This is a genomic window from Erwinia sp. Eh17-17 (assembly GCF_039675725.1).
Classification (GTDB): Bacteria; Pseudomonadota; Gammaproteobacteria; order Enterobacterales; family Enterobacteriaceae; genus Erwinia.
In genome coordinates this window covers 574,624-630,411 of the sequence record NZ_JBDFQT010000001.1, presented here as the reverse complement: position 1 = coordinate 630,411, position 55,788 = coordinate 574,624, and the positions used below count along the sequence as shown (strand labels likewise).

General features: G+C 55.2%; 56 protein-coding genes and 1 pseudogene (1 of these 57 only partly in view). 24 read left to right on the top strand and 33 right to left on the bottom strand.

The features are described 5' to 3' along the window. Positions 1-129 precede the first annotated feature (129 nt). From cspE to ABEH87_RS02745, 4 genes and pseudogenes are all read right to left on the bottom strand, one after another. Complete coding sequence (cspE, locus tag ABEH87_RS02760) at positions 130-339, bottom strand: transcription antiterminator/RNA stability regulator CspE (RefSeq protein ID WP_001062678.1); 210 nt, start codon at positions 337-339, stop codon at positions 130-132. Between the two features lie 38 nt (positions 340-377). After that, positions 378-496 (bottom strand): annotated as a pseudogene (locus tag ABEH87_RS02755) (DUF2627 domain-containing protein). Between the two features lie 544 nt (positions 497-1,040). Further along, entirely contained in the window at positions 1,041-2,039 is a 999-nt protein-coding gene (locus tag ABEH87_RS02750; RefSeq protein WP_346573698.1) for an MBL fold metallo-hydrolase, read from the bottom strand. 17 nt (positions 2,040-2,056) lie between these two features. After that, on the bottom strand, positions 2,057-2,332 hold the full coding sequence (locus ABEH87_RS02745) for a YebO family protein (RefSeq protein ID WP_346573697.1): 276 nt from the start codon (positions 2,330-2,332) through the stop codon (positions 2,057-2,059). 224 nt (positions 2,333-2,556) lie between these two features. On the opposite strand from ABEH87_RS02745, the gene ABEH87_RS02740 reads away from it, so the two are divergent. Continuing rightward, positions 2,557-2,793 carry a YobH family protein gene (locus ABEH87_RS02740; protein ID WP_191932564.1) on the top strand — a complete coding sequence of 79 codons (237 nt, stop codon included), beginning with the start codon at positions 2,557-2,559 and terminating at the stop codon, positions 2,791-2,793. Between the two features lie 37 nt (positions 2,794-2,830). Here the strand turns inward: ABEH87_RS02740 and kdgR are convergent, their stop codons facing one another. The 5 genes from kdgR to ABEH87_RS02715 all read right to left on the bottom strand — a co-directional run bounded on the left by kdgR (position 2,831) and on the right by ABEH87_RS02715 (position 8,258). Further along, positions 2,831-3,622: a DNA-binding transcriptional regulator KdgR gene (gene kdgR / locus ABEH87_RS02735; RefSeq protein ID WP_346573695.1), complete on the bottom strand. Its 792-nt coding sequence runs from the start codon at positions 3,620-3,622 to the stop codon at positions 2,831-2,833. 207 nt (positions 3,623-3,829) lie between these two features. After that, positions 3,830-4,711 carry a protease HtpX gene (gene htpX, locus ABEH87_RS02730; protein ID WP_346573693.1) on the bottom strand — a complete coding sequence of 294 codons (882 nt, stop codon included), beginning with the start codon at positions 4,709-4,711 and terminating at the stop codon, positions 3,830-3,832. A gap of 186 nt (positions 4,712-4,897) precedes the next feature. Next, positions 4,898-6,943 carry a carboxy terminal-processing peptidase gene (gene prc, locus ABEH87_RS02725; protein WP_346573691.1) on the bottom strand — a complete coding sequence of 682 codons (2,046 nt, stop codon included), beginning with the start codon at positions 6,941-6,943 and terminating at the stop codon, positions 4,898-4,900. Positions 6,944-6,962: 19 nt separating this feature from the next. Further along, on the bottom strand, positions 6,963-7,661 hold the full coding sequence (gene proQ, locus ABEH87_RS02720; RefSeq protein ID WP_346573690.1) for an RNA chaperone ProQ: 699 nt from the start codon (positions 7,659-7,661) through the stop codon (positions 6,963-6,965). 96 nt (positions 7,662-7,757) lie between these two features. Continuing rightward, positions 7,758-8,258 carry a GAF domain-containing protein gene (locus ABEH87_RS02715; protein WP_346573688.1) on the bottom strand — a complete coding sequence of 167 codons (501 nt, stop codon included), beginning with the start codon at positions 8,256-8,258 and terminating at the stop codon, positions 7,758-7,760. A gap of 223 nt (positions 8,259-8,481) precedes the next feature. Between ABEH87_RS02715 and yebS the strand changes: the two genes are divergently transcribed. The 3 genes from yebS to rsmF all read left to right on the top strand — a co-directional run bounded on the left by yebS (position 8,482) and on the right by rsmF (position 13,911). Then, positions 8,482-9,726: a membrane integrity lipid transport subunit YebS gene (gene yebS, locus ABEH87_RS02710; protein ID WP_346573687.1), complete on the top strand. Its 1,245-nt coding sequence runs from the start codon at positions 8,482-8,484 to the stop codon at positions 9,724-9,726. Beyond that, entirely contained in the window at positions 9,695-12,328 is a 2,634-nt protein-coding gene (locus ABEH87_RS02705; RefSeq protein WP_346573686.1) for an MlaD family protein, read from the top strand. Before yebS ends, ABEH87_RS02705 begins: the two co-directional genes overlap by 32 nt. 146 nt (positions 12,329-12,474) lie before the next feature. Then, positions 12,475-13,911 carry a 16S rRNA (cytosine(1407)-C(5))-methyltransferase RsmF gene (rsmF, locus tag ABEH87_RS02700; RefSeq protein WP_346573684.1) on the top strand — a complete coding sequence of 479 codons (1,437 nt, stop codon included), beginning with the start codon at positions 12,475-12,477 and terminating at the stop codon, positions 13,909-13,911. Between the two features lie 294 nt (positions 13,912-14,205). On the opposite strand, the gene ABEH87_RS02695 is transcribed toward rsmF, so the two are convergent. Beyond that, positions 14,206-14,499 (bottom strand): hypothetical protein, encoded by a 294-nt coding sequence (locus tag ABEH87_RS02695; protein WP_346573682.1) that lies wholly within the window; start codon positions 14,497-14,499, stop codon positions 14,206-14,208. A 297-nt stretch (positions 14,500-14,796) separates the two neighbouring features. Here ABEH87_RS02695 and ABEH87_RS02690 point away from each other — a divergent pair, with 297 nt between their 5' ends. Further along, entirely contained in the window at positions 14,797-15,591 is a 795-nt protein-coding gene (locus ABEH87_RS02690; protein WP_346573681.1) for a spermidine synthase, read from the top strand. A gap of 107 nt (positions 15,592-15,698) precedes the next feature. After that, entirely contained in the window at positions 15,699-16,859 is a 1,161-nt protein-coding gene (locus ABEH87_RS02685) for an AI-2E family transporter (RefSeq protein ID WP_346573679.1), read from the top strand. Between the two features lie 28 nt (positions 16,860-16,887). On the opposite strand, the gene ABEH87_RS02680 is transcribed toward ABEH87_RS02685, so the two are convergent. From ABEH87_RS02680 to copC, 5 genes are all read right to left on the bottom strand, one after another. Next, entirely contained in the window at positions 16,888-17,145 is a 258-nt protein-coding gene (locus tag ABEH87_RS02680; protein WP_346573677.1) for a hypothetical protein, read from the bottom strand. A gap of 402 nt (positions 17,146-17,547) precedes the next feature. Further along, the gene (locus ABEH87_RS02675; protein ID WP_346573675.1) at positions 17,548-18,588 is read right to left on the bottom strand and encodes a CAP-Gly protein; all 1,041 of its coding nucleotides are present in this window, start codon (positions 18,586-18,588) and stop codon (positions 17,548-17,550) included. Positions 18,589-19,590: 1,002 nt separating this feature from the next. Further along, positions 19,591-19,929 carry a YebY family protein gene (locus ABEH87_RS02670; protein ID WP_346573673.1) on the bottom strand — a complete coding sequence of 113 codons (339 nt, stop codon included), beginning with the start codon at positions 19,927-19,929 and terminating at the stop codon, positions 19,591-19,593. A 64-nt stretch (positions 19,930-19,993) separates the two neighbouring features. Next, positions 19,994-20,866: a copper homeostasis membrane protein CopD gene (gene copD, locus ABEH87_RS02665; protein ID WP_346574559.1), complete on the bottom strand. Its 873-nt coding sequence runs from the start codon at positions 20,864-20,866 to the stop codon at positions 19,994-19,996. 8 nt (positions 20,867-20,874) lie between these two features. Then, entirely contained in the window at positions 20,875-21,240 is a 366-nt protein-coding gene (copC, locus tag ABEH87_RS02660) for a copper homeostasis periplasmic binding protein CopC (RefSeq protein WP_346573672.1), read from the bottom strand. Between the two features lie 164 nt (positions 21,241-21,404). On the opposite strand from copC, the gene ABEH87_RS02655 reads away from it, so the two are divergent. The 3 genes from ABEH87_RS02655 (at position 21,405) to exoX (ending at position 23,140) form a co-directional block, all read left to right on the top strand. Continuing rightward, a complete protein-coding gene (locus ABEH87_RS02655; RefSeq protein ID WP_346573670.1) occupies positions 21,405-21,635 on the top strand; it encodes a DNA polymerase III subunit theta in 231 nt (76 codons plus the stop codon). Positions 21,636-21,703: 68 nt separating this feature from the next. Next, positions 21,704-22,462 (top strand): carbon-nitrogen hydrolase family protein, encoded by a 759-nt coding sequence (locus ABEH87_RS02650; RefSeq protein ID WP_346573669.1) that lies wholly within the window; start codon positions 21,704-21,706, stop codon positions 22,460-22,462. Positions 22,463-22,474: 12 nt separating this feature from the next. Further along, a complete protein-coding gene (gene exoX, locus ABEH87_RS02645) occupies positions 22,475-23,140 on the top strand; it encodes an exodeoxyribonuclease X (RefSeq protein WP_346573668.1) in 666 nt (221 codons plus the stop codon). Here the strand turns inward: exoX and ABEH87_RS02640 are convergent. Together ABEH87_RS02640 and ABEH87_RS02635 are read right to left on the bottom strand one after the other, a co-directional pair. Continuing rightward, a complete protein-coding gene (locus tag ABEH87_RS02640; RefSeq protein WP_346573666.1) occupies positions 23,137-25,194 on the bottom strand; it encodes a prolyl oligopeptidase family serine peptidase in 2,058 nt (685 codons plus the stop codon). The two genes, exoX and ABEH87_RS02640, sit on opposite strands and share 4 nt — an antisense overlap. Before the next feature lie 133 nt (positions 25,195-25,327). Then, on the bottom strand, positions 25,328-25,981 hold the full coding sequence (locus ABEH87_RS02635; RefSeq protein ID WP_346573664.1) for a DUF533 domain-containing protein: 654 nt from the start codon (positions 25,979-25,981) through the stop codon (positions 25,328-25,330). A gap of 199 nt (positions 25,982-26,180) precedes the next feature. Between ABEH87_RS02635 and ABEH87_RS02630 the strand changes: the two genes are divergently transcribed. Continuing rightward, positions 26,181-26,999: a sugar phosphate isomerase/epimerase family protein gene (locus ABEH87_RS02630; RefSeq protein WP_346573662.1), complete on the top strand. Its 819-nt coding sequence runs from the start codon at positions 26,181-26,183 to the stop codon at positions 26,997-26,999. Between the two features lie 51 nt (positions 27,000-27,050). On the opposite strand, the gene ABEH87_RS02625 is transcribed toward ABEH87_RS02630, so the two are convergent. Beyond that, on the bottom strand, positions 27,051-27,356 hold the full coding sequence (locus tag ABEH87_RS02625) for a YebG family protein (protein ID WP_346573660.1): 306 nt from the start codon (positions 27,354-27,356) through the stop codon (positions 27,051-27,053). 139 nt (positions 27,357-27,495) lie between these two features. On the opposite strand from ABEH87_RS02625, the gene purT reads away from it, so the two are divergent. Continuing rightward, positions 27,496-28,674 (top strand): formate-dependent phosphoribosylglycinamide formyltransferase, encoded by a 1,179-nt coding sequence (purT, locus tag ABEH87_RS02620; protein WP_346573658.1) that lies wholly within the window; start codon positions 27,496-27,498, stop codon positions 28,672-28,674. Positions 28,675-28,709: 35 nt separating this feature from the next. Here purT and ABEH87_RS02615 read toward each other — a convergent pair whose 3' ends face one another. Continuing rightward, entirely contained in the window at positions 28,710-29,348 is a 639-nt protein-coding gene (locus ABEH87_RS02615; RefSeq protein WP_346573656.1) for a bifunctional 4-hydroxy-2-oxoglutarate aldolase/2-dehydro-3-deoxy-phosphogluconate aldolase, read from the bottom strand. 224 nt (positions 29,349-29,572) lie between these two features. Then, complete coding sequence (gene zwf / locus ABEH87_RS02610) at positions 29,573-31,048, bottom strand: glucose-6-phosphate dehydrogenase (RefSeq protein ID WP_346573654.1); 1,476 nt, start codon at positions 31,046-31,048, stop codon at positions 29,573-29,575. Positions 31,049-31,435: 387 nt separating this feature from the next. On the opposite strand from zwf, the gene ABEH87_RS02605 reads away from it, so the two are divergent. Next, positions 31,436-32,284 carry a MurR/RpiR family transcriptional regulator gene (locus ABEH87_RS02605; RefSeq protein WP_346573652.1) on the top strand — a complete coding sequence of 283 codons (849 nt, stop codon included), beginning with the start codon at positions 31,436-31,438 and terminating at the stop codon, positions 32,282-32,284. Between the two features lie 102 nt (positions 32,285-32,386). On the opposite strand, the gene ABEH87_RS02600 is transcribed toward ABEH87_RS02605, so the two are convergent. Then, complete coding sequence (locus ABEH87_RS02600) at positions 32,387-33,190, bottom strand: hypothetical protein (protein ID WP_346573650.1); 804 nt, start codon at positions 33,188-33,190, stop codon at positions 32,387-32,389. Positions 33,191-33,800: 610 nt separating this feature from the next. Here ABEH87_RS02600 and pyk point away from each other — a divergent pair. Continuing rightward, positions 33,801-35,282, top strand: a complete 1,482-nt coding sequence (gene pyk, locus ABEH87_RS02595; protein ID WP_346573648.1) for a pyruvate kinase — start codon at positions 33,801-33,803, stop codon at positions 35,280-35,282. A gap of 195 nt (positions 35,283-35,477) precedes the next feature. Further along, entirely contained in the window at positions 35,478-36,704 is a 1,227-nt protein-coding gene (locus tag ABEH87_RS02590) for an MFS transporter (protein WP_346573646.1), read from the top strand. A 54-nt stretch (positions 36,705-36,758) separates the two neighbouring features. On the opposite strand, the gene lpxM is transcribed toward ABEH87_RS02590, so the two are convergent. The 3 genes from lpxM to znuA all read right to left on the bottom strand — a co-directional run bounded on the left by lpxM (position 36,759) and on the right by znuA (position 40,154). Beyond that, entirely contained in the window at positions 36,759-37,733 is a 975-nt protein-coding gene (gene lpxM, locus ABEH87_RS02585) for a lauroyl-Kdo(2)-lipid IV(A) myristoyltransferase (RefSeq protein WP_346573644.1), read from the bottom strand. A 135-nt stretch (positions 37,734-37,868) separates the two neighbouring features. Beyond that, positions 37,869-39,194, bottom strand: a complete 1,326-nt coding sequence (gene mepM / locus ABEH87_RS02580) for a murein DD-endopeptidase MepM (protein ID WP_346573642.1) — start codon at positions 39,192-39,194, stop codon at positions 37,869-37,871. Positions 39,195-39,206: 12 nt separating this feature from the next. Further along, complete coding sequence (znuA, locus tag ABEH87_RS02575) at positions 39,207-40,154, bottom strand: zinc ABC transporter substrate-binding protein ZnuA (protein ID WP_346573640.1); 948 nt, start codon at positions 40,152-40,154, stop codon at positions 39,207-39,209. A gap of 77 nt (positions 40,155-40,231) precedes the next feature. Here znuA and znuC point away from each other — a divergent pair, with 77 nt between their 5' ends. Both znuC and znuB read left to right on the top strand, forming a co-directional pair. Further along, positions 40,232-40,990, top strand: a complete 759-nt coding sequence (gene znuC / locus ABEH87_RS02570; RefSeq protein WP_346573638.1) for a zinc ABC transporter ATP-binding protein ZnuC — start codon at positions 40,232-40,234, stop codon at positions 40,988-40,990. Continuing rightward, positions 40,983-41,768 (top strand): zinc ABC transporter permease subunit ZnuB, encoded by a 786-nt coding sequence (znuB, locus tag ABEH87_RS02565; RefSeq protein WP_346573636.1) that lies wholly within the window; start codon positions 40,983-40,985, stop codon positions 41,766-41,768. Before znuC ends, znuB begins: the two co-directional genes overlap by 8 nt. A gap of 81 nt (positions 41,769-41,849) precedes the next feature. Here the strand turns inward: znuB and ruvB are convergent, their stop codons facing one another. The 6 genes from ruvB to aspS all read right to left on the bottom strand — a co-directional run bounded on the left by ruvB (position 41,850) and on the right by aspS (position 47,269). Then, positions 41,850-42,854 carry a Holliday junction branch migration DNA helicase RuvB gene (gene ruvB / locus ABEH87_RS02560; RefSeq protein WP_346573634.1) on the bottom strand — a complete coding sequence of 335 codons (1,005 nt, stop codon included), beginning with the start codon at positions 42,852-42,854 and terminating at the stop codon, positions 41,850-41,852. A 13-nt stretch (positions 42,855-42,867) separates the two neighbouring features. Further along, on the bottom strand, positions 42,868-43,482 hold the full coding sequence (ruvA, locus tag ABEH87_RS02555; protein WP_346573632.1) for a Holliday junction branch migration protein RuvA: 615 nt from the start codon (positions 43,480-43,482) through the stop codon (positions 42,868-42,870). A 96-nt stretch (positions 43,483-43,578) separates the two neighbouring features. Then, positions 43,579-44,100 carry a crossover junction endodeoxyribonuclease RuvC gene (gene ruvC / locus ABEH87_RS02550; protein ID WP_346573631.1) on the bottom strand — a complete coding sequence of 174 codons (522 nt, stop codon included), beginning with the start codon at positions 44,098-44,100 and terminating at the stop codon, positions 43,579-43,581. Positions 44,101-44,131: 31 nt separating this feature from the next. Further along, positions 44,132-44,875, bottom strand: a complete 744-nt coding sequence (locus ABEH87_RS02545; RefSeq protein WP_346573630.1) for a YebC/PmpR family DNA-binding transcriptional regulator — start codon at positions 44,873-44,875, stop codon at positions 44,132-44,134. A gap of 172 nt (positions 44,876-45,047) precedes the next feature. Continuing rightward, a complete protein-coding gene (nudB, locus tag ABEH87_RS02540; protein WP_346573629.1) occupies positions 45,048-45,482 on the bottom strand; it encodes a dihydroneopterin triphosphate diphosphatase in 435 nt (144 codons plus the stop codon). Next, positions 45,482-47,269: an aspartate--tRNA ligase gene (gene aspS / locus ABEH87_RS02535; protein ID WP_346573628.1), complete on the bottom strand. Its 1,788-nt coding sequence runs from the start codon at positions 47,267-47,269 to the stop codon at positions 45,482-45,484. Before aspS ends, nudB begins: the two co-directional genes overlap by 1 nt. A 311-nt stretch (positions 47,270-47,580) precedes the next feature. Between aspS and ABEH87_RS02530 the strand changes: the two genes are divergently transcribed. The 5 genes from ABEH87_RS02530 to cmoB all read left to right on the top strand — a co-directional run bounded on the left by ABEH87_RS02530 (position 47,581) and on the right by cmoB (position 51,344). Next, on the top strand, positions 47,581-48,150 hold the full coding sequence (locus ABEH87_RS02530; RefSeq protein ID WP_346573627.1) for a hydrolase: 570 nt from the start codon (positions 47,581-47,583) through the stop codon (positions 48,148-48,150). 105 nt (positions 48,151-48,255) lie between these two features. Beyond that, positions 48,256-49,080 (top strand): DUF72 domain-containing protein, encoded by an 825-nt coding sequence (locus tag ABEH87_RS02525; RefSeq protein WP_346573625.1) that lies wholly within the window; start codon positions 48,256-48,258, stop codon positions 49,078-49,080. Between the two features lie 76 nt (positions 49,081-49,156). Continuing rightward, entirely contained in the window at positions 49,157-49,552 is a 396-nt protein-coding gene (locus ABEH87_RS02520; protein ID WP_346573624.1) for an MAPEG family protein, read from the top strand. Positions 49,553-49,638: 86 nt separating this feature from the next. After that, positions 49,639-50,379 (top strand): carboxy-S-adenosyl-L-methionine synthase CmoA, encoded by a 741-nt coding sequence (cmoA, locus tag ABEH87_RS02515; protein ID WP_346573622.1) that lies wholly within the window; start codon positions 49,639-49,641, stop codon positions 50,377-50,379. After that, the gene (gene cmoB, locus ABEH87_RS02510) at positions 50,376-51,344 is read left to right on the top strand and encodes a tRNA 5-methoxyuridine(34)/uridine 5-oxyacetic acid(34) synthase CmoB (RefSeq protein ID WP_346574557.1); all 969 of its coding nucleotides are present in this window, start codon (positions 50,376-50,378) and stop codon (positions 51,342-51,344) included. The genes cmoA and cmoB overlap by 4 nt, the downstream gene beginning before the upstream one ends. 70 nt (positions 51,345-51,414) lie before the next feature. On the opposite strand, the gene ABEH87_RS02505 is transcribed toward cmoB, so the two are convergent. Together ABEH87_RS02505 and cutC are read right to left on the bottom strand one after the other, a co-directional pair. Beyond that, positions 51,415-52,251, bottom strand: coding sequence for a hypothetical protein (locus ABEH87_RS02505; RefSeq protein WP_346573620.1), 837 nt, complete (start codon positions 52,249-52,251; stop codon positions 51,415-51,417). Between the two features lie 196 nt (positions 52,252-52,447). After that, positions 52,448-53,203, bottom strand: coding sequence for a copper homeostasis protein CutC (gene cutC, locus ABEH87_RS02500; RefSeq protein ID WP_346573618.1), 756 nt, complete (start codon positions 53,201-53,203; stop codon positions 52,448-52,450). Between the two features lie 100 nt (positions 53,204-53,303). Between cutC and ABEH87_RS02495 the strand changes: the two genes are divergently transcribed. Further along, positions 53,304-54,449: a PatB family C-S lyase gene (locus ABEH87_RS02495; RefSeq protein ID WP_346573616.1), complete on the top strand. Its 1,146-nt coding sequence runs from the start codon at positions 53,304-53,306 to the stop codon at positions 54,447-54,449. Here the strand turns inward: ABEH87_RS02495 and ABEH87_RS02490 are convergent. Next, complete coding sequence (locus ABEH87_RS02490; protein ID WP_346573615.1) at positions 54,446-55,006, bottom strand: VOC family protein; 561 nt, start codon at positions 55,004-55,006, stop codon at positions 54,446-54,448. The two genes, ABEH87_RS02495 and ABEH87_RS02490, sit on opposite strands and share 4 nt — an antisense overlap. 311 nt (positions 55,007-55,317) lie before the next feature. Between ABEH87_RS02490 and ABEH87_RS02485 the strand changes: the two genes are divergently transcribed. Then, positions 55,318-55,443, top strand: coding sequence for a hypothetical protein (locus ABEH87_RS02485; protein WP_346573613.1), 126 nt, complete (start codon positions 55,318-55,320; stop codon positions 55,441-55,443). 215 nt (positions 55,444-55,658) lie between these two features. Continuing rightward, positions 55,659-55,788, top strand: partial view of an arginine--tRNA ligase gene (gene argS, locus ABEH87_RS02480; protein ID WP_346573611.1) — the 5' portion only. It continues 1,601 nt past the right edge of the window; the window shows 130 of its 1,731 coding nt (coding positions 1-130); it begins with the start codon at positions 55,659-55,661; the stop codon falls past the right edge of the window.

The following is a 55,788-nucleotide window of genomic DNA, read 5'->3' as shown; positions in this document are numbered from 1 at the left end:
CCGGTTAAAATCCCGCAGACAATCGGGCTGACAGCGACAAAAAAGCCCCGTCATTTCTGACGAGGCTTTAGTATTCAGATTTTAGCCTGGATTACACGCAGGGCGGCAATGTCAGGCTCAGATCGAAAATTAGATAGCGGTGACGTTCACAGCAGCAGGGCCTTTCTGGCCATCCTGAATTTCGAACTCAACGTTCTGGCCTTCAGCCAGAGTTTTGAAGCCATTACCCTGGATTGCAGAGAAATGTACGAATACATCTTTGCTGCCGTCAGCAGGAGTGATGAAACCAAAACCTTTAGACTCGTTGAACCACTTAACCTGACCTTTAATCTTTGCCATTTTGCAAATTCCTTAAGAGTGTTTATTCGCCCGGAGGCTTAACGTACAGAAAAACCAGAGACATTACTGCATGAGGCACTAATTAAGGCTCGGCAAGGAAGCGGTATTCAACGTCAACGTTTTTACTCAGAACTTCTTTACTGAAGATGCCACACATAAACAGAACTGTACCTCGTTTTAACCAAATGTTTTATCACATATCCGTTAATTAATGGCAAGTCATTTTTAAACAGGGATAGAGATGTCGCACACATTTAAAACGATAACCAGCACAGATTGCACATTCATGCATGAAGTTACATCAATGATGAACCTGCGTTCACCCTGCACAGCCCTTCTACTACCTGACCAGTCTCGATATACTTTAAACCGATGACCGGGTGATGTCTATGCGATGACACTCTTAACCGGACATTTTGTCCTGAAATGATTGCATAATTATGGCAAAGCTTTTTCAATACTCAACGTTAGAAATCATTATGAGTACGCATCGCCCCGGCGACTCTTGTATAAAAATCACTCATTAGCGCCACTCTATATTTGCATTGCACCAAAACCATGAAAATTAACCGTCTTCTGCCCCATTAAAATGCATTGATCTTTACAGGGGTATAATTGATTTAATCTTTTTTTTTGTTTGCACACTGGGTGGATATTGTCACTGTGTTGGCTGTTATATAACAACCAACATAGGATTATCCTTACGTAATATTATCCAGCAGCATTTCAGCACCGATTTTCCAGGGTTTAAAGCACGATAAATTCAAACCTGCCTCCCGCACCGAAGCTTCCAGTACTCTGGGTGGCTCATCCAGTGACTCGTCAGCCAGTTCAAACACTCCCCAGTGGATAGGGATAGTATGCGGCTGGCCGATGGCGCGATAGAGTGATACGGCCTGGTCCGGGTCCATATGCTGCCCCTGCATGAACCATTTTGGCGCATAAGCCCCTACCGGCAGCGCAGCAAGATTGAATGGGCCTAACCGGCGGGGGATCTCCAGCAGGTTTTCCGAATATCCGCTGTCGCCGCTGAACCAGAAATTGAGGGTGGCATTTTGCACCACCCAGCCGCACCACAGTGAGCGGTTACGATCCCACAGACTGCGCATACTCCAGTGGCGTGCAGGAACGGCATGTATCGTCAGACCGGCAACCTGGGTCTGCTGCCACCAGTCCAGCTGGCATATCTGCTTCGCCCCGACTCGCCGGAACCACGCCTGCAAGCCAAGCGGCACGACGAAAGTGACTTCAGGAAAACGGCGCAGAATTTTTTTTATTGTCGGGCGATCGAGATGGTCGTAATGATTATGGGAAATCAGCACCACATCCAGCGCAGGAAGATCTTCCACCGTCAGCGCCGTGGGGGTTTTACGCTTTGGTCCGAACAAGCTCAGCGGAGATGCCCTGTCAGAGAATACGGGGTCAATCAGGGTATAGCGCCCCGCCGTGCGTAACAATACGCACGCATGCCCCAGCCACCAGACGCTATCACGGTCGCCGCTGAGGTTAGCTGGCTGCCACCATTGCCGGATAAACTGTTCATAGCCCTGTGCCGGCGGCAGGGGCAGCCCCTGCTGTTTACGCTCCTGACGCCAGCGTTTCAGATCGCCAGCCTGGCGCAGATCCGGTTCCGGATTACGAAATCCCTGCGGGGCATGATGTGGGTATTCGGGGTTATACCAGGGATTCTGCCAGGCCATGATCGTTCCTCAGGGAATTAACGCTCCGGGATTAGGCGGGTAAAATCTTTATTCTCAGTGGATTCACTGGCTTTATCTGCCTGCTCTTTTCCAGCGACAGAGTCCGTCAGACGGCGCAGTAAAATGCTCTGCCGTTTCTGCTCTTCCAGCAGCGACTCCAGCAACTCGATTTGCTGGTTTGCCTTCACGCTGGCGCGGTTGACAAAAAACCATGCGACCAGACCTGTGATCGCTAACACCACCACCACACCCATAGACGCGAAGTCCATCGCACCCGTCGTTATCTCATTCATACATGCCTCAAAAGCTGAAAAATGGGCTACCGAAGTACGGCAGCGCCGCAGGCATGATTTTACCTGCTCAGACGGTAATTGATAGCGTGATCACACAAATCTTATTTCTCTGCCCGGTCGCGGATTCAGCATCCTCTTATCGATTTTAGCGACAGTCAGCAGCATGCTGCTATGATGAACGCGGGCGGTGAGGACATCGCCTGAAAAATAATAAGGGGATATAAATGAAGTTCTTGCTACGCATCGTTGCCCTGCTGGCCATTATCTGGCTCGCCATGCTGCTGACAGGCTATGGCGTGCTGACGGGCAGTACTAAAAATGTCGCGGGAATGGGGCTGCAGTGCCAGTATCTCACGGCTCGCGGGATGGTGATTGCTCAGTATCTGCATACCGACAGCGGCATTGTGGGCGTCACGGACTGTCCTTTACTGAGAAAAAGCACAGAAGTGGTTGATAACTGATGATTAAACGGGCCGGCGATTTGCCGGCCCGCAGCCATCAGAAGGGATAACTGTGATAGCCCATCTGCTCTGAGATATTTTTTGCCGCCAGGTGCAGCATCGCTACATAGTCTTTCTTATGTTCTTCAGAAAAACGAATGGTCGGGAATGAAATGCTCAGACCGGCAATGACCACACCAAAGCGGTCAAACACCGGCACCGCAATACAGCGTAACCCCTCTTCCTGTTCTTCGATGTCTTCCCCGAACCCCTGAGAGCGCACCCTGTCGAGCACTGGCAGAAGCGCAGCACTACTTTCGAGGGTTCTGGAGGTACTGCGGGTGAACTCGACGCCAGCCAGAATATCTTCCACTTCTGCACGGTCGCGCCAGGCCAGCAGCACCTTACCGATTGCCGTACTGTGCAGCGGGTTGCGGCGGCCGATACGCGAATACATACGCAGGTTATACAGCGAATCGACTTTATGGATGTAGACGATGCTGTCTTCTTCCAGCGCACCAAGGTGGATGGTTTCTTTCGTCTGGCGGGAAATATCACGCATCTGCACGTCGGCGCTGCGAATTAAATCGACGTTCTCCAGCGCCTTTGCTCCAAGTTCGAACAGCTTCAGCGTCAGGCCATACTTCTCTGACTCCCCCTCCTGAGACACATAGCCGAGAGTCTTCATGGTTTGCAGGAAGCGGTAGACCGTACTTTTCGACATCATCACCCGCTGCGACAGCTCGGTGATGCCATTTTCACGCTCTTCACCCAACGCCTGCAGGATGCCGAACACTTTCATTACCGATGAAACGGAGTCTGGCTGCTTATCATTCTCGGCAGGGGTCATGTTTTACCTTTGTTGTTTTATAAAAAATGGAACGCTATTTCCAGTATACGATTCACGCTGGCGCTGTGCAACGCCGGCAGCCGGATACCCGACCCACTTCACGCGGAGTTTTCAGCCGATACCCGCCGCAGACCACACAGATATAAAAAAACCGGGCAATAGCCCGGTTTTAGATTATTCACGCTCAGGATGCAGGATACTGCGGCCCTACTTGAGGTATTCACCGCTGCGCAGCGCTTCAATCCGTTTGTCCAGCGGCGGATGCGACATAAACAGCTCGCTCAGCGACTTGGACTTACCGTTGATGCAGAAGGCCATCATGCTGCTGGCTTCCTGCGGATCGTAGCTGGTTTTCAGACGTTGCAGCGCGGCAATCATCTTCTCACGACCGGCCAGACGTGCTGCCCCCGCATCAGCGTGGAACTCGCGATGACGGGAGAACCACATGGTGATAATGCTGGCAACGATACCGAAGACCAGCTCCAGCACCATGGACACCACGAAGTACACCATCGGGTTACCGTTGCTGCTACCCTCTTCATCGCGGTTACCGGACATAAAGCCCGCAGCCAGCTGCGCCAGGATGCGCGAGATAAAGATCACGAAGGTATTCACAATGCCCTGAATCAGCGTCATGGTAACCATGTCGCCATTAGCAATGTGACTGACTTCGTGCGCCAGCACCGCTTCGGCTTCATCGCGGCTCATGTTCTGTAACAGACCGGTGGAGACTGCCACCAGTGACGCATCACGACGGGCTCCCGTGGCAAAGGCGTTGATGTCCGGCGCATGGTAAACAGCCACCTGCGGCATCGCAATACCCGCCTGCTGCGCCTGGCGACCGACGGTCTCCATCAGCCAGCGTTCGGTTTCGTTGCGCGGCTGTTCAATCACTTCACCGCCGACGGACCGTAACGCCATCCATTTCGACATCAGCAGTGAAACAAACGCACCGCCGAAGCCAAACAGACCCGCCATAATCATCAGGCCCATAACACTGCTTGACTGGATCCCTGTCAGGCTGAGGATCAGCCCGAAAACCACCATAACCCCAAGGTTGGTTAGCAGGAAAAGAGCAATACGCATCATAAAATTTATTCTTCCTCAGTTATTCCGCTATTCGCGTCACACCATCGTAAGGTCAATACTGCGCTTTTCAAGCACTCTTAATCTTTAAGTGTCTAAAAAGACATAACTTTACACTTTGAATTACTTTTTTGCTCAATGCAGAAGAGGGATAAAAAAAAGGCACAGCGAACGCTGTGCCTGTTGGCCTTATTTAGCCGCTGCCGGTGTCACTGGCGGCTGCTGTTTTTCCAGCTGCGCCAGGTCATTGGCAATCTTCACCGTTTCATCAAGATACGGATCCGGCTCTTTGTAATCCTTAGGCAGATCGTCAAGCTTCACCAGCGGTTTCTTACCTTCCGCTTTCAGGCGCGCATTGATTCGCTCCAGACGCAGGGCATCATCTTCACGGTTCTCTTTCTCACGCTCGGCGAGATTGAGTGAAATAATATTGCGCTTATCCTTATTGGCATTAAAGCGAGCAATATCCTTGATGATGTACTGGAACTCGGCGTCTTTCGCAATACGATCCTGATGCTCTTTGAGCAACTGGGGTTCCAGCGGCTTAAGGTCGCCCGTTTTCACGTAGGTTGCCGCATTAACGCTGTCCCACGGTAACGCGTTGTCCTCAAACTTCTCGCCGGTTTCAACGGCTTCTACGCCGGTTGGCATCAGCAGGTCCGGGGTGACCCCTTTACGCTGCGTACTGCCGCCGTTGATGCGGTAGAACTTCTGGATGGTGTACTGCACCGAGCCCAGCGCTGGCCACTCCGGCCGCAGCATCTGATCGTAGATACGATTCAGTGAACGATACTGCTGCACCGTGCCTTTACCGAAGGTCGGCTCACCGACGATCAGTGCGCGGCCATAATCCTGCATCGCGGCAGCAAAAATTTCAGAGGCCGACGCGCTGAAACGGTCAACCAGCACCACCAGCGGACCTTTATAATAGGTCACGCCGTCATTGTCGCTGTCCTGACGGATCTTGCCGTTGTTATCGCGCACCTGAACCACCGGACCACTTGGGATAAACAGACCGGAAAGCGAAACCGCTTCAGTCAGTGCCCCACCGCCGTTGGTGCGCAGGTCAATAACAATACTGTCGATGTTCTGCTTCTGCAGTTTCTGCAGCTGAACTTTGACATCATCGGTCAACCCGACATAGAAGCCAGGGATGTCCAGCACGCCCACCTTCTGCTTGCCGACGTTGTGCACGGTCATTTTCACCGCGCGATCTTCCAGACGGATTTTTTCGCGCGTCAGCGTGACGGTACGGGTTTTAGTTCCTTTACCGGCAGGCAGGATCTCCAGGCGTACTTTACTGCCCTTCGGCCCTTTGATTTGTGCGACAACATCATCCAGACGCCAGCCAATAACATCAACTACCGGTTTGCCCGGCTGGCCGACGCCAACAATACGGTCACCGACGGTGATGGTTTTACTCTTGGCAGCCGGACCACCAGCGACCATCGAATTGATCACCGTGTAATCATCATCCATCTGCAGTACGGCACCAATACCTTCCAGAGACAGGCTCATTTCGGTGTTGAACTGCTCGGTATTGCGCGGAGAGAGATAGTTGGTGTGGGGATCAATTTCGTGGGCAAACGCGGTCATCGCCAGCTGGAAGACATCTTCACTGTTGCTCTGCGCCAGACGACGAATAGCAAACTGATAGCGTTTGGTGAGAACTTCGCGGATCTCTTTCTCATCTTTACCGGCCAGTTTCAGACTCAGCTCGTCGTATTTGACTTTGGCGTCCCACAGGGTATTTAACTCTGCGGTACTTTTCGGCCAGGGCGCTTTGCTGCGGTCGATATCGATGGTGTCATTGCCGCTAAAATTCATCGGCTTATTCAGTAAGGAAAGCGCGTACTGATATCGTTCAAACCGGCGTTTTTGCGCCAGGTTATACAGATCGTAAAACGCCGAAAGCTGGCCGCTTTTAAACTCTTCGCCCAGCGTGGTTTTCTTGTCCGCATATTGCGTAATGTCCGACTCCAGCAACACGTTGTGGCTGTAGTCGAGCAGGTTCAGATAACGCGCAAAGATCTTTACGGAGAAATCTTTGTCGAGATCGAACTGGCGATAGTGGGAACGGGTAAAGCGGGAAGTGACACGCTCACTCACGGTGGCATGCTGTGCTTCCTGATGCAGCTGCGGGATTTGGTCGGCGCGCGTAATAGTGTCGGCCGCAAAAACGTTGCCTGCAATCAGCAGGCCCGCAATGATAGTGCTTTTAAAAAGAGTGTTCATGCCCTGATTAGCCTCCGTATCAGAACTGCAAGTGTTCTGCGCGTACTATCATTGCCAGGCCGGAAGCTAACTGTACCCGGACGCCATCTTTGGAAATTTCCAGAATGGTGGCATCCATTGCACTTTTACCTGCGGTGACTTTAATGCTCTGGCCGACTTGCAATGCTGAGGTGTCGGTAACCGGTTTACGCGGTTCCGGCTGGGTCTCGGTACGTGGAGCGGGAGCGGAAGCCGTCTGTTCAGCCTGTGGACGCGCGGGTTTGCTACGCACTTTACGTGCCTGCTCACCTTCGGCCGCAGGTTTACGAACAGGTTTACGCGGACGACGCGGTGCGGTTTCTTCACCCGCTTCACGCTTTTTCGCCTGCTGCTGTTCGCGCTGTGCCTGAACACGCGCTTTCGCTTCTTCAAGCTGCTTGCGCGCATGTTCGACATGCTGTTCATCCAGTTGGCCACACGGATTACCATCAAGGTCAACGCGAGTCGCGCCAGCTTTGATGCCATACAGATAGCGCCAACTGGAGGTGTAAAGACGCAGTGCTGAACGGAGCTGAGTTTTACTCAGGTTCATTTCGCCCTGCACGCGGTCGACTAAATCCTGAAAGATGCCAATTTTCAGCGGTCGTGCTTCGCCTTCGGCGCTAAAGCATTGAGGGAAACGCTCTGCCAGAAAGGCGATGACTTCTTTGGTGCTATTCAACTTAGGTTGATTTTCCATGAAATTTCCTGATTACAACGGGTTTGCCAATCAGCGCAGGCATGAACAGGCGTCATTATAATGACCCCATCAGCAATTGCTACGTGATCCAGCGCTTTAGGTGCGTTTCATGTGAATAAATTTTTCCACATCCGATCCGGCAAGCACCTCGCAAAGCCCGTCCGTTAACGCTTTTAGCCCCGCTTCATCCTCACTATCAAAGCGGTTATATTCAACACTATCAATATCCAGAACGCCGATCACACTGCCGTTAACCATCAGTGGCAACACAATTTCCGCATTGCTGGCGGCATCGCAGGCAATGTGCCCAGGAAAAGCATGGACATCGTCAACACGCTGTACAGTATTTTCAGCCACCGCTGTACCACACACGCCGCGCCCGACGGGAATACGCACACAGGCGATTTTCCCCTGGAACGGTCCCAGTACCAGCGTATTTTCTTCCGTTAACAGATAAAAACCAGCCCAGTTAACCCCATCGAGACGTTCGAATAAAAGCGCGCTACAATTGCCCATTGCCGCCAGAAAACTGGTTTCGCCGCTGAGAAGTGCGCGCATATCGCGATTGAGGTCGGTATAAAATTCTGCTTTTGTCATTGTTCAACCATTGTAGAAACTGAGACCAAACAGCGTACTGCTTCGCCTGATAAAATAAGCATTAAAAAACCAGCAACGAGGGTGAATCATTCGGTTAGTTACTATAACCTTAGAATTATCCGAAACCTAAAGCATGACTATACTGAGTCTTGCACCTTGTGGCGCTAATCAGCCTAACCCTGCCCTGCACCAGCGCTGTGTGGGCCAAAGCACGATCGGGAATATGAAAATACACGCCATCAGTCATGCTCTGCCACAGGCACGTTATCAGCGATGTCCCCAATGCGATACCCTTTTTTCCTTACCAGATGTGAAATCGCGCCAGTCCGCACACTGCCCGCGCTGCAACGCGCTTATCCTTAACGGCCGCGACTGGTCAATGACGCGTCTGACGGCGATGGCCGTCACCATGCTGCTGTTAATGCCGTTCGCGTTCAATGAATCGCTGATGTCGATAAGGCTGCTGGGCACCAACATCTCCGCCACCCTTTTAGGGGGCATTATGCAGATGGTGGAACAGGGTGATGTGATAACGGCCTCGATGGTGGCCTTCTGCACTATTGGCGCGCCGGTGACCCTGGTGGTGTCTATTGCCTATCTCTATTTTGGCGACAAACTGGGGATGAACCTGCGCCCGGTGCTGCTGATGCTCGACCGCCTGAAAGAGTGGGTGATGCTGGACATCTATCTGGTCGGCGTGGCCATTGCCTCGATTAAAGTTCAGGACTATGCGGCGATCACTCCCGGTATCGGGCTGGTTGCCTTTATTTCGCTGACCATACTCAGCCTGCTCACGCTGATCCACCTTAACGTTGAACAACTGTGGCACCGTTTCTATCCGCAGCCGAACCCCAACATTCCCGTTGCCCAGCTGCGCGTCTGCCTGAGTTGCCACTTCACCGGGCAGGCGGACGAACGCGGGCGCTGTACCCGCTGCCATACCCCACTCTATTTTCGCCGCCACTTCAGCCTGCAAAAGTCGTGGGCGTCACTGATTGCCTCGATTGTTTTACTTATCCCGGCCAATCTGCTGCCCATTTCGATCATCTATCTGAATGGTTCACGCCAGGAAGATACCATCCTGTCAGGGATACTTTCTCTGGCTTCGGGTAATATTCCGGTGGCTATCGTCGTGTTTGTTGCCAGTATCCTGGTGCCGTTTACCAAGGTGATCGTGCTGCTGACGCTGCTGATTAGCATCCACTTTAATTGTGAACAGGGGCTGAAAACCCGCATCCGCCTTCTGCGCGTGGTGAAATGGGTCGGTCGCTGGTCAATGCTCGACCTGTTTGTTATTTCGTTAACCATGTCACTGGTCAATCGCGATCAGTTACTGGCTTTTACTATGGGACCCGCTGCCTTCTACTTCGGGTCAGCGGTCATACTCACTATCCTCGCCGTTGAGTGGCTGGATAGCCGTTTACTTTGGGATGCACATGCAACAGGAAACGCCGACTACACCGACTAGCGCACGCATCAAAAACCGGCGCAAAATATCACCATTCTGGTTGCTGCCGCTGATTGCTTTGCTGATTGCAGGCTGGCTGATCTGGACCAATTACCAGGAACGCGGCACGACGGTCACCATTGATTTCGCCACCGCCGATGGCATTGTGCCCGGCCGTACACCGGTGCGTTATCAGGGGGTTGAAGTCGGCCTGGTGCAGGGGATCAGCATGACTGACGACCTGCGCACCATCAAAATCAAAGCCAGTATCAAAAGTGATATGCGCGACGCGCTGCGCAAAGACACGCAGTTCTGGCTGGTGACGCCAAAAGCCTCACTGGCCGGTGTTTCTGGCCTGGATGCGCTGGTCGGCGGTAACTACATCGGTATGATGCCCGGCAAAGGGGAACCGAGTGAGAACTTTGTCGCGCTGGATACTCAGCCAAAATACCGCATGAATACCGGTGAGATCATGATCCACCTGCATGCGCCGGATCTCGGTGCACTGAACAGCGGATCTCTGGTCTATTTCCGCAAAATCCCGGTGGGCCGCGTTTATGACTACAGCCTGAATTCCGGCAATCAGGGCGTGACAATCGATGTTCTCATTGAGCGACGCTTCACCAACCTGGTGAAAAAAGAGAGCCGCTTCTGGAATGTTTCCGGCGTGAAAGCCGACGTTGGCCTCAGCGGGGCCAAAGTCCAGCTGGAAAGCCTGGCCGCACTGGTCAATGGCGCCATTGCGTTCGACTCCCCGGAAACCTCTGAGGCCGCGAAATCTGACGACAGCTACACGCTCTACCCTGACCTCGCGCAGAGCAAGCGCGGCGTGATGATCTCGCTCGACCTGCCCGATGGTAAAAACCTCAAGGAAGACAGTACGCCGCTGATGTATCAGGGGCTGGAGGTCGGTACGCTGACCAAAATGACGCTGCTGGATAACGGCAAAGTCAGCGGTGAGCTGACGATTGACCCGTCAGTGACGGATCTGATGCGAACCGGGACGCGTATTGAAATGCGCAGTCCGAAGATCAGCCTGAGTGACAGCAGCCTCAGCAGCCTGCTGACCGGCAACACGCTGGAACTGATCCCCGGTGACGGTGCGCCGCAGACCCACTATGTGGTATTGCCGAGCAATGAGTCACTGTTGCAGCAGCCCGGTGCGCTTGAGCTGACGCTGACCGCACCCGAAAGTTACGGTATTGATGCCGGTCAGTCGCTGATGTTGCACGGCATGCGCATTGGCCAGGTCGTCAAGCGTACGCTGAATGAAAAAGGTGTGACCTTTAACGTCGCCGTGGCGGCTGAACATCGCGAGCTGGTCCACGCAGACAGCAAGTTTATTATTAACAGCCGCCTTGATGTGAAATTGGGCATTGACGGCATGGAAGTGCTCGGGGCCAGCGCGCGCGAGTGGGTTGACGGCGGTATCCGCCTGGATCCCGGCGCTAAAGGGGAGCCGAAAAAGAGCTATCCCCTTTATGCCAACAGCGAGAAAGCCGCAGAAGGCGTGACCGGTGACAACCTGCCGACCACCCTGACCCTCACCGCCAGCAGCCTGCCCGATATTCAGGCGGGTTCTGTGGTGCTGTTCCGCAAGTTCCAGGTCGGTGAGATTGTCAGCGTCACGCCGCTGGCCGACTCGTTTGATGTGAACGTTCATATTAAACCGGAATATCGCCGCCTGCTGTCGCAGACCAGCGTCTTCTGGGCCGAAGGCGGTGCGCGGGTTCAGTTGAACGGCAGCGGCCTTACCGTCCAGGCGTCGCCGCTGAATCGCGCCCTGAAAGGGGCGATCAGCTTTGACAATCTGACTGGCGCAGGCGTGGGCCTGACGCGGAAAGATAAACGCATGCTGTATGATTCGGAAACTGCGGCGCGCGCCGTCGGTAGCCAGATTACGCTGCGCACCTACGATGCCAGTAAGCTGTCGTCGGGTATGCCGATCCGCTATCTGGGCATTACTATCGGCCAGCTGGAGTCGCTGGCATTGGGAGACGGTAATAAACAGGTGATTGCCAAAGCGGTACTTTACCCGGAGTACGTGCAGGACTTCGCCCGTCTCGGCACGCGCTTCTCGGTGGTCTCACCGCAGATCTCAGCGGCCGGGGTGAATCATCTGGAAACTCTGCTGCAACCCTACATCAACGTTGACCCTGGAAAAGGACGCGGCCAGCGCAGCTTTGAATTGCAGGAATCAACCATCACCGACGCGCGCTACCTTGACGGGCTGAATGTGGTGGTGGATGCGCCGGAAGGCGGTTCCCTCTCCGTCGGCACGCCGGTTCTGTTCCGGGGTATCGAAGTCGGCACCATCACCGGCACGTCTCTGGGGGCGATGGCTGACCGCGTGCAGATCACGCTGCGCATCAGCAAAAAATATCAGCACCTGGTGCGCAATAACTCGGTGTTCTGGCTGGCATCCGGCTATAACCTGAAATTTGGCCTGATCGGCGGCGTAGTGAAAACCGGCACCTTCCAGCAGTTTATTCAGGGTGGCATCGCCTTCGCCACACCGCCAACGGTACCGTTAGCGCCTCAGGCCTCTTCAGGGAAACATTTCCTGTTAGAGGACGAAGAGCCGAAAGACTGGCGTAAGTGGGGAACCGCCCTGCCGCAGTAACCTGAGTCAGTCAAACCTGGCGCCTGATGATAATGCATCAGGCGCCTTTTTTTTAACCGCTGCCAGCGGGAAAACGGGCTTCTTATTTTTTCACAGCGGCGCTGTCGTGCTAAACTCACGCCACTTATTTCCCCTGGATTTTGCCTGTGTCTCACTCTTCCCGCGTTTACTTCCCGCAAGCTTTTCTCGACCAGATGCAGCAATTGCTGCCAGACAGCGTCGAATACCAGCGCTTTATTGCCATCAGCCAGACGCCGTTACGCCGTAGCCTGCGTGTGAATACGCTGAAAATCAGCGTGGAGGATTTTCTGGTACGCGTGGCGCCCTATCAGTGGCACCTGACCCCGGTACCCTGGTGTAAAGAGGGCTTCTGGATCAGCCGTGACGATGCCGATACGCTGCCGCTGGGCAGTACAGCGGAGCATCTGGCCGGACTGTTCTACATTCAGGAGGCCAGCTCCATGCTGCCGGTCAGCGCCCTGTTTGCCGCTGACACTGCGCCTGAGCGCGTCATGGACATGGCGGCGGCGCCGGGGTCTAAGACCACGCAGCTGGCGGCTTATATGAGCAACACCGGGGCGATCCTCGCCAATGAATACTCCGCAAGCCGGGTGAAAGTGCTGCATGCAAACCTCAGCCGCTGCGGCGTCAGCAATACCGCAATGACCCACTTTGATGGCCGCGTCTTTGGCCCGGCCCTGCCGGAATGTTTTGATGCCGTGCTGCTGGATGCTCCCTGTTCTGGCGAAGGGGTGATCCGCAAAGATGCCGATGCGCTGCGCAACTGGTCAGAGACCAGCACGGCGGAGATTGCCGCCACGCAGCAGGACCTGATCAACAGCGCCTTTCACGCCCTGCGCCCCGGCGGCACGCTGGTGTATTCCACCTGTACGCTGAACCGCAGTGAGAATCAGCAGGTGATCGCCTGGCTGATGGATCAATACCCGGACGCCGTCGAAATCGAGCCGTTAGACCAGTTGTTCAGCGGTGCCGAACGCGCCGCCACGCCGGAGGGTTTCCTGCACGTCTTTCCGCAGATTTTCGACAGCGAGGGCTTCTTCGTTGCACGTCTGCGTAAAACCGCCAGCGTTCCTCCGCTGCCCGTTCCGGGCTATAAAGTCGGAAAACCGCCCTTCAGCCCGCTTAATCGTAAGCAGCAGGAAGAAGTGATTGCCGCCGCCGCGAAATCGGGCCTGCACTGGGGTGAGGAGCTGGCGCTGTGGCAGCGGGATAAAGAGCTGTGGCTGTTCCCACGGGCGATGGAAGCGCTGCTGGGCCGGGTGCGCTTCTCGCGCATTGGCCTGAAGCTGGCAGAAACCTTCCCCAAAGGCTATCGCTGGCAGCATGAAGCCGCCATCGCGCTGGCCGACCCGACGGTTCCCCATGCCTTTGAACTGAATACCGCTGAGGCTGAAGAGTGGTATCGCGGGCGCGATATCTATCCGGAACGCGATCTGCCGGGGGATGAGCTGATCGTCTGCTATCAGCAGCAGCCGATTGGCATCGCTAAGAAGGTCGGCAACCGCATTAAGAATAACTATCCGCGTGAACTGGTTCGCGACGGCAAGCTGTTCACGGTGTGAACCAGAGGCGGCTCTGCCGGGCCGCCCTTCACGCTTGCTCAGCCGTTATCATTTGGCATTTATTTAGGCAGGGTTTATGAAATTCCCGTTAAAATAAGGGGTTTCTGACCTTCAGGGAGGGTGATGTATGGATAACCGCAAACAGTTTTATCTTACGCTGGCGCTGATTACCGCAGGGAGTTTGCTGATTATTGAAGTGCTGGCGCGGCTGGTGCATCTGATTATCGTAGGATAACGCCGCCGTCGGGGAAACGGGCGTGCAGAACAAGGGCCATGACAGCCCCGGTGATGGAATTATTTCAACGCACGTGGGTTCTTACGTAGCGATGCACTCCAGTTAAACTCTTTGACTTCACTCTCTTTCGCCGCAGATGGCTTACGCGGTTTTTTCGCCAGAACAACCTTACTGCTTTCACGCACCACGCGTTCTTTCATGACCAGGCGTTTTGCCTCTTTAACGATCTCTTTCTCTTCTTTCTTACTGGCTACATGACTCAGTTTATCGGTCAATGTCTTAACCCGCTGCGCCACCAATACTTTTTCATCTTCCGTAAACTGGTCGATGGAAATTTCTTTCTCACTTTTCATGCAACAGGCTCCTGGCCAGTTATCAATGAGACGGGTATCCCCCCCACTGGGCCACCTGCCATCGTAAAGTGATGCGCGCTTCTGCACAAGTCACGATGGAAGAAATGCGTCTTTCAGCGGCGGTATTGTGATATTAACGGCTGCCCAAAGGTCAATATGCCTGACAGACTGATGCCAGGCCCCCATCGGGCCCCGGCTATGCTGGCACCGGGCATTGCTCTGAGCCTGAGGAAAATGCAAACATAGTGTCTGGACAACATCAGGAACTCAGCGCGCTGAGAGTCACGGAGCCCCCCCATGTCAGATAACGATCTGTTCACCTCTTCCCCGCTGTTTCGCATTCGCGGCGAGCTTATCGCCAGCGTAAGGGACGATCGCGGTGAAGTGATGGTGATCGACAATAAAGTCTTCCGCATTATGAGCTTTGACCGTATTTACGAGCAAAGTAAGATGCAGAAGGATAACCCCATACTGCCGGTTCATAATTATATCCGGGCAATGCTGATGGCCGTGGCGCTGACGCCGGTCAGCCGGGCGCTGATCCTCGGCCTGGGCGGCGGCAGCCTGGTGCGTTCGCTGTACGCCCGCGATCCGGCTATCGCGCTGGAGGTGATCGAACTGCGTCAGGCGGTTCTCAGCGTGGCGCAGGAATACTTTCACCTTCCCGACAGCCCGGCCATTCACTATCAGGTGGGCGATGCGGCCGAGGCGGTTGCCGGGGGAGAAAGGGGCCGCTATCAGCTGATTTTCTCAGATCTCTATTCCGCTGATGCGATGGCCCCCCTGCAAACGTCAGAGCGCTTTCTGCGTCACTGTGCTGATAAATTGCAGGATGGGGGCTGGCTGGTGCTTAACCACTCAAAGCAGCCGGATCCATCATCGCCCTTCTCACAGGCGCTGCAGGCTATCTTCCGCACTCTGCTTTACTGCACCACACCCAGCAGTAATGTGGTGATTTATGCCTGCGTGTCCCCGGTTGCCGACTCCTTAGCCGGGTTGCGGCGCCAGATGAAAGCCAGCGGCGTTGATTTCCACACAGACTTCACGCCGCTGGCACAAAAACTGGCGGTGTGGCCGGGTAAAATGCGCTGAATCTTTTGCCACTTTATTTTTTTAAACGCGGGTTAATATTGCTGCTAACCCGCAGTTGGTCTACTTTTAGCGCGTAAACAGAATAAGTTAATCACTGAGACGATAAAATGGTAATTAAGGGCATTAGTAAGGGATTCTTTATCTTTATACTGGCGGTAACGACGCTGGCATTTTTTCACGTTCTGGGACCGTATTTTTCCGCGATTCTCTGGGCCGCCATCCTGGCCATTATTTTCCATCCGCTGAAAACCAAAATCAGGAAGCATCTGGGTGACAGAAATGGCCTGGCCTCACTGCTGACGCTGCTGGTTATCTGCCTGATTGTTTTCATCCCGCTGGCCGTGGTGGCCTCGTCACTGGCGGTAGAGTTCAATGCGCTGTACAACCGGCTGCAAAATAATCAGACCGAGCTGACGACGGTTGCGGCGGGCATTGTTAATCATCTGCCCGACTGGCTGCGCCATTTCCTGGCAGAAAACAATATGAATGACGCCGCAGCGATTCAGGAGAAACTCTCCGGCGTGGCAATGAAAGGCGGCCAGTTCTTTGCCGGCAGCCTGATGATGATTGGTAAAAGCACCTTCAGCTTTACCATCGGTTTTGGCGTGATGCTCTACCTGCTGTTCTTCCTGCTGAAGGATGGGGCTTACCTGGTGGGCCTGACGCTGGATGCCATTCCGCTGTCACAGTTTGTTAAACAGCATCTGTTTGTGAAGTTTGCTGCCGTTGCGCGCGCCACCGTCAAAGGCACCGTGGTGGTCGCGGCGGTCCAGGGGGCACTCGGCGGCATTGCCTTCTGGTTCGCCGATATCCAGGGCAGCATTCTGTGGGGGTCGCTGATGGCCTTCCTGTCCCTGATACCGGCCGTGGGTTCAGCCATTATCTGGCTGCCGGTCGTGCTGTACTTCTTCTTCTCCGGTGCACTGGTGAAAGCGCTGGTGCTGACCTTCTTCTTCGTGGTGGTCATCGGGCTGATTGATAACATCCTGCGCCCGCTGCTGGTCGGTAAAGATACCAAAATGCCGGACTATCTGATTCTGATCTCTACCCTGGGCGGTATGGAAATCTACGGCCTTAACGGCTTTGTGATTGGGCCGCTGATTGCCGCGCTGTTTATTTCCTGCTGGAACCTGCTGTCCGGTAAGGACCATAAAGGCAATACCGACGAGATCGACCCAGACTTTATTGAGGAAGGTCAGACACATCAGGAAAATCAGGAAAGAGAGAACCTGGAGAAAGAGACTCAGCAGAAAGAGAGCCAGTCTTAACAAACAACGGGGCATAACGCCCCGTTTTTTAATCCAGCTTGCTGGCCGGAGCTTCTTTATAAATACGGTTGCCGTACCACACCACGGCGGCACCGATCAGCATCGCCACAATCACGTAAGGTATCTTCTCCTCCTGTGTACCGCCGATGCCCCCGGCTGATAAAAAGAACAGCCCGGCGGTCAGCGACAGGATAACTTTCAGCACGCCGTTCATCTGCTTCATACAGATGCTGCGCACGGCCCACGCGCCTGAGATTAAGCCCAGCAGCCCTAACATGGTTCCCATCACGACACCCTTTTCAAACGATGCTCAATCCATTCCGGGCAACAGCGCCCGCCACGACTTAATCAGACAGTCTGGAAAACTGAACGCGGTAAGCCGCTGAAGATAGTGCGACAGGGTACAGGTAAAAAGCAAACTCCCGGTCTGTGTTTACAGAAATTTAACCAGGAGTGGGCTTCAGGCCTCATCAGAGGGCGGGCTACAGGACGCCGGAGAAGCCCTGCTGAAAGGAGACGTCACTGGCACACTGCGCGTTGCCAGGTACCCGACCTTTGGTAAACATTACGTCCTGCCGTTATCTGGTCCACCGATCTTGCCGGTTCGCAGACGGTAATAGCAGAGCGTGATAACGCGTAGCTGACAACGTAAAAAGGCCCCGTACGGGGCCTTTTAGCAAAGAAACAATCAGGCTCTGATTTTGCGATATTCAGGGTGGGTATTAACCCCCCAGAAACCGCTCAGCGTACTGACAATCGCGCCGATTAATAAACCGATAAACGACCAGAGGGCAATTTTAGCGCCAGCTTTAGCTGCTGCATCAGCCTTCTCTTTCGCTTTTTCTTTCAGCTCAGCGTACTTCACTTTCGCCTCATCCAGATTTTTCTCTAATTGAGCAAGGCGCTGATTCACTTCCTGAACGGTTTTATCACGCGTCTGAATAAAGTTTTCTACCGCTTTATCCGCTTCTTCCGGCGTCATGCTGGTATTCTGCGTCAGGGCCTGCTTCACCTCATTTTTATCAACGGCCTGACTGATTGTCTCTGCCCGACTTTTGAGTTTATCCGTTAATCCTTTAACGATGGCATCGCTGTTATCAGGATTAACCGCCAGGTCTTTAACCGAACCGGCGACATCTTTGCCGGCCTCTTCCAGCTGAGTCTGCAAATATTCAGGCTGTAACTCTTTAATACCGCTTTTTTTCAATGCCTGAATCACCTGATCGTCAGCATTGTCTGATGATAATTTGGTATCAAGCCCAAGATTGCCATAGATATTCTGACCGATGCTGGCAGCGCCCTGAGCAGCCTGCCCCGCCACGCTGCCAATCCCGCTGGCAACGCTGCCGGTTGCGGATGCCACGCTACCCACCGCGCTTCCGGCGGTATTTAAAATCCCCCCCACGGCGGCAAAGCCCAGAACCGTTGCCACTAAAAGCGACGTTGCCCAGATAAGAAACCCGTGAATGGCGCCGTCCGTTCCTGCAAGACGCCCGGTAATAAAGCCCCCACACGCCAGGCTGATCACCACACCAATAACAGACCAGGCTAATACTGCCGTATCCGCCCCGTTGACAATATCATCCGACTTAGGAGACAGCATTGATAAACCCAGGCTGGTTCCCAGCATGGTCAGAAGAAGAGAGATTGCCATCGCCGTCACCACACCGGCAATAATACTTCCCCACGAAACGCGTTTAGTGAGAGCCAGTTCATTTCTCAGTTCCATTTTTCGCTCCAGTCTGAAATCACGATTGTTATTGCCGTTTGCGATTTGAGTATAGGTGGCAGTGGCAATTATTTCCGATAATAGCGAAATAAATATCTAATCTATTTGGCATCAGTGAGTTAGGAAAGGGAGAACGGTAATATGGTGATTTCTCCCTGGTGAAGTTAACCCTTTGAAGAGTTTTTAATACAGGGGAAATATGAAAGAGGCATTTGAAATGCAGGATACCTGTAGAAGAGAAAGATGAATTGTGCAATATTCGCGTGAAAAATGACATCAGGGGTTCCAGGAGATAGCTGGCAGACCCTCTCTGAAAATATTGAAGCTGTCTCATGGCTGGATCTTTTTATCGCTCTCACAGGGTTAACTTTATTTATATATAGATTGTATAACGCGGCCCCCTACTTGCTAAACAGGCCCGTGAAATCGAAAAATAGATATGGAGATCTTATAAAAACGCTTCCATCCGAAAAACCGATCTTATTACTGTAAAACCCACAGTTACACTTAAAAAATTCACTATAAAGTGGATGCACATCCTGGGGCGCATAAAGGAAGATTTTTTCCTTATTTTGGGATTTGGTTAAACGGGTTACCTGAAGTTTCAGAAACTCCGCTGCGGTGAATCATAGTTTTCCTGATGGATGCAGACAGGATCACATCCTGATTCAGACCGTGGAAGGTGTTTTCGTAACATCTCGCTTTTGCTGGCCGTGATTTGAGATGTTTAATGAAATAAAAAAAGACCAAAGACGATTCCTGTCTTTGGTCCAGGGAAATGGCTCTTTTCAGAGCCGTGCGCTAAAAGTTGGCATTATTGCAGGCGATTCGCCTTGCACTTTAAAAGATAGACCAGCTGCGGGGGTTTTCCAGCCAGTTGTAAATGATGGCGGGAGTGATTGTTAGCATTGTGATCGCGGCGGCAAAAACAGGTGACGGGCCTTTCGGCAGGCATCAGAAGGGAACGGGCTGGCGCACCGGGAGGAGCGCCAGCTTAGTCGGTCAGCGGCAGAGCTTTTCAGCGCGCGCGATGATCGGTGCCAGGCTCTTCTTGTGGCCTGGGTTCGCCGGATCGTCAGCGAGGATCTTCTCAATCGGGAACCCGGCTTTGATCTGGCCTGATTTCACTTTTGCTTCCGCTTCCGCATTCAGCGGGTACTGCACCAGCGTGCCGTCATTGATGGCCAGCAGCACATTGCCCTTCTCGCAGCTCAGCATCATCTCTTCACGCACGAACGGCCAGTTCTCTTTGCCCATATCAAAACGGCTGACGGTTTCAATACCGGCCATCGCGCTGCTGCTGAGGCCCAGAGCAACGCACAGTAATGCCAATTTTTTCATCTTTCTCATACCTCAAACGATAAATCACTCACTGAACAGGGATAGCCTGAAGCGCGGTGCGCGATCAGGCAGGCTCCAGCGTGGCGAACACGCCTACCGCCATCAGCACCGCTGCCGCCAGACCAATCTCTGCCAGCGTGCTGTTAATAAACTGCTGTTGCGCTTTTTCTCCGCTGCGCTGGAAACGCGGCACCAGCCAGTAGCGGTTATATAGCGCAATCCCAACCATCGCCCCCACCAGCAGCGTCTTCAGCAGCAGCAGCTGGCTGTAAAGACGAAAGCTGGCGGGAGGCCAGCCAAGCAGCAACAGGCCGTTGACTGCCCCACTCACTACCACCAGCACCACCGCCAGATGGCCATAGCGCGAAAAACGCATCAGAGTACGCACGGCGTCGTAACGCTGTTGCGGACGGCGCACTTCCTGCATCAGGACGATCACCGGCAGCAGCCCTCCGGCCCAGAAAGCCGCACTCAGCAGATGCACCATCTGGTTGACACGCTGGAACAGGCCGGCTGCACCCTCCAGCATGGTGGCATGCCCGGTAAAGGCCAGCCCCGCAAGCTGCAGCGCGGCAAACAGCAACAGCGTCCTCTGGCGCGGGACACCGCGCAGCAGCAGGGCCAGGCAACCGAGCGCGGCCAGCGCCAGCTGCAGCTGCCAGACGCGGCCAAACTGCGTCTGCAATACCGCCAGCCAGATATCGACGTCCAGCGTATCCTGCCAGCCTTCCCCCATCTTTCCGGTCTGTGCCGCCAGCAGCAGCACTGCGCTCAGCAGCGTCAGCCAGCAGGCGACAACAAGGGTGGGCATCAGCCGCCGCGTCAGGTCAGCCCGATAGCGTGCAGGGGCCAGCAGCGTGGTGTAAACCCCGGCCCCGACCAGCGACATCAGCGCGGCGAAGTGCAGCCAGCGGCACAGGATATAGAAGCTGGTCAGCGCCACGGTTACGGCACGCTGAAGGTGTAGTTCCCTTTGGTCTTATGACCATCCACCGACAGCACGTGCCAGTTAACCTTGTATTCTTCACCGCGTTTCAGGGGCTGCTTAAACTGAACCCGCAGCCGGTTGTGCTGTTTTGCGTCGCGTTTCGCCTTCAGCTGAGGAACCGGCGTGTTGTCCATCTGAGTGACTTCAATACCGCTGAACGCGGGTTCAACGTCTTCGCTGAACTCGATGGTCAGCGCCTGCGGATACGGGCTACCGGCCGGATTAACCGTGGTATATTCACTTTTAAGGTGGGCATGAGCGGAAGCCTGCTGGGCAAACAGTGCGGCGATTAACACGCCGGAAACCCTGAAGAAGTGTCGCATATGTCGCAATTATCCTTAACGGGACGCAGCCCCTTGCTGCTGAGGCCGAAAGAATACCCCGCATAAAATCGGGTGTCGAGATGATAGCAACTATCAATGGGCCGCCAGACTTGCTAATCCGTGCCTTCTGCATTATTTTCTGCCTCTCAATACGGGGGAATAGCATGAGTTACAATCTGGCCACATTGCCGCAGGAAGAAAAAGATAAGGTCAACGTCGATCTGGCAGCGGCCGGCGTCGCCTTTAAAGAGCGTTACAATATGCCGGTGATTGCCGAGATGGTGCTGCGTGAACAGCCTGAAGCCCTGCACGACTGGTTCCGCGAGCGTCTGACTCACTACCGCCAGGCTTCTCTGTCACTCTCACGCCTGCCGTACGAACCTAAACAAAAATAGTGCCTTGTGTTTTTTTGCCGCTTCGGTTGAGATAAGGCCCTTACCTTACGCTTAACGGTGGGTTTTCTATGTCCAGTTGGACTATTGCGGCAGCGCAGTCAGGTTCACGTCCGGGCGATATCGCCTGGAATATTCAGCATCATCTCGACTTTATTCAGCAGGCGGCCTTACATGGCGCAGACCTGCTGATGTTTCCTGAACTTTCCCTGACAGGCTATGAGCTTCCGCTGATGGCTGACCTTGCGCTCTCGCTGGACGATAGCCGCCTGCACCCTTTTGCCCACGCTGCCCGTCAGCATCAGATGGGCATCAGCATCGGCCTGCCGTTAAAAACGGACGATAATGTGCGCCTCTCAGCGCTGACATTCCTGCCGGACGGTACGCGCATCGCCTACAGCAAACGTAATCTGTTCGGCCCGGAAAAAGCGATCTTCACTGCGGGTGATACCGTGCCGATGTTTGGCTATCAGCATCACCAGGTGGCGCTGGCTATCTGCGCTGATATCAGCGTGGAGGCCTATGCGCGTGACGCATCGCGGCGCGGTGCCGATCTGTATGCCACCAGCGTGCTGGTCTCTGAGCAGGGTTACGAGACCGACTGTGGCTATCTTGCCCGCTGGTCGCGGGATTATCAGATGGCGATTATCATGGCGAACCACGCCTGGCCCACCGGGGGATACCAGTGTGCCGGGAAAAGCGCCTTCTGGGATCAAAACGGCCGCCAGATCGTACGCGGTGGTGAAGGTGAACAGCTGATTGTTGCGCAGCGTAACGGTAATCATTGGCAAGGAGAGACGCATTCGTTACCCTGCCCGCCAGTTCTGTAAACGGGAGAAGTTATGTTACGCGTGATAGACACGGAAACCTGCGGCCTGCAGGGCGGTATTGTCGAAGTCGCCTCAGTGGATGTGATTAACGGACAGATCGTCAATCCCATGAGCGATCTGATTTCACCCGATCGCCCTATCAGCCCGCATGCTATGGCTGTCCACAAAATTACCGAAGCGATGGTGCGCGGAAAACCCACAATTGAACAGGCCATCGGACGCTATCACGGCAGCCCGTATTACGTGGCGCACAATGCCAGCTTTGACCGCCGCATGCTGCCGGAGATGCACGGTGAGTGGATCTGTACCATGGCGCTTTCCCGCCGCCTGTGGCCGGGGCTGAAATACAGCAATCAGGCGCTGCGTGAATCCCTGCAGCTGGAGGTTACCCCGCCTGCTGACCTGCACGCGCACCGGGCGCTGTATGACTGCTATGTCACCGCCGCACTGCTGATTCGGATTATGTCCTACAGCGGCTGGGATCCCCAGGAGATGATCCGCCGTATGCAGGTACAGGGCTCGTTCAATACCTTCCCTTTTGGCAAGTATCGCGGGCAGAAAGTGGATGATGTGGCGAAGAAAGATCCGGGATATTTAAAGTGGATGCTAAAAAATATCCCGGACCTGAAGCCCGACCTGCGCAGTGCGATGGAGCGGGCGCTGAGCGCAACGGATTAAGCGGGCGTCTTCAGCAGGCCGCTGTCCAGCCCGATAAGAAACGCATACTCCAGCGCAACGTCTTCATAGGCTTTGAAGCGCCCTGACTTTCCGCCGTGGCCGGAGTCCATATCGGTGTGCAACAGCAGCAGATGGTCATCGGTCTTCAGCTCACGCAGTTTTGCCACCCATTTTGCCGGTTCCCAGTACTGCACCTGGGAGTCGTGCAGCCCGGTGGTGATCAGCAGATGCGGATACGCCTGCGCCGTCACGTTGTCATACGGGCTGTACTGCCGGATGTAGTGATAATACTGTTCATCCGCCGGATTACCCCATTCATCATACTCGCCGGTAGTCAGCGGGATAGATTCATCCAGCATGGTCGTAACCACATCAACGAACGGCACCTGCGCGACCACGCCGTGGAAGCGTTCCGGCACCATGTTTATCACCGCCCCCATCAGCAGCCCGCCGGCACTGCCGCCCATGGCATACAGTTTTTCCGGGTCACCATACTTTTTCTCGATCAGCGCATCGGTAATATCGATGAAGTCATGGAAGGTATTCATCTTATTCAGCAGGCGGCCGTCGTCGTACCACTGCTGGCCCATCTCGCCGCCGCCGCGAATATGGGTCAGGGCAAAGACAAACCCACGGTCCAGCAGGCTCAGGCGGCTGGCGCTGAAATCAGCATCCATGCTGCTGCCGTAGGAGCCGTAACCATACACCAGCAGCGGATTCGTTCCCGGCTGATAGCGGTCTTTGCGGTAAACCAGGGAAACCGGCACGTTCACACCGTCACGCATGGTGACCCAGTGGCGCTCGCTGCGATAGCAGGCAGCATCAAACCCCTTCACCTCGGTCTGCTTGAGCACCTCGCGTTCACCGGTATCCAGATCCAGCTCAAACAGCGTGTCCGGCGTGGTCATTGACGAATAGCCGTAGCGGACTTTGCTGCTCTCCGGGGTGGGATTGTGACCAATCCAGGTGACGTAGGCGGGATCGTCAAAGGCGATACTGCTGCTTTCCCCGCTCTGCCAGTTGATCTGACGCAGACGGGTCAGCCCCTGCTGACGTTCCTCCACCACCAGCCAGTCACGGAACAGCGTATAGCCCTCCAGTACGATATCGGCTCGCGGTGCGATGAGCGCCTGCCACTGCTGCTCATCGGCCGTCTCAGTGCGGTACAGCCCGAAATTGATGCCCTCGCGGTTGGAGCGAACGTAGAAATGGCCCTGGTAGTGATCGACGCTGTATTCGTGGTCTTTACGGCGCGCGCGGAACAGCTGCGGCTGCGCATCGGGCTGCGCGGCATCCAGCAGCAGGATCTCGCTGGTGGTGCTGCTTCCCAGGGCAATGGCGACATACTCTTCCGACGTGGTCTTATAGACGCTGACGTAGAAGGTGTCATCCAGCTCTTCATAAACCAGCTGGTCCTGCTGCTGAGGCGTGCCGAGCGTATGTCGCCATACCTGGTAAGGCAGCAGCGTCTGTTTATCTTTCAGCACGTAATAAAGCGTTTTTGCATCACTGGCCCACGCCATCGCAGAGGCCACGCCTTCCAGCACTTCCGGATACCATTCGCCGCTCTCAAGGTCGCAGAAACGAATGCCGTAAACCCGGCGTGACAGGAAATCTTCGGCCACCGCCATCATCTGATTATCGGGGCTGATGGCCACGCCGCCGAGGGTATAAAACTCACTGCCAGCGGCACGCTGATTACCGTCCAGCAGCGTATCCCAGCGCTCCGGGGTAGCCGTATCGGCAGGCTGACGGGCGTAAATCGTGTACTCATTGCCCTCTTCATAGCGGCTCTGATAGCGATACCCTTTTTTTACATACGGCACCGAATGGTCCCGCGCCGGAATGCGCTCAATAAGTTCCTGTAACAGCTCCGCCTGCAGGGCCTTTTGTGGCGCCAGCTGCTGCTGGCAGTAGTCGTTTTCCGCGCGCAGATAAGCCAGCACCTCTGGCGCTGTACGCTCATCATCGCGCAGCCAGTAGTAGTTATCGATACGCGTATCGCCGTGCAGCGTCATCGCGTGGGGAATTTTTTTCGCTTCAGGAGGTGTCATAGTCTCTTCGCAGTTGCTGGGTCTGTCAGTAAGGTTGGCAGCAACCTGACTGATTCACAAGCGGTTATCATTAACCGGTAACAATTTTTCAGGGGGATATTTTTGCGGGCGACGGCTGTCGCCCGCAGGGGGATCAGGCAGGAAGCTTCTGTTTCTCAGCACGAATATCACTTTCGATTGACTGACGCACATCAACAGGGATTTTCAGCGCATCGCCCAGCGCCTGCAGGTAGCTGCGCTCCATAAAGTGATCGACATCGATCACCAGGTTACTGAGGAAATAGACCTCAAGCGCTTCTTCTTCGTTCCTGACGTCAGCCGCCAGTTTCTGCGGATCCAGAGGGGAGTCGATAGCACGCTGCACCAGCTGCTCACCCTGTGTTCCCAGGCCAGACTGACGGAGATGTTCATCAATCGCTTTTCGCTCATCGCTATCGATATGACCGTCACTTTTGGCGGCAAACACCAGCGCTTCAATCAGGCGCTCAGCGCGGCGATCGACCGATGAACTCTGCTGACCAAACTGTGGCTGGTCCTGATGGGTTTCGCTGACGCGCTGTTTGTATTTATTCCACAGCAAAGCGCCTGCTGCGGCACCGCCGCCGATGATGACCGCATTCTTTCCGTATTTCATCAGCAGGTTGCGCGAAGATTTGCTGGCAATCAGCAACCCTGCCAGGCCACCCAGCGCGCCGGGCGCCAGCATCTTACTCAGCCCTTCTCCGCCAGCAGAGGATTTACCCGCCTTACCTAATACCGTCTGAATCTGTTGCAGCCAGTTGCTCATAGTCGACCCTTGTTTGCCAGAAAACACCACAATAGAGCAGCCCGCGTCAGGAAACGTCAAATGGTGCAAAGGCTGTAAAATTTCAGCGCCCTGGACAGCCGATTGTACAGAGCTTATCCGCTCAGCCGCAGAGAGTTTGTCGGAACACAGCGAGAGATCTACCCTGAAAAGGCAATACCGCAGAAGAGGAACGCGACGAATGACATTTTTATCAAACCCCCTGTTTATCAATACTGTCCTGCTCGGCGGCAGCAGTGAAGAGAAGCTGCGCGCCGCAGCGGCGGCGGGATTTAACCAGGTGGAGCTGTGGCAACAGGATGTGAGCAACGCCGGTGGCGACGCCGCCGCGCTGGCAGAGCTGTGCCGGCAGCTGTCGCTGGGGCTGACGGATTATCAGGTATTGCTGGACTTTGATGGCGCGCCGGACGCCCGGCGCGGGGATAAGCGGCGTGAAGCGTTAGACATGATGAAAACCGCACAGCGCCTTGGGGCCTCTACCCTGCTGGTACCGGCCTCTACCGATGCGCAATGCTGTGAAGCGCGTATCGACGACGATTTACGCTGGCTGACTGAACAGGCGGCCGGGCATAATCTGCGCATCGCGTATGAGGCCATGGCCTGGAGTACCCATGTCAGCCACACCGCAGCAGCGTGGCAGCGTATTCAGCAGATCGACGCGCCCAATCTTGGGCTGGTAGTGGATGCGTTTCATATCTTTGTGCGCCGGAGAACGCTGGCTGACCTGGAAGGCATTCCCGCAGAGAAGATTTTTCTGGTGCAGCTGTCAGACCTGGACTGTCAGCCGGATGCACAGCATCTGGTCGAAACCGCCCGTCATCACCGCCTGTTACCGGGCGAGGGCCACTATCCACTGCGGGCGTTGCTACAGCATTTAGCACAGATCGGATATCAGGGACCGCTGGGGATGGAGGTGTTTAACGATCAACGCCACGCTGCCGATCCGTTCGCAACGGCAGAGGCAGCAATGGCGTCGCTACGCGGTGTGCTGAATAAATGATGACTGAAAGGCTGGCCAGGAATTCATGGCCAGCCAAAACAGTGAATAAGATCAGGCGGATTTAACTGCGCGCAGTTTGCCTTCGACATTCTCTTCGCTGTCATCAGCGGGGGTGTTCTCTTCCGGCAGCTTGCCGCTGCGCAGGATCTGCTGCAGAGCCTCTTTATTTTCCGCCATAAACATCCCCAGCGCTTCACCCTGCTGCTCTTCCACTTCCAGCGGGCTGGCGATCAGCCAGTCAGCAAAAACCTCTGCCAGGTCGAGCATTTTGTCGTAAGCATCCGCTTCTTTTTTGCTGGCAAATGTCATCTTTTCCTCACCTTTTCTGACGACAACGTATTTGATTTCAACAGCCATGATTTCGTTCCTTTTTAACTGTATTTTTATACAGTATATCAGCGCTGCTTTTTTGACTCAAGAATAAACTGCGGGATGATCGCGCAAACGTTTTCGTTTATACTGCGCCCGATTTTTTCACTCCATTCAGGTAGAGATTATGACAACTCTTGGAACTGCGCTGCGCCCTAATGCAACCCGTGTAATGCTGTTAGGTTCAGGTGAACTGGGCAAAGAAGTGGCGCTGGAATGCCAGCGTCTTGGTGTGGAAGTAATTGCCGTGGATCGCTACGCCGATGCCCCCGCGATGCACGTTGCCCACCGCAGCCATGTGATCAATATGCTGGATGGTGCTGCCCTGGCTGCCGTGGTGGCGCTGGAAAAACCGGATTTTGTCGTGCCGGAAATTGAAGCTATCGCCACCGATATGCTGATCGAACTGGAGAAGCAGGGCCAGCACGTGGTTCCCACCGCGCGCGCGGCGAAACTGACCATGAACCGCGAAGGTATCCGCCGTCTGGCCGCAGAAGAACTGGCGCTGCCCACCTCTACCTATCGCTTTGCCGACAGCCACGAAGCCTTCCTCACCGCTGCGGATGAGATCGGCTTTCCCTGCATCGTCAAACCGGTCATGAGCTCTTCCGGCAAAGGGCAGAGCTTTATTCGTGAAGCCGCACAGCTGGACGCGGCGTGGGAATATGCCCAACAGGGTGGCCGTGCAGGTGCCGGTCGGGTGATCGTTGAAGGTGTGGTGAAGTTCGATTTCGAAATCACCCTGCTGACCATCAGTGCGGTGGACGGTATCCACTTCTGTGCGCCGATTGGCCATCGTCAGGAAGACGGCGACTATCGTGAATCGTGGCAGCCACAGCAGATGAGCGATCTCGCCCTGCAGAGTGCGCAGGAGATTGCGCGCGACGTGGTGAACGCGCTGGGTGGCCGGGGTCTGTTTGGCGTTGAGCTGTTTGTCTGTGGTGATGACGTGGTGTTTAGCGAAGTCTCACCGCGCCCGCACGACACCGGGATGGTGACGCTGATCTCTCAGGACCTGTCAGAGTTTGCCCTGCACGTTCGGGCTTTTCTCGGCCTGCCGGTTGGCGGTATCCGTCAGTACGGCCCGGCTGCTTCGGCGGTGATCCTGCCAGAGTTGGACAGCAGCAACGTGCAGTTTGCCAATCTCTCTGCCGCACTGGGTGCGGGGTTACAGCTGCGCCTGTTCGGTAAGCCAGAGATTCAGGGCAAGCGCCGCCTGGGCGTGGCGCTTGCAACCGGCAGCGATATTGACGATGCGGTACAGCGCGCCATTCATGCCGCTGCCAGCGTAAACGTCAGCGGTTAACCGGCCATGGGGCGGCTTTGCACCGCCCCTCAATATCAGCGTGCCCCTGCGACGGCTTCCTGCGCCAGGCGGGTGATACGATCGTAGTCCCCCGCTTCCAGTGCGTCTGCCGGCACCAGCCACGATCCGCCAATACACAACACGCTTTTCAGCGCCAGATAGTCACGGTAGTTAGCGGGCGATATGCCCCCCGTCGGGCAAAAACGCACCTGAGGGAAAGGTCCGCCAATAGCCTGCAGGGCTTTCACCCCGCCGTTGGCTTCCGCCGGGAAGAATTTAAACTCACGCAGACCGTAATCAAGACCGGTCATCAGTTCAGAGACGGTACTGATGCCGGGGATCAGCGGAACAGAACCCTCGACGGCGGCTCTGAGCAGGGGCTCGGTCAGCCCAGGGCTGATGATAAACTGTGCCCCGGCATCGGTCACTTCTTTAAGCTGCTGCGGGTTAAGCACCGTACCTGCACCGACAATCGCTTCCGGAACTTCTCTGACCATCGCTCTCAGTGCATCCATCGCACAGGGAGTACGCAGCGTGACTTCCAGCACGCGCACTCCACCGGCCACCAGCGCTTTTGCCATGGGCACCGCATGCTCAAGCTTATTGACCACAATCACCGGGACGACCGGGCCGGTGGTCAGAATCTGTTCAGCGCTTGTTTTCCAGTTACTCATCAACGACTTTCTCCTGTCAGGCCTGCCTTACATCCTGAGAGACGTAGCAGGCAAAAGTGACGCCCGTTGCGTCAGGAATAAGATTGCGCCATCTACCATACAGGAGAAGCACGGCGAGCGTCTATGTCAGGCTGGTTTTTTTAAAATGCAGGTTCAATTTTTATGAAGTTGTATTTTGCTGATAAAAAAACCCGCCGTAGCGGGTTTGATCGGTAAGCCTGAATCTACTCGAATTCATTCCATGAGCGGCCATCACGGGTGATCATCGCCACGGAAGCGACCGGTCCCCAGGTGCCCGCCTGATAAGGCTTAGGTGCTTCTTTATCTGATGACCATGCATCCATAATAGAATCGACCCATTTCCAGGCCTCTTCCACTTCGTCACGGCGGACGAACAGCGCCTGGATACCGCGCATGGTTTCCAGCAGCAGACGCTCGTAGGCATCAGCCAGATGCGACTGGTTGAACGTTTCCGAGAAACTCAGGTCCAGCTTGGTGGTTTGCAGGTTGTGCTTGTGATCCAGCCCTGGCACTTTATTCAGGATCTGGATATCCACGCCTTCATCCGGCTGCAAACGGATCGTCAGTTTGTTCTGCGGCAGCTCCTGCCAGGTGTCCTTGAACAGGTTCAGCGCCGGGTTTTTGAAATAGACCACCACTTCGGAACATTTGGTCGGCAGGCGTTTACCGGTGCGCAGGTAGAACGGTACACCCGCCCAGCGCCAGTCATCGATATCCACGCGGATAGAAACGAAGGTTTCAGTGCTGCTGGATTTATTGGCTCCCTCTTCTTCCAGGTAGCCGGGCACTTTTTTGCCCTGAACAAAACCAGAGGTGTACTGGCCGCGTACGGTTTTTTCACGCACGTTGGTGTGGTCGATACGGCGCAGCGAGCGCAGAACCTTCACCTTCTCGTCACGGATACGATCGGCAGAAAGATCGGCAGGCGGCGACATAGCGATCATCGTCAGAACCTGCAGCAGGTGGTTCTGGATCATGTCGCGCATCTGACCGGCCTGGTCGAAATAGCCCCAGCGACCTTCGATACCCACTTCTTCGGCCACGGTAATCTGCACGTGGTCGATGGTGCGGTTATCCCAGTTAGCCGCAAACAGCGAGTTAGCAAAACGCAGCGCCAGCAGGTTGAGGACGGTCTCTTTACCAAGGTAGTGGTCAATACGGAAGACCTGGCTCTCTTCGAAATACTCACCGACCTGATCGTTAATTTCCTGCGAGGTAGCCAGTGACGTACCGAGCGGCTTTTCCATCACAACGCGCGCCGGGCTGGCGTTCAGCTTCGCCTGGCCCAGACCCTTGCAGATGGCACCGAAGGTGCTTGGCGGCATGGCGAAATAGTTGATGGTGACGCGATTTTTCTGGTCAAGCATCTTGCCGAGGCGCGGGAAATGACTGCTTTCGTTGACATCCAGGTTGCAAAAATCGAGTCGGTTGCTGAGCTTATCCCACAGCGCTTCGTCGATTTTTTCCTTCATAAAGGTTTCCAGCGCCTCACGTACCACTTTGGTATAGGCCGCTTTATCCCATTCCGCACGGCCAACGCCGATAATGCGCGACTCTTCATGGATCTGGCCGGCTTTTTCCAGCTGGTACAGGGAAGGCAACAGTTTACGGCGCGCAAGGTCGCCTTTGGCACCGAAAATCACCAGATCGCATGCCTGGGCTGTTTGTGTAACCGCCATTTCATTCTCCTCGTTGCAGGATTAGCCTGTCCCTGAAAATTCCGTCGTCGGACAGGCTCTTATTGTAATTTTGTTTCAACACAATGTACTGCTTTTGACTGCCCCCCGTAAACCGGGCGACGCGCTCGTGGCACAATGTAGCGAATACATGCTCAGTTTAGAGGCAGTCTTCAGCGGTTAGCCGTCAGATTGTGTGTAATTTTGCATCATTTTTGTTTCTGTTCTTACCATTCTGAAAATCAGACACAGTTCAAACTCTGGCAATAAATGTAAATTAATGTCGTCATGCTACTGCCACCGGGGCTGCCGTGCATTGTATATTCTCTACAAAATGACATCGATTTCACCTTTGATTGAAATCGTCAGAATGTATGAACGGGTAGCACTATGAATATGCTGGAAAAAATTCAATCTCAGCTGGAAAATTTGAGCAAATCTGAACGCAAAGTTGCCGAAGTTATCCTCGATTCCCCGACCACCGCGATGCACTCCAGCATCGCGCTGCTGGCACGTGCAGCCGGGGTCAGCGAACCGACGGTTAATCGCTTCTGTCACCGACTTAACACCAAAGGCTTCCCTGACTTCAAACTCCAGCTGGCGCAAAGTCTGGCGAACGGCACCCCCTACGTCAGCCGCAATGTCGAACAGGATGACAGCGTTGACGCCTATTCCGGTAAGATTTTCGAGTCAGCAATGGCCGGGCTGGAAAGGGTGAAACAACATCTGGATGTTAGCGCGGTCAATCGTGCCGTGGATCTGCTCACCCAGTCAAAGAAAATCGCCTTTTTCGGCCTGGGAGCATCGGCAGCGGTGGCACACGACGCGATGAATAAATTTTTTCGCTTCAATGTGCCGGTGATCTATTCTGACGATATTGTGATGCAGCGCATGAGCTGTATGAACAGTAGCGAAGGCGATGTCATCGTTCTGATTTCCCATACCGGCCGCACCAAAATTATGGTGGAACTGGCGATGATGGCGCGGGAAAACGATGCAACGGTGCTGGCGATTACCTCCCCTGACTCGCCGCTGGCGCGCGAGGCGACGCTGGCCCTCACCCTGGATGTTCCGGAAGATACCGATGTTTATCTGCCGATGGTTTCCCGCCTGGCGCAGCTCACGCTGATTGACGTGCTGGCTACCGGATTCACGCTGCGGCGCGGCGCGAAGTTTCGCGACAACCTTAAGCGGGTTAAAGAGGCGCTGCGTGAATCCAGATTCGATAAAGTTCGATAGAGAAACCACGCCCCCCCCTTTTCAGGCCGGAGGAAGTATCACTTTTTTACACCTGAGGTGGCGGCTGGCTTTTTCGCCTTTGTCTTCCGGGCCTGTCGATAGCTAAACGACATTGACTATCAGAACAGCGCTCGACTGCCACTCACCTGGCTGAACATTTTTCAGTTCAGAGGTGATTTTCAATTTGTTATCACCCGCCTGCACATCGATATAGTTCAGCAGGGGCTTATTGTTGATGCTAATGGTGGCGGTACCACCGCCAATATCCAGCGTGGTCTTTCTGTCCGCTAACGAAAACTGAACGGTCCCTTTTAGCGTACAGTTAACCCATAAATGACTTTCCGCTATGGACTCTGCCATTCTGTCCGCCACAACCGTTTTGTGGTCGAGCACTATTTCGGAAGTCAGTATTTTACATTCAGAGGGGAATGCCGGTAGATACCGGCAGGTTCCGGGGGAATACGTATATTTAGCCAGAGCATAGGAATATATCGTTGCCACAATACAATAGTTAGTACCATCATTGGGGTCAGTTCCGAAGACAACGTAATCGCCTGAGGATTCAGCATATACTTTATTGGCACCGTAAACTAACAGATCCCCGACGGTCTTTATAGCAGGATTGTCCTTAGGTTGTGCAACAAATGTACCTCTGTAGGCTGAAACCTCAGTGCCGTTTACGTTTCTAAAAATCATCATTTGATAAAAATCACGACTTCCCAGCGGTGTCTCTGTCCATGGTCCTGCGTCAATAAACGTTGGCATCCCATAGGAAACACGGTGCAACCCTTCATTCTCAATAAGCCGATGACTCATATTATTAAAGACAGGAACCATCCCGGCACCTGCACCTTTAGTAAAAAACATCATCATAATAACAATTAAAAAAGCTCTTTTAAAATTCATAAACTACCTGATGATAAAACCTTTTAAGTTAAAACATCACGCCCCAGGATCAATATATTTCTTCGTTAAACATAAAGACTGATTAGGAGTGAATGCATTTCTGAAAAGCACCATCATTTTACTGCAATACCCGGGCAAAGCAGTATCACCATTTCCTGGCACCAGCTTCAATAGATTTAAGTTCTCCTGCTATTATATATAAGGCTAACTGACAGCATATTATACCGCAGGTATGCGGCATTTCCTGACAGGCAGGCCATCGCCGTTAACGGCGGTGCGGGGTTTCACGACAATGTTAAGCGGGTTAAAGTGATTCAGCATCAGTCCAGACGCGATAACAACAGCCCGACGCGACGTTTTACCCGCCAGTGAAAATATCATTTTTAATCAACCTCGACTGCGCATGGCTGCGACGGATGAGAGAGAACACAAGCGCACAGATTGTGATATGACAGGCGTGTATGGCATGATGGGATCTGACTTGTGTCACGCTCAGGCCAGTATTCCACTTTCATCCTTTACCCTTGGGAATACCCAAACGCCAGCGCGACACTGACGAGCATACTTAGTCATAGATTCGACATAACAATTCACAAAAGGTGTACCCTAAATGATTAACCAGTCGTCTCCAGCCGTAATCCCTAAGTCCACCTCCCGTCGTCTCAGAAGAACCAAGATCGTAACCACACTGGGCCCCGCCACCGATCGCGATAATAACCTTGAAAAAGTCATCGCTGCCGGCGCCAATGTCGTTCGTCTGAACTTCTCACACGGCACTGCAGAAGATCACCAAATGCGCGCGGATAAAGTGCGCGAGATTGCCGCTAAACTCGGGCGTCATGTGGCTATCCTCGGCGATCTGCAGGGGCCAAAAATCCGCGTTTCAACCTTTAAGGAAGGCAAAGTCTTCCTGAATATCGGTGAGCGCTTCCTGCTGGATGCCAGCCTGGGCAAAGGCGAAGGCGACCGTGAAAAAGTCGGCATTGACTATAAAGGTCTGCCAGCTGACGTGGTGCCGGGAGATATCCTGCTGCTTGACGACGGTCGCGTACAGCTGAAAGTACTGGAAGTTCAGGGCATGAAAGTCTTCACCGAAGTCACCGTCGGTGGCCCACTGTCAAATAACAAAGGGATTAACAAGCTGGGCGGCGGACTGTCGGCTGAAGCGCTGACTGAAAAAGACAAAGCCGATATCCTGACGGCAGCAAAAATTGGTGTCGACTACCTGGCCGTTTCGTTCCCACGCTGCGGCGAGGACCTGAACTATGCCCGCCGTCTGGCGCGTGAAGCGGGTTGTGAAGCTAAAATCGTTTCTAAAGTGGAACGCGCCGAAGCCGTAGCCAGCCAGGAAGCGATGGATGACATCATTCTGGCCTCTGACGTGGTGATGGTGGCAAGGGGCGACCTTGGGGTTGAAATTGGCGACCCTGAGCTGGTCGGCATCCAGAAGGCCCTTATCCGCCGTGCACGTCAGTTAAACCGTTCGGTGATCACCGCCACTCAGATGATGGAGTCAATGATCACCAACCCGATGCCGACCCGTGCGGAGGTGATGGACGTGGCCAACGCCGTGCTCGATGGCACCGATGCGGTGATGCTGTCAGCGGAAACGGCTGCAGGTCAGTATCCCGCCGAAACCGTCTCTGCCATGGCGAAGGTCTGCCTGGGCGCGGAGAAGATCCCAAGCATCAACGTCTCCAAGCACCGCCTTGACGTTCAGTTCGATAATATCGAAGAAGCTATCGCGATGTCGGCCATGTATGCGGCTAACCACCTGCAGGGCGTGACGGCTATCATCACCATGACTGAATCGGGTCGTACGGCGCTGATGACTTCACGCATCACCTCCGGCTTACCGATTTTCGCCATGTCCCGCCATGAGCGCACGCTGAACCTGACCGCCCTGTACCGTGGCGTGACGCCAATCTTCTTCGACAGCAACAGTGACGGCGTGGCTGCGGCGCACGACGCCATTAACCTGCTGCGTGAAAAAGGCTTCCTGATGTCCGGTGACCTGGTGATCGTGACTCAGGGCGATGTCATGAGCACCACGGGAACCACCAACACCAGCCGCGTGCTGCGCGTTGAGTAATCTCCTCTGATCTGCCCGGCCCCTGGGCCGGGCAGCAACTGCAAATGCCTCTGTCCCTCTTGCCATCACGGTGCGCCTGAACTCCTGCCTTCATATTAATGCAGCGTCTGTTGATGAAAATGCGCTATCGTAGCGCGCCTGTGCGAACGTCTACACTTTTGACCTTTTGATGAAATACCCTGGAGGGATCCCCCAATGGCATCATTTATTCCGGTGTCCAGCCTGACCCGACGTCACCTGATTTTCCCCCTGTCTTTAGTTCTTTTCGAATTCGCGACCTATATTGCCCACGATATGATCCAGCCGGGAATGCTGCTGGTGACGCAGGAGTTCAGGGTGGGTCCTGAGTGGGTTTCATCTTCGCTGACCGCCTATCTGATTGGCGGCATCGTGCTGCAGTGGCTGTTAGGGCCGCTGTCCGACAAGCTGGGACGTCGCCCGGTGATGCTGACAGGCGTGGCTTTTTTTATGGTGACCTGTATGGCCACTCACTGGGTGCAGAGCATTGAGCAATTTATTCTGCTGCGCTTCCTGCAGGGGATCAGCCTGTGCTTTATCGGTGCGGTGGGCTATGCCGCCATTCAGGAAGCCTTCGACGAGGCCCTGAGCGTACGCATCATGGCGCTGATGGCCAACGTCGCGCTGCTGGCCCCCTTAGCCGGGCCGTTAGCCGGTGCGGCGTTTCTGGAGGTCAGCGACTGGCGCACGATGTTCTGGCTGTTTGGCATTGTGACCGCTGTTGCACTGGCTGGTCTGTGGCGCACCATGCCGGAAACGGCCGGGGACCGGCTGGTATCGATCTCACTGAAATCCCTGGGTAAAGGCTATCTCGCGCTGTTTAAAGATCGCCAGGTGATGTCGGGATCGCTGGCGATTGGCCTGGTAACCATCCCCTGCCTGGCCTGGGTGGCGTTGTCTCCCGTGATTCTTATCCACGATGAAGGGCTGAGCCGGCTCGATTATGCCCTGCTGCAGCTGCCGGTATTTATTGCCATGATTGCCGGGAACCTGACGCTGGGCAAGCTGGCTTCGCGGCTGCCGATCGACCGCCCACTGCGTTTCGGGGCGTGGCCGATCCTGCTGGGCCTCGGCATCTCTGCGGCTGCCTCCGTCATCGACAGTCACAGCTATCTGTGGCTGACCGCCGGGCTGAGTCTGTATGGCTTCGGTACCGGACTGGTTAACGCGGGACTGTATCGCCTGACGCTGTTTTCCAGCCAGGCCGGTAAAGGCAGCGTTGCGGCGATGCTCGGCATGGTGAGTATTCTGGTGTTTGCTCTGGGGATCGAGCTGGCGAAATTCGCCTACTTCAGCGACGGTGCCCGCGCCTTCAGCCTGGTCAACCTGGCCTGCGGGCTGGTGTGGTTCCTGCTGGTTCGCGCTTTCCTCGCGGAGTGGAAACGGCGCTCTTCGCTGAATTAAATAAAAAAGGGGCCACCGCACTGCGCGTGGCCCCTTTTCTTTTCTTACCGCTGATTACTTCTTCTTTGGATACAGTTCCTGCCGATCGTAAGGTTCCTTCTCTCCGGGCTTGCGGGTCTTCAGCAGCTTGAGGATCCAGGTGTACTGCTCCGGATGAGGGCGCACAAACACCTCAACTTCTTCATTCAGACGGCGGGCCTGTGACACGTCATCGGAATCGGGCAGATCGTCCATCGGCGGACGCAGATAAATATCCAGACAGTGCGTTTTACTGTCATAAGCCGGAAATAGTGGCACCACTTTCGCCCGACAGACTTTCATCATCCTGCCAACTGCGGGCAGCGTGGCTTTGTAGGTATCAAAGAAATCCACAAATTCACTCTGTTCCGCACCGTGATCCTGGTCTGGCAGATAATAGCCCCAGTACCCCTGACGAATAGACATGATAAACGGTTTGATGCCGTCATTGCGCGCGTGCATACGCCCGCCAAAACGACGACGCACCCGGTTCCAGACATAATCCATAACCGGATCGCTCTGGTTGTGAAACATGGCGGCCATGGGCTGCCCTTCTGAGGCCAGCACCATCGCGGGCAGATCGACAGCCCAGGCATGTGGCACCAGAAAAATCACGTTCTGCCCGGTATTCTGCAGGGCATCAATAATCTCGCGTCCGTGCCAGCGAATGCGTTTTTTAGCGCTGTTCGGACGCAGGGCCAGCTCCGCCATCATCGCCATTGACTGCGGAGCAACGGCGAACATCTCATCGATAATCGCCTCGCGCTCGCTCTCTGACTTATCGCTCATGCAATACAACAGATTGATCTGCGCACGACGACGTGCGCTGCGGGCAAACTTTCCGGCCAGACGCCCAAGGGCACCCAGCAGCGGATCGCGCAAACGTGGCGTCACCAGGGCGAGACCGGCAAACGCTCCTACACCTAACCAGCTACCCCAGTGGCGTGGTAATAAAAAGCTCTTTTTAAAAGTGGGAATAAATTCAATATTACTTTTTTTTGTGTTTTCCATGCACTCGCCTCGAACAATAACCGGCTTATGATAGTGGTCAGGAGCCATTTTGCAAAGTTATTGGAGATATGGTTCATTTTCGCACTAAAAAAAAACCGATGGAGTCATCCATCGGCTTATCGTAGCGCTGTAATGTTACTTAAAGCGCAGCTGCGGCACCACGTCACGAACTTTGGCCAGGTAATCACGGCGATCTTTGCCGGTCAACCCTTCCATACGCGGCAGTTTCGCCGTCAGTGGGTTCACTGCCTGGTTATTAATCCAGATTTCAAAGTGCAGGTGCGGCCCGGTTGAGCGCCCGGTATTGCCGGTCAGCCCGATGCGATCGCCGCGTTTCACTTTCTGCCCTGGCTTCACCAGCAGTTTTTTCAGGTGCATGTAGCGTGTCATGTACTGACGACCATGACGAATCGCAATGTAATTACCTGCCCCACCGCTGCGTTTAGAGACGATCACCTCACCATCCCCGACGGCCAGCACCGGAGTACCCAGTGGGATTGCAAAATCTACGCCTTTGTGCGGTGCCATACGTCCGGTAACCGGGTTAATACGACGAGGGTTAAAGCTGGATGAAACACGATACTGTTTGATTGTCGGGAAGCGCATAAAGCCGCGAGCCAGACCGGAACCGTTACGATCGTAAAACTTGCCGTCTTCGCTACGGATGGCAAAATAATCTTTACCCCCGCTGTTAAGACGCACGCCTACCAGTTCACTCTGCTCACTTTTACCGTTGAGCACCTCACGCGACATCAGTACGGCGAAACGGTCGCCGCTGCGCAGCTTACGAAAGTCCATTTGCCACTGCAGTGATTTAATCACCGCGCTGATTTCACTGCTGGAGAGCCCCGCCTTTTTGGCACTGCTGACAAAACTGCCGTCAACCACGCCGCTGAGCACGCTGTTCTGCCACTCGCCCTTTTGCATTACAGAAGAGGCTTTAAACCCGTCTCCGGAACGATCGTAGGTACGGGTTTCACGGCGCGAGACTTCCCAGGTCAGTCGCTGCAAATCGCCTTTGTCACTCAGCGTCCATGAGAGCTGCTGACCGATTTGCAGGTTACGCAGGTCTTTATCACTTTTTACCAGCTGGCTGATGTCCGACATCTCAATGCCGTACTGGTTTAACACGCTGCTGAGGGTATCACCGGTCGACACCACGTAATCGTGAGTGCCGCTTTCATCCGCAACATCGTTATCAATTTCATCCGTCGGGGTATCGTCAGAGGGTGACGGTGTATCCTGGTCGATCGGCTCGCTGGCTTCAGGAAGCAGCGTACGCAGCTGATTTTTCTCCAGTTCGACCGTCTTCACAATCGGGCTTTCGCTGCCCGGGTGATAAACGTAAGGCCGCCACAGGGTGACAGCCAGCGTTACGACGGTCAACGACCCCAGCATAATGCGGTGGGGCCGCGGTAAATTGTTAAACGCCATGGCGACAGCGCGGGATATCTGCTGCACTTAAATGTTCCTCTATTCTCCTTTCAGGCAGCTCGCATACTGGCTGGACAGCTGTGAGAGGAATGTCACATAGCTGTCTTTACCTGGGGTGATATCCGTCCCGAGGGGGTCCAGGGTGCCTGAACGCACGGTGGTGCCTCTCGCAACGGCTTCAATCACGGCCGGCCTGAATTGTGGCTCAGCAAAAACGCAGGCTGCTTTTTGCTCAACCAACTGTGTTCGTATTTGATGTAAACGCTGTGCGCCGGGTTGGATCTCAGGGTTGACGGTAAAATGACCGAGTGGGGTCAAACCGAAGTGTTTTTCAAAGTAAGTGTATGCATCATGAAAAACGAAATACCCTTTCCCTTTAACCGGGGACAACTGCTTACTGATTTTTGCATCGACTGACGTCAGTTCTGCCTCAAAATGCTGCAGGTTTGCGTCTAGTTTGTCCTTGCTCTGCGGCATAAGTTCCAATAATTTTGCATGGATTGCAATCGCCGTTTGCCTGGAAATTTCCGGCGACATCCATAGGTGCATATTATATTCGCCGTGATGATGATGTTCATGGCTGTCAGCAGCGCCGTGAGCGTGGTCATGCTCCTCTTCTTCCTCGTCCTCTCCCCCTTTCAGCAACAGAGGTTTCACCCCCGGAAGAGCACTCATTTCAACGTTTTTTTGCGCCGGTAACGCAGCGGCTGTCCGGGCCATAAACGCCTCCATTTCAGGGCCAACCCAGACGACCAGATCCGCGCTCTGCAAGCGTTTAATGTCTGATGGACGTAGTGCATAATCGTGCTCAGAGGCACCGTCAGGCAGCAAGACCCGAACCGGAGTGACGCCATCGGCGATGGCTGCGGCAATGAAGCCGACCGGTTTCACCGAAGCCACCACATCGGCCTGGGCAGGGAGGGCAAGCGAAGCGGCAATGCCGAGGCCGGCCAGCATGGAAAAGAGACGCGTTTTTTTATGTAACATAATGATTCAATTTGTCGTGATGAGTCGATGGATTGTGATATTATAACATCCGAAAATTTCTGCAACCTGTAATCGACATGTCATCTTTGATCACTCTTGATAAAATTTCCGTCAGTTTCGGCCAGCGTCGCGTTCTGTCCGATATTTCGCTTTCGTTGCAGCCTGGCCGTATTCTGACCCTGCTGGGCCCGAACGGCGCCGGTAAATCGACGCTGGTACGTGTGGTTCTCGGGCTGATTGCCCCGACCTCCGGTACGCTGCTGCGTCCAGCCCAGCTGCGCATTGGCTATGTGCCACAAAAAATTCACCTTGATGTCACCCTGCCCCTGACCGTTGACCGCTTTATGCGGCTGAGGCCCGGCGTCAGACGTGAGGATATTTTGCCCGCACTGAAGCGCGTTCAGGCCGGACAGCTGCTGGAGTATCCGCTGCAGAAACTGTCCGGGGGCGAAATGCAGCGCGTGCTGCTGGCGCGGGCGTTGCTCAATCAACCGCAGCTGCTGGTCCTTGATGAACCGACGCAGGGCGTTGACGTTAACGGGCAGGTGGCGCTGTACGATCTGATCGACCAGCTGCGCCGCGAGCTGAACTGTGGCGTGTTGATGGTTTCTCACGACCTGCACCTGGTGATGGCTAAAACCGACGAAGTGCTGTGCCTCAACCACCATATCTGCTGTTCCGGAACGCCGGAAGCCGTCTCTAAGCACCCCGAATTTATCTCGATGTTCGGCCCGCGTGGCTCCGAGCAGCTGGCGATTTATCGCCATAATCACAACCATCGTCACGATCTGCAGGGGCGAATTATTCTGCGCAAAGGGACCAGCCGCCATGATTGAGTTACTGTTACCGGGCTGGCTGGCGGGTGTGCTGCTGGCCATTGCCGCCGGGCCGCTGGGTTCGTTCGTCGTCTGGCGTCGCATGTCCTATTTTGGCGACACGCTGGCGCACGCATCCCTGCTGGGCGTGGCATTGGGTCTGTTGCTGAATGTCAGTCCGTTTTACGCCGTCATTGCCGTCACGCTGCTGCTGTCACTGGTGCTGGTGTGGCTGGAACGGCGTCCGCATCTGGCGATTGATACCCTGTTAGGGATTATGGCCCACAGCGCGCTTTCGCTGGGCATGGTGGTGGTCAGCCTGATGTCTGACGTACGTGTGGATCTGATGGCCTACCTGTTTGGCGACCTGCTGGCGGTAACGCCGGAGGATCTGTGGACGATTCTGGCAGGCGTAGTGGTGGTGATGCTGCTGCTGGGCTGGCAGTGGCGCGCCCTGCTCTCTCTGACCATCAGCCCCGATCTGGCGCAGGTGGACGGCGTGAATATTCAGCGTACCAAAATGATACTGATGCTGATTACGGCACTGACTATTGGGGTGGCGATGAAGTTTGTCGGCGCGCTGATTATCACCTCACTGCTGATTATCCCGGCCGCAACCGCACGTCGCTTCGCACGTTCGCCGGAACAGATGGCAGGGTTGGCCGTGGTGGTGGGCATTCTGGCCGTGACGGCCGGCCTGACGTTCTCAGCGTTTTACGATACGCCAGCCGGCCCTTCCGTGGTGCTGGGCGCGGCGGCGATGTTTATCATCAGTATGGTGAAAAAGCCGGCGGTGTGATATCCGGGACGATTCTGTGCCGGACAGCCTTGCAGGGGCCGATCCTCTTTTCGATCGGCCCTTTATCTCAGGGAACGCACCTTATTCAGGACGGTCAATACCGAAGTGTTTATATGCGTGACCGGTCGCCATTCGGCCACGCGGCGTTCGCTGAATAAAGCCCTGCTGTATCAGATAGGGTTCCAGCACGTCTTCGATGGTTTCACGCTCTTCACCAATCGCCGCCGCCAGGTTATCCAGCCCTACCGGGCCACCCATAAATTTATCGATAATCGCCAGCAGCAGCTTGCGATCCATATAGTCAAAACCTTCGGTATCCACGCTGAGCATATCCAGCGCTTTGGACGTCACATCCCCGCTCATATTTCCGGCAGCACGCACTTCGGCAAAATCACGGACCCGTCGTAGCAGACGGTTGGCAATGCGCGGCGTTCCGCGCGCGCGGCGGGCAATCTCCAGCGCACCCTCGTCGCTCAGCGGCAGCCCGAGGCAGGAGGCGCTGCGCGCCACAATGTGCTGCAAATCTTCCACCCGGTAAAACTCCAGGCGCTGCACAATGCCAAAACGATCGCGCAACGGCGACGTCAGCGATCCGGCACGGGTGGTGGCCCCAATCAGGGTAAACGGCGGCAGGTCGAGTTTGATCGACCGAGCGCCAGGACCTTCACCAATCATGATATCCAGCTGGTAATCTTCCATTGCCGGATACAGCACCTCTTCAACCACCGGCGACAGTCGGTGGATCTCATCGATAAACAACACGTCGTGAGGTTCAAGGTTGGTGAGCATCGCCGCCAGATCGCCCGCTTTCTCCAGCACCGGTCCGGAGGTGGTCCGCAGATTCACGCCCATCTCGTTGGCGACAATATTCGCCAGCGTGGTTTTCCCCAGGCCCGGCGGGCCAAAGATCAGCAGATGGTCGAGTGCATCACCGCGATTTTTTGCGGCTTCGATGAAGATCTCCATCTGCTCGCGTACCACCGGCTGGCCGACATACTCCGCCAGCATCTTCGGGCGGATAGCGCGGTCGATGACTTCTTCTTCGGTGATGACCCCGGCGGAGACCAGGCGGTCGGCTTCAATCATGCTCTACCTCAAATCAAATAGCGGCGCGCAGGGCTTCGCGGATCAGTGTTTCGCAGTCGGCGGTCGGCTTGCCGACTTTGCTGATCATACGGCTGGCTTCCTGCGGCTTGTAGCCCAGCGCCACCAGCGCGGAAACCGCTTCGCTTTCCGCATCGTTCGCGGCTTCGACCGGCATCTCGCTGGTCAGTGCAAACGGCGCATCGGTGGCAAACAGGTCACCGTGCATCCCTTTAAAGCGGTCTTTCATTTCCACCACCAGACGCTCGGCGGTCTTCTTGCCCACGCCCGGCAGTTTCACCAGGGCGGCAATCTCTTCACGCTCAACGGCGGTCACAAACTGCTGTGCCGACATGCCGGACAGGATCGCCAGCGCCAGCTTAGGCCCCACGCCGTTAACCTTGATCAGCTCGCGAAACAGGGCGCGTTCAGGCTTGCTGTTAAAACCGAACAGCAGCTGCGCATCTTCGCGCACCACAAAGTGGGTAAAAATCACCGCTTCATGATTGAGGTCGGGAAGCTCATAAAAACAGGTCATAGGCATTTGCACCTCATAACCCACGCCGCTCGCTTCCAGTAACACCACAGGCGGCTGCTTTTCCAGGATAATGCCTCTCAGACGACCTATCACATTCGCTTCCTTCAGATAACGGTTAAGAGGGGAGTTTATAGCATAAAAAAGGCTGGATGAATATCCAGCCTGTTGAGATTACCTTAGCGTCCGTGACTAACTCAGACGGCCACGCGCAAGGTTAAGCCTGCCTTCACCAATGCGCGTCACGTTCTGGCTCAGATGGCAGTGGGTAATGGCAATCGCCAGCGCATCGGCGGCATCCGCCTGCGGGTTGGCAGGCAGCTTCAGCAGGGTTCGCACCATATGCTGAACCTGGCTTTTTTCCGCGCTGCCAATTCCTACTACCGTCTGCTTGACCTGACGGGCCGCATACTCGAACACCGGCAGGTCCTGGTTGACCGCAGCGACAATGGCCGCACCGCGTGCCTGGCCCAGCTTCAGCGCTGAGTCGGCGTTTTTCGCCATAAACACCTGCTCAATCGCGAAAAACTCCGGCTGAAACTGGGTGATGATCTCGCTGACGCCTGCATAAATCAGTTTCAGGCGCGTCGGCAGATCGGTCACGCTGGTGCGGATACAGCCGCTGCCCAGATAGGTTAACTGCCGCCCCACCTGCCGGATCACACCGTAACCGGTGATGCGCGAACCGGGGTCTATCCCCAAAATAATAGCCATTACGCGCTCACTGAGTGTGACAGTCGGTGGATCACAGGGTTTCCGCTACCTCGTCAGAAATTTCACCGTTATGGTAAACCTCCTGCACGTCGTCGCAGTCTTCCAGCATATCGATCAGACGCAGCAGTTTAGGTGCGGTTTCCGCATCCATATCCGCTTTGGTTGACGGGATCATGGTGACTTCGGCACTTTCTGCCGTCAGGCCAGCCGCTTCCAGCGCATCTTTTACCGCGCCCAGATTTTCCCATGGGGTGAACACATCGATCGTGCCATCGTCATAGGTCATCACGTCGTCGGCACCCGCTTCCAGCGCGGCGTCCATGACCGTATCTTCTTCCAGACCCGGTGCGAAAGTGATCACGCCCTTCTTCGTGAAGAGGTAAGCCACCGACCCGTCGGTTCCGAGGTTACCACCCGTTTTCGTAAAGGCATGGCGCACTTCAGATACGGTACGGTTGCGGTTGTCGCTCAGGCATTCCACCATGACAGCGGTGCCGCCGGGGCCGTAGCCTTCATAGATGATGGTTTCCATGTTGCTGTCATCATCACCGCCCACGCCGCGTGCAATCGCACGGTTCATGGTGTCACGGGTCATGTTGTTTGACAGCGCTTTGTCCATCGCCGCGCGCAGACGCGGGTTGGAGTTGGCATCACCGCCGCCCAGTTTGGCAGCCGTCACCAGCTCACGAATGATTTTGGTGAAAATTTTACCGCGTTTGGAATCCTGAGCAGCCTTGCGGTGCTTGGTATTCGCCCATTTACTATGTCCCGCCATATACTCTAAGTCTCCAAATTGGCTCTGGACAGGCTATCTTGCTGGTGTCGTTGTCCCCGGCAGTGCCTGGAATGCTCACGCACCGCAGTACGCTCCGCTTCCTCCGCGCTGGCGGTGAACACCTTCACTGCGCCGATATACGCCTGACTTTTGGCTAAAATCAAAACAATATTTAGTTTACAAATTCTTCAATTGCCTGGCGGTTACTCCAGGACTTAGTGAGCGCGGCGGCGGCCGGGGCATCCAGCCACTGAAAGGCCAGATGCTCGCTCAATGTGATATTGCACTGTGCGGGAAGCGCCAGGGTGAACCAGTGTTCCCGGTTATGGGTGATTTCCGGCGCATAGCGGTGGCGAAAGTGCGCAAAGATTTCGAATTCTATCTGACGCTGGCAGTCCACTAATGTGAGCTGCCCGGCGTTAATATCAATTCCCACCTCTTCCTGCACTTCCCGCTGCGCGGTCTGCGCCAGGCTTTCACCGGGCTCCTGGCTGCCGGTGACCGACTGCCAGAAATCCACATCATCCCGCCGCTGCAACATCAGCACCCGCCGGGTATCCAGGGCATAAATCACCACCAGTACCGAAACCGGATGCTTGAACGCCATTATTCGTTCTCTGACGGCTGATCTTTCACTTTTTTCACCACTTCAATGCCCAGCTCAGCCAGCGAGGCCGGGTTGGCAAAGTTCGGCGCTTCGGTCATCAGACAGGCCGCCGCAGTGGTTTTCGGGAAGGCGATCACGTCACGGATGTTATCAGTGCCGGTCAGCAGCATCACCAGGCGGTCAAGACCAAAGGCCAGACCCGCGTGCGGCGGTGTACCGAATTTCAGGGCATCCAGCAGGAAGCCGAACTTCTCACGCTGCTCGTGCTCGGCAATACCGAGAATGCCGAACACGGTCTGCTGCATCTGACCGTTGTGGATACGCACGGAACCGCCCCCCACTTCATAACCGTTGATCACCATATCGTAAGCGTTGGCAATCGCGGTTTCCGGCGCCTCTTTCAGCGCTTCCGGCGTCATATCCTTCGGCGCAGTGAACGGATGGTGCATCGCCGTCAGTCCACCTTCGCCGTCTTCTTCGAACATCGGGAAGTCAACCACCCACAGCGGCGCCCAGGCAGATTCATTGGTGATCTTCAGGTCACGGCCCAGCTTCAGACGCAGGGCACCCAGCGCATCGGCCACCACTTTCGCGCTGCCCGCACCGAAGAAGATGATGTCGCCGTCGGCAGCGCCGTTGCGCGCCAGAATCTCTTCGACAATATCAGCATTCAGGAACTTGGCGACCGGGCTGGCGACGCCTTCCAGGCCTTTGGCACGCTCGTTGACCTTCATCCAGGCCAGACCTTTCGCGCCGTAAATTTCAATGAACTTCGTGTAGTCGTCAATCTGCTTACGGCTCAGCTGTGCGCCACCCGGCACACGCAGGGTCGCGACGCGACCTTTGGCATCGTTCGCCGGGCCGGAGAACACGCTGAACTCAACGTCTTTCACCAGGTCAGCCACGTCCACCAGCTCCATCGGGTTACGCAGGTCCGGCTTATCAGAGCCGTAACGGCGCATTGCCTCTGCGAAGGTCATGGTCGGGAAATCGCCCAGCTCAACAGACTTCACCTCAACCCACAGATTGCGTACCAGGCGCTCCATGATTTCGCGCACCTGCGGTGCGGTCATAAACGAGGTTTCAACATCGATCTGGGTGAATTCTGGCTGACGGTCAGCGCGTAAATCTTCGTCACGGAAGCATTTGACGATCTGATAGTAGCGGTCGAAGCCCGACATCATCAGCAGCTGTTTAAACAGCTGGGGTGACTGAGGCAGCGCATAGAATTTGCCTTTATGGACGCGGCTCGGCACCAGGTAGTCACGGGCACCTTCCGGCGTGGCCTTGGTCAGCATCGGGGTTTCAATATCAAGGAAGCCGTGCTCATCCATAAAGCGGCGCACAAAGCTGGTAATTTTGGCGCGGGCTTTCAGACGGTTCGCCATATCCGGGCGACGCAGGTCAAGATAACGATACTTCAGACGCGCTTCTTCGCTGTTCGCCATGTTGGAGTCTAGCGGCAGCGGTTCGGAGCGGTTAATGATGGTCAGGTCGGTGGCGAACACTTCAATTTCACCGGTCGCCATATCGCTGTTTTTGTTCTTCTCATCACGCGCACGCACGGTGCCGGTGAGCTGAATGCAGAACTCGTTACGCAGCTCAGAAGCGCGCTGGAAAGCCTCCTGACGGTCCGGGTCGAAGAACACCTGAACAATGCCTTCACGGTCACGCATATCAATAAAGATCAGGCTGCCGAGATCGCGGCGGCGATTAACCCAACCGCACAGTGTCACTTGCTGGCCTACATGAGACAGATTGATCTGTCCACAATACTCAGTACGCATAACGATATCCTTTTAACTTCAGCGCTGCTGGCGCAGCTTTATGGTCAATATCCTGCTCTGAGGAGCGCTGCTGCCGCGAAAAATGGCTGCCATTATAATGGAAAATGGCTCACAGGATAAGTGCTGTCAGCGCGGGAAAATGGCAGAAAAACCTCAGGAAGTCCTCTCTCTGCATCAGATGGTTAACAAAACATCATCACCACGACATAACCGCTAACAAAACTCTCCCCTTTACCCACATCATTTTCATCGCACCAAAAGGCGGTTTCTTTGTATTCTCAACGATTTCCCACCCTCTCCCGGAGAATCTGATGTTGAAACTCAACCCTCACACCACCGCGCTGGTCCTGATCGACCTGCAGGAAGGTATTCTGCCGTTTGGTCAGGCCCCTCACGCCGCCGCTGAGGTGGTCAGCCGTTCGGCTACGCTGGCCGCCGCTTTTCGCGCTGTCGAAGCGCCCGTGGTGCTGGTACGCGTGGGCTGGTCAGCCAGCTTTGCTGAGGCCCTGAAACAGCCGGTGGATGCGGCTCACGCCGGTGGAGCACTGCCGGACAACTGGTGGGATTATCCTCAGGCGCTGAATGTGCAGGACAGCGATCTTCATGTCACCAAACGCCAGTGGGGCGCATTTTACGGCACTGACCTTGAGTTGCAGCTGCGTCGCCGCGGTATTGACACCATCGTGCTGGGTGGGATTGCCACCAATATCGGCGTGGAATCGACCGCACGTAACGCCTGGGAACTCGGCTTTAACCTGGTGATTGCCGAAGATATTTGCAGCACCGCCAGCGCAGAGCAGCATCAGGCCAGCATGGCGTGGATTTTCCCACGTATTGCACGGGTGCGTCAGACGGACGAGGTGATTGCCGCGCTGTCTTAACGTACCACCGACCGGAGGGAACCGGTCTCTTCCCCACGCTTCGCCTTGCGCTTCTCCGCCCGCTCACGTTAAAGTCGCCGGCAACTCACCCAACCAGGATAAGCGATGACCCCGCTGTATCTCGGCCTGCCGCAGTGGCAGCATCCGCAATGGAAAAAACTGGGGATGACCACCCTGGAAGATTATGCGCGTCACTTTAACTGCGTTGAGGGCAATACCACGCTGTATGCCCTGCCGCGCCCGGAGGTGGTGCAGCGCTGGCGGGCAATGACTCACGATGATTTCCGCTTCTGTTTTAAATTCCCGGCCACCATCAGCCACCAGGCGGCACTGCGCCAGTGCGGCGACCTCAGCGCGGAGTTTTTCAGCCTGCTGGCCCCGCTGGCCGACCGCATCGGTCAGTTCTGGTTACAGCTTCCTGCGGCGTTCTCTCCCGCCGATCTGCCCACACTCTGGGACTTCATTGCCACCCTGCCCGGTGAATTCCGCTATGGCGTTGAAGTCCGGCACCCGGCGTTTTTTGCCAAAGGCGGGGAAGAACAGGCGCTGAATCGCGGGCTGCATCAGCGCGGCGTCAACCGGGTGATCCTGGATACGCGTGGGGTACACAGTGCCATCCCGTCAACGGCGGCAATTACAGAAGCCCAGCGTAAGAAGCCAAAGCTGCCGGTCCATGCCGTCATGACGGCCGACGCGCCGATGATTCGCTTTATCGGCGGTGACGACACGGCTGCTAATCTGCGCTGGTTCGACGCCTGGCTTTCGCGCCTCCCTCAGTGGTGCGAAAGCGGCCAGCCGTGGCTGTTTATTCACACCCCGGACGTCGGCTTCGCCCCGGAGCTGGTGCGTGCACTCTGGCCCGCCTTGCAGCAGGCGTTACCCGGTGTCGGTGACGCGCCTGACTGGCCGCGTCAGGAGATGCTGTTTTGAAGCCACGGCAGGCGACAGCCTGGCGTTTCTTCGTTACCCTGTTCGGCAAGATAATTCTTACATCATGGAGTGAGAGATGGTCAGTGCGCTTTACGTGGTTCTCGGTACGCTGTTAATTCTTAAATTTTTACTTGATGTCGTGCGGTTACGTCGTCAGTACCGGGTATCAATTGGTGACGGTGGCGTGTCTGATTTACAGCTGGCTATCCGCATTCACGGTAACGCGGTAGAAAATATCCCCGTCGCCCTGTTTTTGCTGGTGATGATGGAGATGAACGGTGCCGATATCTGGATGCTGCATCTGCTGGGGCTGTTTTTCTTCTTTGGCCGTATAATGCATGCCCACGGCCTGCGCAGCCGCACCGTGCTGTGGCGTCGTAACGGAATGCTGCTTACTCTCCTGTCACTGGCAGGCATGGTGGTGGTTAATCTGCTTTTCCTGCCCTGGGACCTGGTTCTCGGCAGCGCCTGACCGCTCTCTGCTGGCAGAAAAGGTGCAGCCTGTCCCGCTTTCTGCCAGAATATGCCCTTTCCGTTAGCTTCCCCGGACTTACCACTATGTCTAACCGCGATACGCTGTTCTCCGCGCCGATTGCCAGACTGGGCGACTGGACGTTTGATGAGCGCGTTGCTGAAGTCTTTCCCGATATGATTCAGCGTTCCGTGCCCGGCTATTCCAACATTATTTCAATGATTGGCATGTTAGCCGAGCGCTTTGTTCAGCCCGACTCCAGGGTTTACGATCTCGGCTGCTCGCTGGGCGCGGCCACCCTGTCGGTACGGCGCAACATTCAGGTGCCCGGCTGTCAAATCATTGCCGTCGATAACTCCCCGGCCATGGTCGAACGCTGCCGCCGCCATCTTGATGCCTTCCGCGCCGACACGCCGGTAGAGGTGATCGAAGCTGATATTCGTCAGATCCCGATCGAAAATGCCTCTCTGGTGGTGCTGAATTTCACCCTGCAGTTCCTGGCCCCCGAAGAGCGCCAGCAGTTGCTGAATACTATCTTTCAGGGTCTGCGGCCTGGCGGCGCCCTGGTGCTGTCGGAGAAATTCAGCTTTGCTGACGCCGACGTCGGTGAACTGTTGTTTAATATGCATCACGACTTTAAACGTGCCAACGGCTACAGCGAACTGGAGATCAGCCAGAAGCGCAGCATGCTGGAAAACGTGATGCTGACCGACAGCGTGGAAACACACAAACAACGTCTGCACACGGCCGGTTTTCAGCATGCCGAGCTGTGGTTCCAGTGTTTTAACTTTGGCTCTCTGGTGGCCTTAAAAGCAGGTCAACCCTGATGGATTTCGGAAATTTTTATCAACTTATTGCCAAAGGCCCGCTTTCACACTGGCTGGAAACCCTGCCTGCGCAGATCGCCACCTGGCAGCGCGAAGCCCTGCACGGCCACTTCAAAAACTGGGACCGCGCGGTGGAATACCTGCCTGCCCTGACCCCGGAAACGCTGGACCTGCTGCACGGCGTGACCGCCGACAGCAACCAATTGTCTGCCCGCCAGCGCGACGGCATTGAAAAGCTGCTGCGCAATCTGATGCCGTGGCGTAAAGGGCCGTTCTCCCTGTACGGCGTGAATATCGATACGGAATGGCGCTCAGACTGGAAGTGGGAGCGGGTTCTGCCGCATATCTCGCCGCTGGCCGGGCGTACCGTGCTGGACGTCGGCTGCGGCAGCGGTTACCACATGTGGCGTATGCTGGGCGCAGGCGCTAACCTGGTGGTGGGCATCGATCCGATGCAGCTGTTCCTCTGCCAGTTTGAGGCGGTACGCAAGCTGCTGGGCAACGACCAGCGGGCGCACCTGCTGCCGCTGGGCATTGAGCAGCTGCCGGAGCTGAAAGCCTTCGATACCGTGTTCTCTATGGGCGTGCTTTACCACCGTCGCTCCCCGCTCGACCATCTTTTCCAGCTGAAAAACCAGCTGGTCAGCGGCGGTGAGCTGGTGCTGGAAACGCTGGTGGTTGAAGGGGACGATCTGCAGGTGCTGGTGCCGGGCGAACGCTACGCTCAGATGCGTAACGTTTACTTCATTCCTTCCACCGGCGCGTTAAAAAACTGGCTGGAAAAGTGCGGTTTCGTTGACGTGCGTATTGCCGATTACTCGGTGACCAGCACCGACGAACAGCGCCGCACCAGCTGGATGACCAGTGAGTCGCTGGCCGAGTTCCTCGACCCGAATGACCCGACAAAAACGGTGGAAGGCTACCCTGCCCCGCTGCGCGCCGTGCTAATTGCGACGAAGCCTTAAATCTTCCTGAACATAGTGCTAAGAATTCAGGGCCAGCCGTCAGGCCGGCTCTGTCTTGCGGGCGTGGTGCCTATTCCCAGTATTCATAGCGGTAGGCCGCTGTGATATTGCGGCGGATAATGCCGCCAGGATAAACCTCCATCTCACGCGAATAGCTCAGCGTGCAGTTTCCCTCGTCATCCCAGAGCTGGCACTCAATCTGATTCGTCATGCTGTTCATGGGCGTATCAGAACGGATATTCATCACTAATTCGCGCTCGTCCTTATCATAGGCCCACGTCATTTTTTGCCCGTCAGTATCCAGGGCCAGCAGGTGATTTTTGTTATTCCAGCGGTAGATAGATACGCCATTAGTGCTGGGGTCTGTACCGCGCGCAACGCTGCGGATCAGCCGCGACTGGCGGTCGAAAAAGTGCGTGGTTTCCGTGAAGCCGTCTTCGCCTTTTAAGGTAAAGGTGTCGGTAGCGCTGACAATCCTGCCGCGTCGGTCGGTGCGATAATGCGTCGTCCCCTGCTTGTCATTGATCACCGTTTCCTTACCGTTACGCTGGTCGGTAACCGAAATCGTATAGCTGGAAAGCCAGCCATCGTAGACGTGTTCAATGCTCTGCACCACCCTGACCTGGAAGCTGCCTTCTTGCTTGTCAAAGCGGATGTCGGCGTGTTGCAGCACCCCACAGCGATCAAACTCGCCGATCATGCGTTTTTGCTGGTCAACATCCTTGCCAAACTCACCGAGGACAAACTGTTTGACGGGTCCTCTGGCCGTTCCCCCCAGCATCAAGATGCTGTTATTGTTGTTGATCTGCTGATAGCCCGCGACGCAATCCGTCGCTGCCTGCGCAGCCGGAGCCAGCAGCAAAACCAGCGTTGCCATCAGAGTTAAACCAGGTAGCTGAATATTCATCACGACTCTCATGACAAATGAAGAAGATGGTGCAGTGTAGAATTTTTTCAGGTCGCCATGCACTAACTACCCGTTCCGGAAGCAAAAAAAACCCCAACCAAAGTCGCTGGGGTCTGGTACTTGCAAACATCACGTCACCGATCGGCGTGCTGCGCGGCAAAATCGTTTGATTGGGAGCTCAGGAAACGACCCCCTGTCAGGCTACTTTCACCGGCGCGCCGAGCGACATCACACTTTTCATCGCGGCGACCACATCACCATCCACGCAGGAGCGGCTGAACTCGTCATTATCCGTCTCTGAACACATCGAGACGCCTGCTTTACGGTAACGCATCGGTGAAGGAATACGCTGGCTGGCAGAGCTGTGCAGCTCCAGCAAACCCGCGTCGATAAACTTTTGAACATTGCTCATGCGCACACCCGCGCCTGCCATAACGGTTAGACCACGGGCCATGCGGTTAAGTTCCCTGAGCAAAGGTAATCCGCTTTCAGCGCTCTGCTGCTGACCGGAGGTTAAAATGCGTGCCACCCCCAAATCCGTCAGCTGTTTCAGCGCGGTCAGTGGATTATGGCAAAGGTCAAAGGCGCGGTGAAACGTGACCGCCATTCCCTGGCACTGCTGCATCACCTGCGTCATACGCGGCATATCAATGTGGCCGTCAACATCCAGTATCCCAATCACCAGACCGGGAAAGCCCTGCTCACGGATAAAATCGATATCCGATTTCATCAGTTCAAATTCAATATCGCTGTAGCAAAAATCCCCGCCGCGCGGGCGCACAATAGGGTGAACCGGGATCCCGACGCGACGACGCGCAGCGATCAGCGCGCCCGCCGACGGGGTCAGCCCCCCTTCAGTCGGTGCGGAGCAAAGCTCAACGCGGTCAGCCCCCGCCCGCTCTGCGGTGACGGCACACTCCACTCCGTAGCAGCATATTTCCAGTTTTCGCATCCCATCCTCCGGTTTATCACTGCTGGCTGGTTGTTTATTTCAATGCCGATGATTAGTCTGATCGGTATTGCAGGTATTTATTTTAACGGGAATCATCATCATGGCATTCAATTTCGACCAACGGATAGACCGCCGTCACAGCGATAGCCTGAAATGGAGAAAATATGGTGATCGGGATATCCTTCCGTTATGGGTTGCTGATACCGATTTTCGCGTAGCTGACTGTATTACCGAAGCATTACAGACGCGCGTCTCACACGGAATCTTTGGTTACGGTGTGCCACCACAGGCCTTTACCGAGGTGGTTATCGAGCGGATGCTGACGCGCTATAACTGGCATATCCAGCCCGAGTGGCTGGTATTTTTGCCGGGCGTGGTGACCGGCCTGAACCTGTGCGTTCGGGCGTTCACCGCGCCAGACGAAGGGACCGTAGCGCCAACGCCAATTTATCCCCCTTTCCACCAGGCAGCAAAACTGGCTGGCCGCGCCCAGCTCAGCGCCCCTCTTCAGCTTCAGCAACAGCGCTGGGTGGTGGATTTTGACACGCTGGAAGGCGAACTGACCGGGCGTGAAAAATTGCTGCTGCTCTGCAACCCACAGAATCCCGGCGGCACGGTTTATCGTCGTGAGGAGCTGGAAGCCCAGTTGCGCTTCGCCCGCCGCCACGACCTGGTGGTCTGCTCTGATGAAATACACTGTGACCTGCTGCTGGAAGAGGGGGTCGAACACATCCCGTTTGCCAGCCTGAGCGAAGACGCAGCCCAGCGCTCCGTGACCCTGCTGTCACCGTCAAAAAGCTTCAACATTGCCGGGCTGGGCGCGTCGCTGGCAATCATTCCTAACCCTGAGTTACGCGCACGTTTCAACCGTGAACGTAAAGGTCTGGTGCCGGATGTGGATGTGCTGGCGTTTGTTGCCGCCACGGCCGCATGGCGCGACGGGCAACCGTGGCTGGACGCGCAGCTGGCGTATCTGCGCAGTAACCGCGACGCTCTGGCCCAGCACGTTAACAAACTCCCCGGCCTCAGCATGGCGTCACCGGAAGGCAGCTATCTGGCCTGGATTGATGCCAGCAGGTTAAACGTGGCCAGCCCGGCGCTGTTTTTTGAAAAACACGGGCTGGGATTCTCGCCAGGGCGGGATTTTGGCAACGATAAGTTCATTCGTTTCAATTTTGGCTGCCAGCGCGCGCTGCTCGATGAAGCCCTGCGCCGCATGACGCTGGCGCTGGCTATCGGCCGCTAGCTTTCGCTCTCCACAATCTCTTTCAGGCTCCACGGATGGAACTTGATGGTGACCTGCCCGTCCGTGACGGCCAGCGTCGGGTTCGGCAGGCGTTCGCCCTGTCCCTGCGGGGCGCTGGTTTTCACCGAGATACCCGGCTGCGTCAGCCCCTCGTCACCCATCAACGCCAGCGCCCGCGCACCAAGCGTCTGCTCGTCCCCGCGCAGCACCACTTCAATATGCTCCCAGCCTTCATGACGATACAGGCGCTGCCCCGGCCACGGCAGTTCGATCACGCTGATGTTCCAGGGCCCCACCGCCAGCGGTGTGGTTAATTCAAACAGGGCAATCGGACGGCCGGCAATTATCTTCTCCGAGAACAGCGAACCGCAGCGTAACAGCCCCTGCTTCCAGCGCTCTGCAGTGGTGTTCTGATGGCACCTGACGGCAATGTGGTCCACCTCCAGATCGTCCAGCGCAAGGTCTAAACGCTGCGCCAGTTGGTTAAGGGAATGTAAAAAGCGCGGTAAATCATTAACCAGATCGCTTAATTCTTCTGCATTTTTGATGCCTGACATCCTGAAATCCTTCACTTACAGTAATTTATCTTATCAATGATACTTAACCCGTACATATTTGAAGACCAGATTATTTGATGGAAACCCCCGTATTAATCAGAATTAATCATATTAATTGCCTGTTTAGCCGCTGTGTTATCCAGTATTCGCTGGTTCAGTACCAGAGGTTTTTTTAGAAAACGGCCTTTAACTTTCTGTTTTAGTTTAGTTAAATTTATACAATGCGACAATTCCTAAATCCCTGGGCGTACATTGTACGCTATTCTGCTTTCTTATAGATTTGTCCCGACCATCAACACAAGGAAAGCTCAATGCTTATGTTATTACTTGTCGCCGTACTGATTGCGATGATGGGGTTTGCTATTTTACGCCACTGGAAGGTACGGAATGGAAAAACGACGGTGGCCAGCCCGCACCGGCCGCAGCGTCGCCGCTAGTCTGATTACGTGGAAAAGACCTTCCCCCTCTGTTTTCCACGCCTGACTCACAAGTTATCCAGGCGCTCAGGTTCCTGGATAACTTGTCCCTAAATGCAGTATACTTTTCCCCTTCTTTTTTAAGCGCTGCGCCATGAGTGAATCTCACTTTGACGGCGGCGGCGTGGCAATGGCCTTTGCCAGCGTGCAGGCTTTCAAAAAATTAAGGTAACTCGGTGAATATTCAGGCCCTTCTCTCAGAAAAAGTCAGTCAGGCGATGATCGCAGTGGGTGCTCCGGCAGATTGCGAGCCTCAGGTGCGCCAGTCGGCAAAAGCGCAATTTGGTGATTACCAGGCCAACGGTA

What these genes read in the sequence shown, in the direction of transcription:
- ABEH87_RS02495 (WP_346573616.1), top strand. Translation starts at nt 53,304, where the DNA reads ATGGCATTCAATTTCGACCAACGGATAGACCGCCGTCACAGCGATAGC.
- pyk (WP_346573648.1), top strand. Translation starts at nt 33,801, where the DNA reads ATGATTAACCAGTCGTCTCCAGCCGTAATCCCTAAGTCCACCTCCCGT.
- ABEH87_RS02655 (WP_346573670.1), top strand. Translation starts at nt 21,405, where the DNA reads ATGAGTTACAATCTGGCCACATTGCCGCAGGAAGAAAAAGATAAGGTC.
- nudB (WP_346573629.1), bottom strand. Translation starts at nt 45,482, where the DNA reads ATGGCGTTCAAGCATCCGGTTTCGGTACTGGTGGTGATTTATGCCCTG.
- ABEH87_RS02505 (WP_346573620.1), bottom strand. Translation starts at nt 52,251, where the DNA reads ATGAATATTCAGCTACCTGGTTTAACTCTGATGGCAACGCTGGTTTTG.
- ABEH87_RS02530 (WP_346573627.1), top strand. Translation starts at nt 47,581, where the DNA reads ATGTTGAAACTCAACCCTCACACCACCGCGCTGGTCCTGATCGACCTG.
- ABEH87_RS02695 (WP_346573682.1), bottom strand. Translation starts at nt 14,499, where the DNA reads ATGAAAAGTGAGAAAGAAATTTCCATCGACCAGTTTACGGAAGATGAA.
- ABEH87_RS02635 (WP_346573664.1), bottom strand. Translation starts at nt 25,981, where the DNA reads ATGAGCAACTGGCTGCAACAGATTCAGACGGTATTAGGTAAGGCGGGT.
- ABEH87_RS02670 (WP_346573673.1), bottom strand. Translation starts at nt 19,929, where the DNA reads ATGAAAAAATTGGCATTACTGTGCGTTGCTCTGGGCCTCAGCAGCAGC.
- htpX (WP_346573693.1), bottom strand. Translation starts at nt 4,711, where the DNA reads ATGATGCGTATTGCTCTTTTCCTGCTAACCAACCTTGGGGTTATGGTG.
- copC (WP_346573672.1), bottom strand. Translation starts at nt 21,240, where the DNA reads ATGCGACACTTCTTCAGGGTTTCCGGCGTGTTAATCGCCGCACTGTTT.
- ABEH87_RS02625 (WP_346573660.1), bottom strand. Translation starts at nt 27,356, where the DNA reads ATGGCTGTTGAAATCAAATACGTTGTCGTCAGAAAAGGTGAGGAAAAG.
- purT (WP_346573658.1), top strand. Translation starts at nt 27,496, where the DNA reads ATGACAACTCTTGGAACTGCGCTGCGCCCTAATGCAACCCGTGTAATG.
- ABEH87_RS02715 (WP_346573688.1), bottom strand. Translation starts at nt 8,258, where the DNA reads ATGACAAAAGCAGAATTTTATACCGACCTCAATCGCGATATGCGCGCA.
- ABEH87_RS02615 (WP_346573656.1), bottom strand. Translation starts at nt 29,348, where the DNA reads ATGAGTAACTGGAAAACAAGCGCTGAACAGATTCTGACCACCGGCCCG.
- prc (WP_346573691.1), bottom strand. Translation starts at nt 6,943, where the DNA reads ATGAACACTCTTTTTAAAAGCACTATCATTGCGGGCCTGCTGATTGCA.
- ABEH87_RS02675 (WP_346573675.1), bottom strand. Translation starts at nt 18,588, where the DNA reads ATGGAACTGAGAAATGAACTGGCTCTCACTAAACGCGTTTCGTGGGGA.
- ABEH87_RS02640 (WP_346573666.1), bottom strand. Translation starts at nt 25,194, where the DNA reads ATGACACCTCCTGAAGCGAAAAAAATTCCCCACGCGATGACGCTGCAC.
- kdgR (WP_346573695.1), bottom strand. Translation starts at nt 3,622, where the DNA reads ATGACCCCTGCCGAGAATGATAAGCAGCCAGACTCCGTTTCATCGGTA.
- ABEH87_RS02750 (WP_346573698.1), bottom strand. Translation starts at nt 2,039, where the DNA reads ATGGCCTGGCAGAATCCCTGGTATAACCCCGAATACCCACATCATGCC.
- zwf (WP_346573654.1), bottom strand. Translation starts at nt 31,048, where the DNA reads ATGGCGGTTACACAAACAGCCCAGGCATGCGATCTGGTGATTTTCGGT.
- ABEH87_RS02745 (WP_346573697.1), bottom strand. Translation starts at nt 2,332, where the DNA reads ATGAATGAGATAACGACGGGTGCGATGGACTTCGCGTCTATGGGTGTG.
- exoX (WP_346573668.1), top strand. Translation starts at nt 22,475, where the DNA reads ATGTTACGCGTGATAGACACGGAAACCTGCGGCCTGCAGGGCGGTATT.
- ABEH87_RS02605 (WP_346573652.1), top strand. Translation starts at nt 31,436, where the DNA reads ATGAATATGCTGGAAAAAATTCAATCTCAGCTGGAAAATTTGAGCAAA.
- ABEH87_RS02685 (WP_346573679.1), top strand. Translation starts at nt 15,699, where the DNA reads ATGGTAATTAAGGGCATTAGTAAGGGATTCTTTATCTTTATACTGGCG.
- znuA (WP_346573640.1), bottom strand. Translation starts at nt 40,154, where the DNA reads ATGTTACATAAAAAAACGCGTCTCTTTTCCATGCTGGCCGGCCTCGGC.
- ABEH87_RS02705 (WP_346573686.1), top strand. Translation starts at nt 9,695, where the DNA reads ATGCAACAGGAAACGCCGACTACACCGACTAGCGCACGCATCAAAAAC.
- lpxM (WP_346573644.1), bottom strand. Translation starts at nt 37,733, where the DNA reads ATGGAAAACACAAAAAAAAGTAATATTGAATTTATTCCCACTTTTAAA.
- ABEH87_RS02650 (WP_346573669.1), top strand. Translation starts at nt 21,704, where the DNA reads ATGTCCAGTTGGACTATTGCGGCAGCGCAGTCAGGTTCACGTCCGGGC.
- ABEH87_RS02740 (WP_191932564.1), top strand. Translation starts at nt 2,557, where the DNA reads ATGAAGTTCTTGCTACGCATCGTTGCCCTGCTGGCCATTATCTGGCTC.
- ruvC (WP_346573631.1), bottom strand. Translation starts at nt 44,100, where the DNA reads ATGGCTATTATTTTGGGGATAGACCCCGGTTCGCGCATCACCGGTTAC.
- ruvB (WP_346573634.1), bottom strand. Translation starts at nt 42,854, where the DNA reads ATGATTGAAGCCGACCGCCTGGTCTCCGCCGGGGTCATCACCGAAGAA.
- ABEH87_RS02590 (WP_346573646.1), top strand. Translation starts at nt 35,478, where the DNA reads ATGGCATCATTTATTCCGGTGTCCAGCCTGACCCGACGTCACCTGATT.
- ABEH87_RS02690 (WP_346573681.1), top strand. Translation starts at nt 14,797, where the DNA reads ATGTCAGATAACGATCTGTTCACCTCTTCCCCGCTGTTTCGCATTCGC.
- ABEH87_RS02545 (WP_346573630.1), bottom strand. Translation starts at nt 44,875, where the DNA reads ATGGCGGGACATAGTAAATGGGCGAATACCAAGCACCGCAAGGCTGCT.
- ABEH87_RS02525 (WP_346573625.1), top strand. Translation starts at nt 48,256, where the DNA reads ATGACCCCGCTGTATCTCGGCCTGCCGCAGTGGCAGCATCCGCAATGG.
- cmoA (WP_346573622.1), top strand. Translation starts at nt 49,639, where the DNA reads ATGTCTAACCGCGATACGCTGTTCTCCGCGCCGATTGCCAGACTGGGC.
- proQ (WP_346573690.1), bottom strand. Translation starts at nt 7,661, where the DNA reads ATGGAAAATCAACCTAAGTTGAATAGCACCAAAGAAGTCATCGCCTTT.
- znuB (WP_346573636.1), top strand. Translation starts at nt 40,983, where the DNA reads ATGATTGAGTTACTGTTACCGGGCTGGCTGGCGGGTGTGCTGCTGGCC.
- ABEH87_RS02485 (WP_346573613.1), top strand. Translation starts at nt 55,318, where the DNA reads ATGCTTATGTTATTACTTGTCGCCGTACTGATTGCGATGATGGGGTTT.
- ABEH87_RS02630 (WP_346573662.1), top strand. Translation starts at nt 26,181, where the DNA reads ATGACATTTTTATCAAACCCCCTGTTTATCAATACTGTCCTGCTCGGC.
- cspE (WP_001062678.1), bottom strand. Translation starts at nt 339, where the DNA reads ATGGCAAAGATTAAAGGTCAGGTTAAGTGGTTCAACGAGTCTAAAGGT.
- ABEH87_RS02520 (WP_346573624.1), top strand. Translation starts at nt 49,157, where the DNA reads ATGGTCAGTGCGCTTTACGTGGTTCTCGGTACGCTGTTAATTCTTAAA.
- ABEH87_RS02680 (WP_346573677.1), bottom strand. Translation starts at nt 17,145, where the DNA reads ATGGGAACCATGTTAGGGCTGCTGGGCTTAATCTCAGGCGCGTGGGCC.
- cutC (WP_346573618.1), bottom strand. Translation starts at nt 53,203, where the DNA reads ATGCGAAAACTGGAAATATGCTGCTACGGAGTGGAGTGTGCCGTCACC.
- aspS (WP_346573628.1), bottom strand. Translation starts at nt 47,269, where the DNA reads ATGCGTACTGAGTATTGTGGACAGATCAATCTGTCTCATGTAGGCCAG.
- znuC (WP_346573638.1), top strand. Translation starts at nt 40,232, where the DNA reads ATGTCATCTTTGATCACTCTTGATAAAATTTCCGTCAGTTTCGGCCAG.
- ABEH87_RS02600 (WP_346573650.1), bottom strand. Translation starts at nt 33,190, where the DNA reads ATGAATTTTAAAAGAGCTTTTTTAATTGTTATTATGATGATGTTTTTT.
- ABEH87_RS02490 (WP_346573615.1), bottom strand. Translation starts at nt 55,006, where the DNA reads ATGTCAGGCATCAAAAATGCAGAAGAATTAAGCGATCTGGTTAATGAT.
- yebS (WP_346573687.1), top strand. Translation starts at nt 8,482, where the DNA reads ATGAAAATACACGCCATCAGTCATGCTCTGCCACAGGCACGTTATCAG.